Source organism: Pandoraea sp. SD6-2 (genome assembly GCF_000389825.1).
Classification (GTDB): domain Bacteria; phylum Pseudomonadota; class Gammaproteobacteria; order Burkholderiales; family Burkholderiaceae; genus Pandoraea; species Pandoraea communis.
This window is the reverse complement of the sequence record NZ_KB944454.1, coordinates 623,526-679,989: the sequence shown is the minus strand read 5'-3', so window position 1 is coordinate 679,989 and position 56,464 is coordinate 623,526. Positions and strand designations below refer to the sequence as shown.

Annotated in this window: 54 protein-coding genes and 1 pseudogene (1 of these 55 running past the window's edge); 8 read left to right on the top strand and 47 right to left on the bottom strand. The window is 64.2% G+C overall.

Features of this window, described 5'->3' with window-relative positions; translation table 11 throughout:
- The 10 genes from C266_RS19480 to C266_RS19435 all read right to left on the bottom strand — a co-directional run.
- On the bottom strand, window positions 1-739 hold the beginning of the coding sequence (locus C266_RS19480; RefSeq protein WP_144265867.1) for a hypothetical protein. The gene continues 1,028 nt to the left of window position 1, outside the view; the window shows 739 of its 1,767 coding nt (coding positions 1-739); its start codon is at window positions 737-739; the stop codon falls past the left edge of the window.
- A 641-nt stretch (window positions 740-1,380) separates the two neighbouring features.
- Window positions 1,381-2,328, bottom strand: coding sequence for a nitronate monooxygenase family protein (locus tag C266_RS19475; protein WP_010808361.1), 948 nt, complete (start codon window positions 2,326-2,328; stop codon window positions 1,381-1,383).
- A 360-nt stretch (window positions 2,329-2,688) separates the two neighbouring features.
- On the bottom strand, window positions 2,689-3,612 hold the full coding sequence (locus C266_RS19470) for an MBL fold metallo-hydrolase (protein WP_010808362.1): 924 nt from the start codon (window positions 3,610-3,612) through the stop codon (window positions 2,689-2,691).
- A 43-nt stretch (window positions 3,613-3,655) separates the two neighbouring features.
- The gene (locus tag C266_RS19465; protein WP_010808363.1) at window positions 3,656-4,087 is read right to left on the bottom strand and encodes a MaoC family dehydratase; all 432 of its coding nucleotides are present in this window, start codon (window positions 4,085-4,087) and stop codon (window positions 3,656-3,658) included.
- Between the two features lie 34 nt (window positions 4,088-4,121).
- Window positions 4,122-4,364 carry a DUF1289 domain-containing protein gene (locus tag C266_RS19460; RefSeq protein ID WP_051126463.1) on the bottom strand — a complete coding sequence of 81 codons (243 nt, stop codon included), beginning with the start codon at window positions 4,362-4,364 and terminating at the stop codon, window positions 4,122-4,124.
- Window positions 4,365-4,398: 34 nt separating this feature from the next.
- The gene (locus tag C266_RS19455; protein WP_010808365.1) at window positions 4,399-4,836 is read right to left on the bottom strand and encodes a thioesterase family protein; all 438 of its coding nucleotides are present in this window, start codon (window positions 4,834-4,836) and stop codon (window positions 4,399-4,401) included.
- A gap of 70 nt (window positions 4,837-4,906) precedes the next feature.
- The gene (locus C266_RS19450) at window positions 4,907-5,425 is read right to left on the bottom strand and encodes a YbaK/EbsC family protein (protein WP_010808366.1); all 519 of its coding nucleotides are present in this window, start codon (window positions 5,423-5,425) and stop codon (window positions 4,907-4,909) included.
- A gap of 55 nt (window positions 5,426-5,480) precedes the next feature.
- Window positions 5,481-6,416, bottom strand: a complete 936-nt coding sequence (locus tag C266_RS19445) for a hydroxymethylglutaryl-CoA lyase (RefSeq protein ID WP_010808367.1) — start codon at window positions 6,414-6,416, stop codon at window positions 5,481-5,483.
- Between the two features lie 49 nt (window positions 6,417-6,465).
- Window positions 6,466-7,419 carry a glyoxylate/hydroxypyruvate reductase A gene (locus C266_RS19440; protein WP_010808368.1) on the bottom strand — a complete coding sequence of 318 codons (954 nt, stop codon included), beginning with the start codon at window positions 7,417-7,419 and terminating at the stop codon, window positions 6,466-6,468.
- Window positions 7,420-7,710: 291 nt separating this feature from the next.
- Entirely contained in the window at window positions 7,711-8,262 is a 552-nt protein-coding gene (locus C266_RS19435) for a YaeQ family protein (RefSeq protein ID WP_010808369.1), read from the bottom strand.
- Window positions 8,263-8,417: 155 nt separating this feature from the next.
- Here C266_RS19435 and C266_RS19430 point away from each other — a divergent pair, with 155 nt between their 5' ends.
- Window positions 8,418-9,254 (top strand): alpha/beta fold hydrolase, encoded by an 837-nt coding sequence (locus C266_RS19430; RefSeq protein WP_010808370.1) that lies wholly within the window; start codon window positions 8,418-8,420, stop codon window positions 9,252-9,254.
- A gap of 82 nt (window positions 9,255-9,336) precedes the next feature.
- Here the strand turns inward: C266_RS19430 and C266_RS27055 are convergent, their stop codons facing one another.
- The 3 genes from C266_RS27055 to C266_RS19415 all read right to left on the bottom strand — a co-directional run bounded on the left by C266_RS27055 (window position 9,337) and on the right by C266_RS19415 (window position 12,115).
- Complete coding sequence (locus tag C266_RS27055; RefSeq protein WP_010808371.1) at window positions 9,337-9,720, bottom strand: helix-turn-helix domain-containing protein; 384 nt, start codon at window positions 9,718-9,720, stop codon at window positions 9,337-9,339.
- A 580-nt stretch (window positions 9,721-10,300) separates the two neighbouring features.
- The gene (locus C266_RS28455) at window positions 10,301-11,062 is read right to left on the bottom strand and encodes a helix-turn-helix domain-containing protein (protein ID WP_010808372.1); all 762 of its coding nucleotides are present in this window, start codon (window positions 11,060-11,062) and stop codon (window positions 10,301-10,303) included.
- Window positions 11,063-11,191: 129 nt separating this feature from the next.
- Complete coding sequence (locus C266_RS19415; protein ID WP_010808373.1) at window positions 11,192-12,115, bottom strand: DMT family transporter; 924 nt, start codon at window positions 12,113-12,115, stop codon at window positions 11,192-11,194.
- 368 nt (window positions 12,116-12,483) lie between these two features.
- On the opposite strand from C266_RS19415, the gene C266_RS19410 reads away from it, so the two are divergent.
- Window positions 12,484-13,722: a diguanylate cyclase gene (locus C266_RS19410; protein ID WP_010808374.1), complete on the top strand. Its 1,239-nt coding sequence runs from the start codon at window positions 12,484-12,486 to the stop codon at window positions 13,720-13,722.
- Here the strand turns inward: C266_RS19410 and C266_RS19405 are convergent, their stop codons facing one another.
- From C266_RS19405 to C266_RS19390, 4 genes are all read right to left on the bottom strand, one after another.
- Window positions 13,723-13,968: a hypothetical protein gene (locus tag C266_RS19405; protein ID WP_010808375.1), complete on the bottom strand. Its 246-nt coding sequence runs from the start codon at window positions 13,966-13,968 to the stop codon at window positions 13,723-13,725.
- 494 nt (window positions 13,969-14,462) lie between these two features.
- Entirely contained in the window at window positions 14,463-14,648 is a 186-nt protein-coding gene (locus C266_RS19400; RefSeq protein WP_010808376.1) for a hypothetical protein, read from the bottom strand.
- Window positions 14,649-14,941: 293 nt separating this feature from the next.
- Window positions 14,942-16,156: a porin gene (locus C266_RS19395; protein ID WP_081636365.1), complete on the bottom strand. Its 1,215-nt coding sequence runs from the start codon at window positions 16,154-16,156 to the stop codon at window positions 14,942-14,944.
- A gap of 214 nt (window positions 16,157-16,370) precedes the next feature.
- Window positions 16,371-17,270 (bottom strand): NAD(P)-dependent oxidoreductase, encoded by a 900-nt coding sequence (locus tag C266_RS19390; protein ID WP_010808378.1) that lies wholly within the window; start codon window positions 17,268-17,270, stop codon window positions 16,371-16,373.
- A gap of 261 nt (window positions 17,271-17,531) precedes the next feature.
- On the opposite strand from C266_RS19390, the gene C266_RS19385 reads away from it, so the two are divergent.
- Window positions 17,532-18,335, top strand: coding sequence for a helix-turn-helix domain-containing protein (locus C266_RS19385; RefSeq protein ID WP_010808379.1), 804 nt, complete (start codon window positions 17,532-17,534; stop codon window positions 18,333-18,335).
- Between the two features lie 175 nt (window positions 18,336-18,510).
- Window positions 18,511-18,912: a VOC family protein gene (locus C266_RS19380; RefSeq protein WP_010808380.1), complete on the top strand. Its 402-nt coding sequence runs from the start codon at window positions 18,511-18,513 to the stop codon at window positions 18,910-18,912.
- A gap of 139 nt (window positions 18,913-19,051) precedes the next feature.
- Here the strand turns inward: C266_RS19380 and C266_RS19375 are convergent, their stop codons facing one another.
- The 16 genes and pseudogenes from C266_RS19375 to C266_RS19300 form a co-directional block, all read right to left on the bottom strand.
- On the bottom strand, window positions 19,052-21,073 hold the full coding sequence (locus C266_RS19375; protein ID WP_010808381.1) for an acetyl/propionyl/methylcrotonyl-CoA carboxylase subunit alpha: 2,022 nt from the start codon (window positions 21,071-21,073) through the stop codon (window positions 19,052-19,054).
- Between the two features lie 211 nt (window positions 21,074-21,284).
- Window positions 21,285-22,265 (bottom strand): annotated as a pseudogene (gene bioB, locus C266_RS19370) (biotin synthase BioB); the annotation flags it as partial.
- 130 nt (window positions 22,266-22,395) lie between these two features.
- Entirely contained in the window at window positions 22,396-23,208 is an 813-nt protein-coding gene (bioD, locus tag C266_RS19365; protein WP_010808383.1) for a dethiobiotin synthase, read from the bottom strand.
- The gene (bioF, locus tag C266_RS19360; protein WP_010808384.1) at window positions 23,201-24,409 is read right to left on the bottom strand and encodes an 8-amino-7-oxononanoate synthase; all 1,209 of its coding nucleotides are present in this window, start codon (window positions 24,407-24,409) and stop codon (window positions 23,201-23,203) included. Before bioF ends, bioD begins: the two co-directional genes overlap by 8 nt.
- Window positions 24,406-25,782, bottom strand: a complete 1,377-nt coding sequence (bioA, locus tag C266_RS19355) for an adenosylmethionine--8-amino-7-oxononanoate transaminase (RefSeq protein ID WP_010808386.1) — start codon at window positions 25,780-25,782, stop codon at window positions 24,406-24,408. Before bioA ends, bioF begins: the two co-directional genes overlap by 4 nt.
- A gap of 312 nt (window positions 25,783-26,094) precedes the next feature.
- The gene (locus C266_RS19350; RefSeq protein ID WP_010808387.1) at window positions 26,095-26,886 is read right to left on the bottom strand and encodes an enoyl-CoA hydratase/isomerase family protein; all 792 of its coding nucleotides are present in this window, start codon (window positions 26,884-26,886) and stop codon (window positions 26,095-26,097) included.
- Window positions 26,887-26,920: 34 nt separating this feature from the next.
- Window positions 26,921-28,528: a carboxyl transferase domain-containing protein gene (locus tag C266_RS19345; RefSeq protein WP_010808388.1), complete on the bottom strand. Its 1,608-nt coding sequence runs from the start codon at window positions 28,526-28,528 to the stop codon at window positions 26,921-26,923.
- Between the two features lie 66 nt (window positions 28,529-28,594).
- Window positions 28,595-29,017, bottom strand: a complete 423-nt coding sequence (locus C266_RS19340) for a YchJ family protein (RefSeq protein ID WP_010808389.1) — start codon at window positions 29,015-29,017, stop codon at window positions 28,595-28,597.
- A gap of 19 nt (window positions 29,018-29,036) precedes the next feature.
- Window positions 29,037-29,642 (bottom strand): 2-hydroxychromene-2-carboxylate isomerase, encoded by a 606-nt coding sequence (locus C266_RS19335; RefSeq protein ID WP_010808390.1) that lies wholly within the window; start codon window positions 29,640-29,642, stop codon window positions 29,037-29,039.
- Between the two features lie 187 nt (window positions 29,643-29,829).
- The gene (locus C266_RS19330; RefSeq protein WP_010808391.1) at window positions 29,830-30,507 is read right to left on the bottom strand and encodes an SDR family oxidoreductase; all 678 of its coding nucleotides are present in this window, start codon (window positions 30,505-30,507) and stop codon (window positions 29,830-29,832) included.
- Between the two features lie 42 nt (window positions 30,508-30,549).
- On the bottom strand, window positions 30,550-31,734 hold the full coding sequence (locus C266_RS19325; RefSeq protein WP_010808392.1) for an acetyl-CoA C-acetyltransferase: 1,185 nt from the start codon (window positions 31,732-31,734) through the stop codon (window positions 30,550-30,552).
- A gap of 150 nt (window positions 31,735-31,884) precedes the next feature.
- A complete protein-coding gene (gene can / locus C266_RS19320) occupies window positions 31,885-32,565 on the bottom strand; it encodes a carbonate dehydratase (RefSeq protein ID WP_010808393.1) in 681 nt (226 codons plus the stop codon).
- A 48-nt stretch (window positions 32,566-32,613) separates the two neighbouring features.
- On the bottom strand, window positions 32,614-34,419 hold the full coding sequence (gene aceK / locus C266_RS19315; RefSeq protein WP_010808394.1) for a bifunctional isocitrate dehydrogenase kinase/phosphatase: 1,806 nt from the start codon (window positions 34,417-34,419) through the stop codon (window positions 32,614-32,616).
- 85 nt (window positions 34,420-34,504) lie between these two features.
- Complete coding sequence (locus C266_RS19310; protein WP_010808395.1) at window positions 34,505-35,686, bottom strand: isovaleryl-CoA dehydrogenase; 1,182 nt, start codon at window positions 35,684-35,686, stop codon at window positions 34,505-34,507.
- Between the two features lie 98 nt (window positions 35,687-35,784).
- Complete coding sequence (locus C266_RS19305; protein WP_051126455.1) at window positions 35,785-36,261, bottom strand: PaaI family thioesterase; 477 nt, start codon at window positions 36,259-36,261, stop codon at window positions 35,785-35,787.
- A gap of 184 nt (window positions 36,262-36,445) precedes the next feature.
- Window positions 36,446-36,883, bottom strand: coding sequence for a MerR family DNA-binding transcriptional regulator (locus tag C266_RS19300; RefSeq protein ID WP_010808397.1), 438 nt, complete (start codon window positions 36,881-36,883; stop codon window positions 36,446-36,448).
- A 131-nt stretch (window positions 36,884-37,014) separates the two neighbouring features.
- Between C266_RS19300 and C266_RS19295 the strand changes: the two genes are divergently transcribed.
- Window positions 37,015-38,097 (top strand): MBL fold metallo-hydrolase, encoded by a 1,083-nt coding sequence (locus C266_RS19295; RefSeq protein ID WP_010808398.1) that lies wholly within the window; start codon window positions 37,015-37,017, stop codon window positions 38,095-38,097.
- A gap of 102 nt (window positions 38,098-38,199) precedes the next feature.
- Here the strand turns inward: C266_RS19295 and C266_RS19290 are convergent, their stop codons facing one another.
- From C266_RS19290 to argS, 6 genes are all read right to left on the bottom strand, one after another.
- Window positions 38,200-39,519 carry an MFS transporter gene (locus C266_RS19290; RefSeq protein WP_010808399.1) on the bottom strand — a complete coding sequence of 440 codons (1,320 nt, stop codon included), beginning with the start codon at window positions 39,517-39,519 and terminating at the stop codon, window positions 38,200-38,202.
- 229 nt (window positions 39,520-39,748) lie between these two features.
- On the bottom strand, window positions 39,749-40,198 hold the full coding sequence (locus C266_RS19285; RefSeq protein WP_010808400.1) for a hypothetical protein: 450 nt from the start codon (window positions 40,196-40,198) through the stop codon (window positions 39,749-39,751).
- 99 nt (window positions 40,199-40,297) lie between these two features.
- Window positions 40,298-41,152, bottom strand: coding sequence for an SDR family oxidoreductase (locus tag C266_RS19280; RefSeq protein ID WP_010808401.1), 855 nt, complete (start codon window positions 41,150-41,152; stop codon window positions 40,298-40,300).
- A 46-nt stretch (window positions 41,153-41,198) separates the two neighbouring features.
- Window positions 41,199-41,882, bottom strand: coding sequence for a thiol:disulfide interchange protein DsbA/DsbL (locus C266_RS19275; protein WP_010808402.1), 684 nt, complete (start codon window positions 41,880-41,882; stop codon window positions 41,199-41,201).
- Window positions 41,883-42,129: 247 nt separating this feature from the next.
- Window positions 42,130-42,822 carry an SPOR domain-containing protein gene (locus tag C266_RS19270; protein WP_010808403.1) on the bottom strand — a complete coding sequence of 231 codons (693 nt, stop codon included), beginning with the start codon at window positions 42,820-42,822 and terminating at the stop codon, window positions 42,130-42,132.
- An 85-nt stretch (window positions 42,823-42,907) separates the two neighbouring features.
- Entirely contained in the window at window positions 42,908-44,662 is a 1,755-nt protein-coding gene (argS, locus tag C266_RS19265) for an arginine--tRNA ligase (RefSeq protein WP_010808404.1), read from the bottom strand.
- 165 nt (window positions 44,663-44,827) lie between these two features.
- Between argS and C266_RS19260 the strand changes: the two genes are divergently transcribed.
- Window positions 44,828-45,154, top strand: coding sequence for a DUF1840 domain-containing protein (locus tag C266_RS19260; protein WP_010808405.1), 327 nt, complete (start codon window positions 44,828-44,830; stop codon window positions 45,152-45,154).
- 232 nt (window positions 45,155-45,386) lie between these two features.
- Here C266_RS19260 and C266_RS19255 read toward each other — a convergent pair whose 3' ends face one another.
- From C266_RS19255 to C266_RS19240, 4 genes are all read right to left on the bottom strand, one after another.
- Window positions 45,387-45,719 (bottom strand): hypothetical protein, encoded by a 333-nt coding sequence (locus C266_RS19255; RefSeq protein WP_010808406.1) that lies wholly within the window; start codon window positions 45,717-45,719, stop codon window positions 45,387-45,389.
- Window positions 45,720-45,863: 144 nt separating this feature from the next.
- On the bottom strand, window positions 45,864-46,574 hold the full coding sequence (locus tag C266_RS19250; protein ID WP_036663828.1) for an MgtC/SapB family protein: 711 nt from the start codon (window positions 46,572-46,574) through the stop codon (window positions 45,864-45,866).
- Between the two features lie 269 nt (window positions 46,575-46,843).
- Window positions 46,844-49,549: a methionine synthase gene (metH, locus tag C266_RS19245; protein WP_144265898.1), complete on the bottom strand. Its 2,706-nt coding sequence runs from the start codon at window positions 49,547-49,549 to the stop codon at window positions 46,844-46,846.
- Window positions 49,550-49,705: 156 nt separating this feature from the next.
- Complete coding sequence (locus C266_RS19240; protein WP_010808409.1) at window positions 49,706-50,821, bottom strand: homocysteine S-methyltransferase family protein; 1,116 nt, start codon at window positions 50,819-50,821, stop codon at window positions 49,706-49,708.
- Between the two features lie 161 nt (window positions 50,822-50,982).
- Between C266_RS19240 and C266_RS19235 the strand changes: the two genes are divergently transcribed.
- Window positions 50,983-51,375: a rhodanese-like domain-containing protein gene (locus C266_RS19235; RefSeq protein WP_010808410.1), complete on the top strand. Its 393-nt coding sequence runs from the start codon at window positions 50,983-50,985 to the stop codon at window positions 51,373-51,375.
- A gap of 126 nt (window positions 51,376-51,501) precedes the next feature.
- Here C266_RS19235 and C266_RS19230 read toward each other — a convergent pair whose 3' ends face one another.
- From C266_RS19230 to C266_RS19215, 4 genes are all read right to left on the bottom strand, one after another.
- Window positions 51,502-51,759, bottom strand: coding sequence for a DUF3567 domain-containing protein (locus tag C266_RS19230; RefSeq protein ID WP_010808411.1), 258 nt, complete (start codon window positions 51,757-51,759; stop codon window positions 51,502-51,504).
- Window positions 51,760-51,933: 174 nt separating this feature from the next.
- Window positions 51,934-52,728, bottom strand: a complete 795-nt coding sequence (gene pcaD / locus C266_RS19225) for a 3-oxoadipate enol-lactonase (protein ID WP_010808412.1) — start codon at window positions 52,726-52,728, stop codon at window positions 51,934-51,936.
- Window positions 52,729-52,939: 211 nt separating this feature from the next.
- On the bottom strand, window positions 52,940-54,046 hold the full coding sequence (locus tag C266_RS19220; RefSeq protein WP_010808413.1) for a DUF3108 domain-containing protein: 1,107 nt from the start codon (window positions 54,044-54,046) through the stop codon (window positions 52,940-52,942).
- A gap of 196 nt (window positions 54,047-54,242) precedes the next feature.
- Complete coding sequence (locus C266_RS19215) at window positions 54,243-55,100, bottom strand: IclR family transcriptional regulator (RefSeq protein WP_010808414.1); 858 nt, start codon at window positions 55,098-55,100, stop codon at window positions 54,243-54,245.
- 174 nt (window positions 55,101-55,274) lie between these two features.
- Between C266_RS19215 and C266_RS19210 the strand changes: the two genes are divergently transcribed.
- Window positions 55,275-56,261: a fumarylacetoacetate hydrolase family protein gene (locus C266_RS19210; RefSeq protein WP_010808415.1), complete on the top strand. Its 987-nt coding sequence runs from the start codon at window positions 55,275-55,277 to the stop codon at window positions 56,259-56,261.
- Window positions 56,262-56,464: the final 203 nt, after the last annotated feature.

The following is a 56,464-nucleotide window of genomic DNA, read 5'->3' as shown; positions in this document are numbered from 1 at the left end:
CGCTGCGCCCGCGCACCGCGTGGTAGTAGCCGGCGTCGCCGCCGATGTAGCGTTCGCCTTTTATCAACAGCAGGCGCGGGCGCTCGCCTGAGGGCAATTGCTCATCGGTGAACACTTCCTCATAACCGCGCAGGTGCTCAGCCTCGCCCTCGATATGCAATGGCGTTGCGGGCGCAGGAGGGGCGTTGTCCGTTTGCTCGGAGGCAAGGAAAAAATGGTCGGCATCGATCGCATCGACCTCATCTCTGCTCGGTTCGGCCTCGTTCTCGGGGGAGAGCTTTCGTCGAGCGGCCATGTGTGCGCGAGGTATCGGATGAAGTCCGCGATTGAGGGGGCCAACTGGCTCGGCGGGTAATTCGCTTCGCATCGGGTGCTGTACCCGGCGTCTCGCGTGCGGGGGCATGTGCGAGCCGAATGCGCGTGGGTCCCCGTTTTGCATCAGGCCGGAAATCGTCTCACTGGTTGGCAACTTGCCGTCAAGGCCGTCCGCGACCACGCCGGCAAGTTCGCCGGGCAGTCGCGCGAGTTGCACTTCGGGGATGAACCCCGTAGCGATATCAACGACCTCGCCGCTTACCGTGAGTCCTTGACGGACACTCGTTGCCATCTCGTGCTCGCGAAGGATCTCGATGGCGTCGCCGACCGACTCGCCCAGACGGCGAAACGGCTCGCGTGCCGAACTCACTGAGCGCAGTATCTCGGGAAACGTGTATTCGGATTTGAATACCGAGTGTTCCATACGGCGTACCACAACGGAGGGGTCGATTGCGACGCCGCCGTCGGGCGCATGATCCGACGGATGGCGGGCGAGATGGCCATCGGCAGGGGGTTCGGTATCGGGCGGGGTGCCGCCGATGGGGCGATTCGGGAGCGCTGAGGCTGCAGGCGTTGCGAGATGGGTTATCAGCATCATTGCAAGAGCCGCGCGCCAGACGGCGGCGGGTTGTTGCGGCGCATCGTCGCAACAACGTGATGTCGTTTCACGCAGACCTGCAGATGCCCGTGTGCATCGTGCCCCGAGAAACGTGGTGGTGAAATGCTCGCGAGCCGAAGGTGAATGACGGCGACGTGATGCTTCGAGACGGTCTGATGCGCAGTGACGAGTGCGCCGGGCCGCGGGGGGGAGGTCGTAGTGAGGCGTGATAAGGATAGCGCGTTGATTCGAAACCGATGACATGGCAACTCCTCTCCTGGAAGGGCTGCCGTAGTACGTGTCGTTAGCGACGCGTGCGCTATCGGCAGTCCGGGAGAGACGATGGCATATCGTGCGCCCGCCGGGCTTGTGCTTCGACGGAGCGCGTTGTCGGTTTTGTGGTGCCCGGCTGCCAGGCCGGCACCGCGCACGCTTGCGCGTGCGGGAGTGCGGTGAGGGGGACGCGTTCAGACGGCAAGCCGGCGGCGGGTGTCGTCGTATTCCTGCTTCAATTGCGCGACGATGCCGGCCACCGGGCGAACGTCGTCCATCAGGCCCACACCCTGACCGGCGCCCCAGATGTCCTTCCACGCCTTCGCCTTCGAGAAGTTCATGGCGGTCTTGTCGGCCGTGGGCAGGTCGTCCGGATCGAGACCGGCGTTCAGGATGCTTTGGCGGATGTAGTTGCCCGACACGCCGGTGAACAGGTTCGTATAGACGATGTCGTTGGCACTCGCGTCAACGATGGCCTGCTTGTAGTCGTCGCTCGCATTCGCTTCGGTGGAGGCGATGAAGCGCGTGCCGATATAGGCGAGGTCGGCGCCCATCGCCTGGGCTGCGAGAATCGAGCCGCCGTTGGCAATTGCGCCGGAGAGCACGAGGGGACCGTCGAAAATCTTGCGCACCTCGCCGACCAGCGCGAACGGCGAGAGCGTGCCCGCGTGTCCGCCTGCGCCGGCCGCGACGAGAATCAGTCCGTCCACCCCGGCTTCGAGCGCCTTGTTCGCGTGACGCAGATTGATCACGTCATGCAGCACGATGCCGCCGTAGCTGTGCACCGCGTCGAGTACTTCTTTGGGGGGTGCACGCAGGCTGGTGATGAAGATCGGCACGCGATGCTCCACGCACACGCGCACATCGTGTTCGAGCCGTTGATTCGACTGATGCACGATCTGATTGACGGCGAGCGGGCCGACGACCGCGTCCGGATTCGCCGCCTTGTACGACGCGAGTTCCTCGGTCATGCGAGAGAGCCAGTCCTCGAGAATCTTCGGCTCGCGCGCGTTGAGCGCGGGGAACGAGCCGACGATACCGGCCTTGCACTGCGCGAGTACCAGTTCCGGGTAGCTCACGATGAACATCGGCGACGCCACCACGGGCAGCGCCAGGTTTTGCAGAATCTTGGGAAGTGCCATGAAGTCTCCTTGAGCAGGACGTTCGGCGCCCGGCACGCATTGCGTCGGCGCGCAATTTATCGTGGTCCATTTTCGCGAACGATCGTTCGATTATAGGGGGATTCGCCCGTCGCCCGGTGAGCGGGCACTTGAAGAAGTCTTCGGTTCCGACGCACCGAATGTCCCCGTATCAGGGAAAGTCCCCTTGGGGGGCGTGCAGACGGCGTCTAGGATGAAAGCGCGTGCCAGGCGACGTCAGTTTCACGATGGCGCAGGACGAGCGCAGCGTTAGCGACCGCGGCGCTCGTCCGGCACGTCACGTCCTCACGCCGCTTGCCGTCACTGGCAAGTGGCGTTGTTTTTTGGGCGGCGCCGTGGCGCTCACGCGGCGTACAACGTATCCGTCGCGCTGTCGTGGCGCAGCGCGCCAGCCTTTGCCAGTTCCGCGACGAGCGTGTCGAGCAGACCGGGCCAGCCCGACGGCGGCGTGAGCATCGCTGCCGCACTGCGCCACGCGCGCGCGGTGTCGAGCGTGGCCTTGAGCGTAGCGCCTGCCATCTCAGTCTCGGCCATCAGACGAAAGACGATCAGCACCTTGAGCGCGTTGCGGGCGTTACGTGCGGGGTCGCTTTGCAGATAGTCGAGGCGCGCACGTGCGGCCGCCAGTGCGCTGTCGATATCGTCGAACGGCCTGCCGTGTCCGGGAATGACCCGCGAGACATCGAGTTGCCCGATGAGATCGAGCACGGCGGCTTGCTCGGCGAATCCCGATTCGCCGTCGAGTTCGGGGAAGATCACACCGAAGCCGCGTTCCCACAGCGCGTCGCCGGAGATCAGGATGCCGTCGGTGGCGTTATAGAGCATCAATGCGTGCGGGTCGTGTCCCGGGGCGCCGAGCACCAGCCATTCGTGCTCACCCAGCGTCATGGTATCGCCGGGCGAGAGCGTGTCGTCGAAGGAGAAGCGCGCGCATTGCTGCCCCGTCGCCTCGAACGACAGACGTCGCTCGTCCCAATGGCGGACCGGGTCGGCTTCTGCGGCCGGCACCCATGTACGGCAGCCGTAGCGCGCCTGTAGTGCGGCGTTGCCGCCGCAATGATCGGAGTGCAGATGCGTGTTGACGAGCCGCGCGAGCGGCCGACCGTCCGGCAGCGCTTGCGCGACGAGCGCCAGCGTCTGTTCCGAGTGCGAAACGTAGCCGCTGTCGATCAGTGTGGGTTCGTCGCCGAGGAACAGGACATTGTTCGATGAGAGCCAGCCGCGCTCGAACACGCGCAGCCCGGCAGGAAGGGCAAGCGAGGTCATGGGCGTATCTCGTGAAGGGGGGGCACGGGCAATGCGCGGCGTTTCAGGCCGGTTTGGCGCACACGAGGATCTTGGCCGTGGCCGCAATCACTGTCTCGCCGTGTTGGTTGACGGCCTCGCCGTCGAGCGAAACGATGTCGCCCGCGAGCTTCTCTTTCCACAGACTGTCCGTGACCGTCCAGCGCACGGTGATGTCGTCGCCCGCGTGCACGGCGCGGCGCAGCTTCATGTCGAATTCGAGCCCGAGCGGCTGGGCCGTCTTCGCGTAGTGCGTGGCGAGCAGCGCGGCCAGATACGACATCTGCTGCGTGCCGGACGAAATCAAGCCGCCGAAACGCGGATCGGCAGTGGCGTAGTCGGCGTCGTGGTGCAGCGGATTGAAGTCGTGCGCCAGCGTGGAGAATTCGCGGATCGAGTCAGGTGAGAAGTGATGGGTGGCGGCGAACGTCTCGCCGACTTCAACGATTTTTCCCATATGCGGTCACGAAAGAGTAGGGGGCGGAGGCACTTCAGGCGTTGCCCGTGTCAGGGTCGCGAATGACGATGCGGCGGTACTGTACCGGCGGCTCCTCGTGCTCGGCGCGCCGGGCGGGCAGCAACGACCAGATGCGGCGCTTGTCGTCGTCGGCCATGGTCGACCAGGCGGCGATTTCGCTGAGCGTGCGCCAGCAGCCCGAGCACCAGCCGGTCGCCGGATTCATGCGGCAGATGTTGGTGCAGGGAGACGGAACGGGGGACGCGTGTGTCGTCATGATAGCCATCGGGCGGCGCAGGGCGGCGTGTAGTTCAAATGGACAGGCCCAACTTGGCAGCCTTCTCTTGCAGCTTGCCGTGGAAACGTTCCTGATCGACGATGACGCGCTCGTGCGTGCCGGCGCTCACTTTGTCCAGACCGTCCCAGGCAACGACCTCGAAGCGCAGCGTGCGGCCCGAGACGTCCACGAGCTTGCCCTGAATGCGCAGCGTGTCGCCCGCCGGCGTGGCAGCCAGATGCGAGAAAGAAACGAGCGTGCCGAGCGACTGCTCGCGCGGCCAGTCCAGATAGGGGCGAATCGCTTGCAGACAGGCGCATTCGAGAATGCCCGCGAGATAGCCGGTGGCCAGCACGGCGGGCATATCGCGGCACAGTTCGACATCGTCGTACAGCTCGGGGACCACGGCCTTTTTCGGCACGCGATAAGTCCACTCGAACGTCAGGCCCGGCACAAGTTCGGGGCTCGGCATGGCACGCCTCCTTGAGGTTGTTCTTGGGTACGACGGTCAACCTTGCCGACGCAGTCACGCTGGCGGTGCTTCAGCCACGCAGCGCCACATCGACGACGGGCGCGCCCGTCATGGCAACGAGTTGCTGCGGTGTGAGGTTGAACACGGCATGCGGGTGCCCGGCAGCCGCCCACAGGCTCGCGAGCTTGAGCAGGTCTTCGTCGATCAGCGTGACCGGCGAGACGACATGCCCGATCGGGCTCACGCCCCCAATCGAATAGCCCGTCTTTTCCTTGACGAAGCGAGCATCGGCGCGGGCAAGTTCACCGACTTGCGCGGCAACCTTTTTCTCGTCGACGCGATTGACGCCGCTCGCAATGATGAGCACCGGTGCGTCGTCGGCCACACGGCGGAAGATGATCGATTTCGCAATTTGCGCCACTTCGCAACCGAGTCCGGCGGCGGCCTCGGCCGACGTTTTGCCGGTGGCCGGCAGCAACACGATCGGCTGATCGTGGCCCATGCCGGAGAGCAGCCGTGCAACGTGCCGTGCGCCTTCGGGAAGATCCTGCGCGTTCGCGGGTTCGGGTGTCTGGGGTGTCTCACTCATGGTCGGGCCGATGTCCTCGATTCACATGGGGGCGCAGGCGTTGTCCTGCGCGGTGTCAGGCGCAGGCGGGCGCGGCGTCTTGCAGCTTCGCGAGCATGGCGCGTCCCACGCGCGACGCGTTCGGGCGGCCGATGGCCTGCGAAATGAAGTCGCCGGTGCGCACCACGGCCTCGAGATCGACGCCGGTCTCGATACCGAGGCCCTGCAACAGGTACAGCACGTCTTCCGTCGCCACGTTGCCGGTCGCTCCCTTGGCGTATGGACAACCGCCCAGACCGGCGACAGACGAATGGAAAATCGTGATGCCCGAAAGCAACGCCGCGTAGATGTTGGCCGTCGCCTGTCCATAGGTATCGTGGAAGTGACCGGACAGGCGCTCGATCGGGAACACCTTTGCGCAGGCTTCCATGACGTCGCGGGTGCGCGAGGGCGTGCCCACTCCGATGGTGTCGGCGATGTCGATCTCGTCGCAACCGAGGGCGGCGAGCCGCTGCACGACGTCGACCACGCTGGCGACCGGGACGTCGCCCTGATACGGGCAACCGAGGGCGCACGAGATGCTGCCTCGCAGGCGCAGACCGGCGTCTTTCGCCGCGCGTGCCACGGGTTCGAAGCGCGTGATGCTCTCTTCGATGGAGCAGTTGATATTGCGCTGCGAGAACGCTTCGCTCGCGGCGCCGAAGATCACGACTTCATCCGCCTTGGCGGCCACTGCGGCCTCGAAGCCGCGCATGTTCGGTGTGAGCACCGAGTAGATCGTGCCGGGGCGGCGCGTAATGCCGGCCATGACCTCGGCGCCGTCGGCCATCTGCGGCACCCACTTGGGGGAGACGAACGACGCCGTCTCGACATTGGCGAAACCGGCGGCCGACAGACGATCGACCAGCGCAATCTTGATGTCGGTCGGTACCGGCTGCTTCTCATTCTGAAGGCCGTCGCGCGGGCCGACTTCGACGACTTTCACGTGTTGCGGCAGTTGGGGCGTCACCATGAGTTGTCTCCTCTTAGGGGTGCAGGCGCGGGATCTGACGGGCGGCGGTTCAGTATCCGCGCGCCAGATCGACGATGCCGGTAATGGCTTCGCCGCGCTCGAGGGCGGCGATCTTGCCCGCGATCTGCGCGACCGTCTCGTCGCGCAGCGTCAGGGCCGAAATATGCGGTGTGACGGTGACGCGCGGCGCACGCCAGAACGGGTGGTCGGCGGGCAGCGGTTCCGTGCGGAACACGTCGAGCGTGGCGCCCGCGATCTGACCGCTTTCGAGCGCGGCCAGCAGGTCGCCTTCAACCAGATGGGCGCCGCGTGCCACGTTGATCAGATACGCGCCCTGCGCCAGTTTCGCGAATAGATCCGCGTTAAGGACATCGACCGTTTCCGGTGTGAGCGGCAGCAAGTTCACGAGAATGCGCGCACCGGACACGCAGGCGTCGAAGCCGGCACTGCCGTGGTGCAACTCGACGCCGCTGCCAGATGCGTCCTCGCTGCGCTGGCCGCGGCTCCACGCGCGAACCGGAAAGCCGAACGCCTTCAACATCCTGGCGACGTGTGCGCCGAGCGTGCCGTAGCCGAGCACGGTGACGGGAAAGTCAGCGAGACGGTTCGGCTTCTGAAACTTCCATTGCCCTTGTGCCTGCTGATCGTCGAATACATCGAGGCGGCGGAAGTAGCGCAACGCGGCGGCGCTGACGTATTGCGCCATTTGGTCGGCCATGCCGGCGTCTTCCAGACGCACGAGCGGCACGCCCGCCGGCAGGCGTTGGGCGCCTTCGCCGCGCGTGCCGAGCACGCCGTCGACCCCGGCCCCCATGTTGAAGATGGCCTTCAGGCGTTCGCGAGGTTGCAGCACTTCCGCACTCGGCTTCCAGAGCACCAGATAGTCGGCCGGGGCCGTATCGCCGGGCTGCCAACCGCGGATGCGAGCCTGTGGTAAATGCTCGGCAAGGCCGGTTTCGTACGGGGCGGTCTTGCCGTCCGGGGAAAAGATCAGGATGTCCATGAGGTGCGAGGGCAGACGCTTATAAGGAATGAGGCATGGCGACAGGGGACAGCGAGCGTGCGACATGTGCGCGCCCCAAAGGTCGCCGGGGTGTGCGCTCGACACGATAAGCCGATCCTTCCGGTGCGCGCCAGCGGCGCGGTCGCGGTGACTCGATTGACGTTAACGTCAAGTGTAACGCAGCTTGTGGCGCGCCGCGTATTGGGGCGAGGCCGGAGGTGGGGGAAAGGCGGAAGAGGGCGCGGAGCGGCTGAGAGATCCGCGCCAGTGGATGGCTTGACCCGGAACCGGTCAGTAGGTGGCGGCGGCGCGTAGCGTGACGAGGTTGATCGGCAGGTTGTGGTGGTCGTCCGCGACCCAGACGTCGCCATCCTGAATCGTGCATTGCAGGCGCATCGTACGCGAGGCCAGTGCCGTCAGCGCCTCGGCGGACACCTCATCGAGCATGCGCACGGTGAGGTTCGACAGGCGGGTGATCTGCGATTCGGTGGCTTGCCACCAGATGGCGGCCGGCTTGCCGCCGTACGCCAGAACATCCACGTGCTCTGCGCGGCCGGCGGCCTTGACGAGGCGGCGCGCGTCGGGCTGACCGACGTCGATCCACCGGACGATGTCGCCGCCGAAGTCGTGTTCCCACAGGTCGGGCTCGTCGGCCGTCGAGATGCCCTTGCCGAACGAGAGGCGCTCGCTCGCGTACAACATGAAGGCAAGCAGGCGCACCATCATGCGTTCGTCGGTTTCCGACGGATGCCGGGCCAGCGTCAGGCTATGGGACGCGTAATAGTGGCGGTCGAGGTCGGTGATTTGCACCTCGGCCTTGTAGATCGTGGCTTTGAGTGCCATGCCGGGAAACCGCAGGAATGAAGAAAGTCGCAAGCATACACCAGGCCCCGACACCCGCTCATTTGTCCGGGCCGGCTTGCTGCGCCGATGACGCGCCGCAGCAAGGGGGCCGCAAGCTCGGTATACTGGCTGCCCGTCTTACCTGATGTGTCCCCATGCCGGTTCCTGCACCGCAAACGATCGACGTCAACGGCTATCCGATGGCGTACGTCGAAACTCCCGCACCTGCCGACGCCGCCGGCGCACCGCTCGTGCTGGTTCACGGCTCGCTTTGCGATTGTCGCTATTTCAAGCCGAACATGGCGCCGCTGGGGCAGCGGCGGCGAGTCATCGCGGTGAGCCTGCGCCACTACTGGCCGGAAGCCTGGAACGGCCGCGACGGCACGTTCTCCGGTGAACAGCACGCCGAGGATCTGGCCGCGTTCATTACGGCGCTCGGCGTGGGGCCGGTTCATGTGCTCGGCCATTCGCGCGGCGGTTATGTCGCGCTGCGCACGGCACTTCTGGCGCCGGACACGGTGCGCTCGCTCATCCTTGCCGATCCGGGCGTGGAAATCAGCGGTGGTCCCGTTCAGGTGTCGCTCGACAGCGAGCGGGGCAACTTCCGCCAGGCGGCGCTCGCTGCCATCGAGGCGGGCGATATCGACGGCGGTCTGGCGATCTTCATCGACGCGGTGAGCGGGCCGGACACCTGGCGTCGCATGGTGCCCTGGTTCAAGCGGATGGTGCGCGACAACGCGCTTACCTTGATCGGTCAGGTGGCAGAGCCGCGCACGCCGTTGCCGATAGATGCACTTGGCGCGTTGCATGCGCCGGTGTTGCTGATGGGCGGCGCGGAGAGCCCCGCGCCCTATCCGGAGGTGTTGAACGCGCTCGCGCACGCCATGCCGGAAGCCCGCCGCATGGTGATTCAGGACGCGTCGCATGGCATGAACCTCGCCAATCCGATTGCATTTCACCGCGCGGTGGACGCCTTCCTCGGGAACGACTAACGTCCGCAGACGCTAAACGCCCGGACAGAGGTGTCGCCCGACACCTGACGCGAGCCAGTCGTCTCGACTTCGCGTTTCACTCTCATTCGTCGCGCAACACGCCGTGACCCAGACGCAAGCTCAGCGTACGGACCAGATCGGCCATCCATGCCTGATCGCGGTCCGACAATTTCTGCATGGCGCGATTGAGCGACGGATAAGGATCGCAGGGCGCGGCCGCACTCGGCCCGGTATCCGTTGCCATGCCGTGTGACGAATCGAACGCCAGCAGCTCATGCGGGGGCAGCCCCAGCGTGTCCGCCAGAATGCAGATGTTGCGCAGCGAGATATTGCGTTTGCCACGCTCGACACCGCTCAGATAAGAGCGCGCCAGTCCGCTTTCCAGCGCCAGCTTGTCTTGCGCCCAGTTGTACTTCTTGCGCAAGCCGGCGAGGTGTCTGCCGAATCGAAATAAGTTGGTGTCCATAAGAATGTTTTCCTTGTTAGGGACGAGAAGATTGAAACAAAAATCCGGTATTGAGGGCGGTGCCTCGGGTATCCCCCGTTTGCGAGGCACGAACTACCTAGTCTGCGATGCGGAGTTTTTGTGAACTTTCGGAGAAGGCACAAAACGCGAGAGCTTTCCGAGGGTAGCGACGGCGCCAGTCTGCGTATCGCTGTGAAGGCATTGCCATACATCTTGTCGCACTCCCGTCAACACGAGCCGCGCAGTGTGACACCGGACATGCGAAACCACGCCATGAGGGGATTCTGAAAGGTTCCGCGTTGGGATGTCACTCGATGTCGACGCGGCGAGTGGTATGCCGCGGTGTTGCGCACGAGTTTGCGGCGGGCATCAACTTGCTGTCATGCTCGTGGTGACTGGCGTATGGGCGTTCGGCACGAAGCCGTGAGACGTTGTTCGGTGCAATGCCCGACGCTCGCTGAAGTGATCGCTTTCGATAGGGGTCTTGGTAACTCTTACTGGACGAACAATCGCGCAATGCCCCCCGCGATACTCGGGGGACTTTGCGCTATGTCCTAAGAATCCATTGCCCGGCTATCGCTCACTCTTCATCGCCGTTGGGGAAACGCCGCGAGTCCTCACGCGCGATGGCATCGGATCGGTGCGCGTCAGTGGATTCGCCTGAGGCCTCTGCGTCGCCGAACGACGCGCGCTCCGGCTCGCGGACGTGCGTGGCAGTATCGGCAGGCTCACCCTCGTCGTCGTCGACAAGGTAGCTGTCTTCGCTCGGTGCGGCGAAGTGATGATGTGCGGGAAAGCCGCGATCGATGACGGTGCGCTCGGAGACTCTGCTGAAGGCGGGGCGTCCCACGTCGGCATCGTCGGCATCGTCGGTATCGTCGGCATTGTCGAGGTCTTCGTCCTCGCCGGCCAGATCGTCGCGCGCGGCGGGCGATGCTGCGGGGGTGTTAGAACTGGCGCGCGCCCCACCGGGCGAGGCAGCATGGCTCAGACGGGCGCTGAGACTTCGGATGATTTCGGCGAGCCATACCTGATCGCGGTTTTCGAGCCGGCACAGAAAGCGGCTAATCTGAGGCACCGGTGTGTGATCGGACGGCGCGGTACCGTCCTCGGCGCCGGACGCTGCCTGAGCGAAGCGCAGCATCTCCGACGTTGGCACGCCTAGCGTATCGGCGAGCACACAGATGTTGACGAGGGCGACGTTGCGCCTGCCGCGCTCGATGCCGCTGACATACGAGCGTGCCAGACCGCTCTCGAGAGCAAGTTTCTCCTGCGACCAGCCGCGCGCCTTTCGCAGGCGGGCCAGATGGTCTCCGAACAGCGCGAGTGGATTCGTTTGCATGGCGGAACTCCGTTGACGAGTCACACAGCGTAATCAATCCCCCCGCGCCCTGCGACGTTATATCGCTCTCCTCCCCATGCGTTACAGCCGGGCCTCTATAAAGAGTCGGCGACGCTAATAGCGCAAAATTTATCGGACGCTTCCCAATTCATCGGACAACGCCGGAATCGGTTCACGCGCTTTACGGATCGGCAAATGCCAGTGCTCACCCAGTGTGACGCCCGCCAGAATCAGTGCGCCGCCCACGAGGTGATAGGCCGCGAGATGTTCGCCGAGCCCGAACGCCGCGATCAGCGCAGCGAAGATCGGTACCAGGTTGATGACGACCGTGGCGCGTCGCGGGCCGATACGTGCAACGCCGATCATCCAGATGAACGGCGCGGCGATCGAGACCAGAAGGGTGGCGAAGGCCAGTTGGGGCAGGTTGTCCATCGACACGCCCGCCTTCTGCGAGAACAGATAGAAGGGCAGCAGGACGACAACGGCACACAGGATCTGTGCGTAAAGCGATGGTAGTGGTGCGAGCGGCAATTGCCACTTGCGTAGCAGTACACAATAGATCGCATAGGCGAGCATGGCGGCAAACATCATCGCGTCGCCGATGCCGATGCCATGATCCGCCAGATGCAGCAAGGAACCGTGCCCGACCACCAACAGCACGCCGCCGATCGACAGCAAGCCACCGGCCAGCGCACCCGCAGTAAGCGCGTCGCCCAGCACAATGACGGCGAGTGTCAGCGTGGCAAGGGGCAGCAACGCGAGAATGATCCCCATGTTCGTGGCACTCGTATAGTGTGCCGCCGAGTAGGCGAGTCCTTGATAGATCGCCATGCCGAGTACACCGAGCGTTGCGTACTGCGGCAGATGCGGCAGAAACGCCCGGCGTTCGCGCCACAGTGCCGGCAAGGCGAACGGCGTGAGCAGCAGCCACGCGGCGAACCAGCGCAGGAAGGCGATCTCGGCGGGGAAGATGTGACCGACAGCGAGCTTGTTGACGATCACGTTGGCTGACCAGATCAGTACGGCAGCCAGCGGCAGGATGAAATTGACCATGTGTCTGAGTCAGGTGCCGGCGGGCCGGCCAATCGGAAAAAGCGGTGCGGGAATCCAGGCGCGGGGCCGGGCGATACCGCTCACGGGGCGTCGCGTCGACGCACACGACGTTGCGAATTGTCCGCCCGAAAGCGGCGAGTGACATAGTGAATTTAAGACAAACGATAAGGCATTTCGGACGCGACGTCGCTGCCTGGCGATGCTCGCTGGTTAGACCGGTTCGACCAATATTGGCTAGCTGTCCTAAGCCGCGGGTAGAATGAAGCCATTCCGGGGGGGGCGAGACGTAGGTCGCGTACGCGACACGCCGTGCCCGGCCCACGATGCGCAGGCATCGTGCGCGTTTCGTGATACGTGATCGGAGCTGCATGGTGAGAGTGAGTCAGCAAGACCGCTCGGCGCGCGCCGACGATTCGGAGCAACGGCGCACTGCGTCGTCCCTCTCCGCTAACGGCTCGGCCGTCGCGGGGAAGGGCAAGCGCTTCGTGCGACGTATCTATCGTCTGCGAACGATTGGCCTGGGCATCGGATTTTTCTGCGTTGCCGGCGTCTTCTATCGGCACGAGCCGTCCACCCCGCTCTGGCTATGGGCGTTGCTGATCTTCAACGGGTTTATCTGGCCGCATCTGGCTTGTGTGCTGGCGCTGTCGCGACCGGTTCCGTATCGCGCCGAGCGTGCCAATCTGTTGATCGATGCCGCATTCGGGGGCTTTTGGGTTGCCGCGATGCAATTCAATTTGTTACCGAGCGTGGTGATACTGACGATGATGTCGATGGACAACATCGGTGCCGGAGGCATCCGGCTGTTTCTTCAGGGGGTGCTCGCGAATGTGGCCGGGTTGCTGATCGGCATCGCCGCGCTCGGCTTCGTATGGGCCCCGGCGTCCGACACGTTCAATGTCGTCACCAGCTTGCCGATGTTGATTCTGTATCCCATTGCCTTGGGGAAGGTGACGTACGACCTCGCGCAGAAGCTGGCACAGCGCTCGCGCGAGATGGAGTACCTGTCACGGCACGACGGACTGACAGGGTTGCTTAACCGCCGCGCGTGGGAGCAACGGCTGGCCGAGATTCACGCCCACTGCGTGCTCACGGGAGAACCGGCATGTCTGGTGCTGATGGATCTGGACCACTTCAAGCGAATCAACGATACGTTGGGCCATGCCGCGGGCGACATGGCGTTGCGGCGCTTTGCCGGACTGCTGCGTCAACGTCTGCGTGAGATCGATGCCGTTGGCCGCTACGGCGGAGAGGAGTTCGGCGCGGTGTTAGTGAACACCGGTGACGTGTCGGGGCAGGATCTGATGTACCGCCTGCTTGCCGATCTGCGTGCCCGGGTCGCACAGGCCGAGGCGCAGATCCAGATGCAGACTACGCAGGCTTTATCGTTGGCCGAGTGCACGGTGAGTATTGGGCTGGTGCCGTTTTCCACGACCTTCGATACGCCGCAATCCTGGCTTCAGCACGCCGATCGCGCGCTGTATCGGGCGAAACGCGGGGGACGCGATGGCATGGTTGTCCTCGATGCGGAGGGCGCAGTCAGGACGGCGCGCGAAGTCGGGCGTGGCGATGACACCGGCACGGGCGCCACCGCCGACTCACGCTAATCAGCGCCTGCAAAGGCGGTTAAGCGCCCCGCGCAGGGCGGCGGGCAGCGCGGCGGCGAAGCCGAACGGACGTGCCAGCGTAGCCAGTCCCTCGCCGTTGAGCACGCGGGCGCCTTCCAGATGCGTGGACAGCAAGCAGAAATCTTCCCGATTCATCCCCACGCGTTGACACGCTTTATCAAGCTGTTTCAGATCGTTCGGGTGCAGGGTGATCGTCAGGGTGATGCGCTCTGGGTCGGTGTTCATGTCTGTCAATCTTCTCATTTTTAAAACATAGGGCATGTCGCGCGGATAGCGCGTATGCCGATCGCCCGCGCGATAGTGCGGGCGATCGCGATCCGACGATTTGTGATCGGGTCAATGTGACGAGCGCGTCAAACGGACGGAAAGACGCCATCGTGGCGCCGATGTCCGTTCTGGCGGTGTCTGCGATACCTGACCGGGGCGTCGGGTTGTCTTGTACAACGTCTGGGCAATACGAGGCTGTGGGCGAGCAACTCGCCGCCTGGAGCGCGGGCGGCGATAAGGCTCTGACGCGTGGGAGCGATGCCTCGTAACAGCAGGGAGGGATGACTCTCCATCCGGCCACGGCATAGGCGCCGGAAACAGCATGAGTACTGCGAACTGCAACTGCGGGTACGGCTTGAATTCACGACGAGCACTGCTGTTGCCGGATGTCGGCAACGGGTGGTGCGGTGATGCGAGACTTTCTGTACTGCAGGACTGCGGGCGACGCCGATTTACGCGGCGTCCTTGAACTGAATGCGTGGGCAGGGCGTATGGCGATGGCTACGGCGGAATCGCAACACGCGCTCGACGTGAGTCGCGGCTGCCGTGCGTGCCGCGCGACGATACAACTGCATCACACGCGCTGCCGAGACCGTCACGGCGAGGGTTGCAAACATCAACCAACTGACGAAAACCACGACACTTCTCCCTGGTGACTGCAGCCTCTGAAAAACCGGCGCGCGTCGAATTCAAAGGGAAATCCAAAGAGCGGGTTATCACTGGTTGCGATCGCAACGAACTTCAATGAGGACGAATTCTAAATAGTTTCCCGAATAGGGTAAACCCTTAAAATATAAATAATGTATTTTTTTAGACGAATAAGTCAAAAAAGTCCAAACAATCGTTTGAATTTGAGATCGCTGAATTCATTGGAAAGATCGGCCCAAACCCGCAGGCGTCAACGTGCTCGGGCCGATGGCGACGCGATGGATCAGAAGCTGTGCTTCAGGCCCATGCCGACCAGCAATTGCGTGCGTGCACCTGCGTCCAGGCCGTACGAACCGACCGAGGCGTTGGCTTCCACAACGCGGCCGTGATCCAGTGTCTTGCCGACGGCTTGCTGGTAGCCACCGATCACGTAGGTCGAGGTGCGTTTGGACAGCGCATATGTCACGCCGGCGTTGAACTGGTTGTAATGGGCGCCGACATTGCGACCGCCGCGCAAGCGGGTATAGCTGTAGCCGATACCCGTGTTGATCGCCGGCGTGAGCGCGTAAGTTGCGAAGGCGTTCACCGTGTCGAATTTCGCCGTGCCGGTGAAATTCGACAGCCCATCGCTCGCGTATTGTGCGTTCGAGAATGACAGTCCCAGAATCGCCGGGCCGATGGCGTATTTCGCGCCGACGCGTGCAATGCGCACTTTGCTCGCCGTACGGAAGCCGCTGTTGATCGGCGAGTTGAATAGCGAGCCTGCGCTGCTGGTCCAGTCGCGATAACCAAAGTCGGAACGCATGAAGTTGCTCACTTGCCGGCTTCCACCATCTGCGAAGAAGTAGCCTGCGCCGAGCGATAGCGGACCATTGCTGTAGGCACCCGCGAAGCCATACGTGCGACCCGCGCCTTCCTTGCCAGCCACGTTGCCCGTGGCGTACATGCCTTCGAATTGCAGGCCGCCGAAGTTCGGCGTGGCGTAGCGGATCGAATTGTTGACGCGTGCGCCGTTGTCGTAATTGTCGACGTCGCCAGGCGTGGCGAAGAAGCCGCCGAAGTAACCGTCGGCAGTCGTGCCCTGCACGAGGTTGACCACCGGGTCGTACTGGCGGCCGATGGTGACTTCACCCCATTGGGTGCTCGTCAGACCGACGATGGCCTTGCGTCCGAACGCGCGGCCGCCGTTGCCCATCTCGCCATTGACCGCGTTGAATCCACTCTCCAACTGGAACAGTGCGGAAAGCCCCTGACCCAGCGGCTCCGTGCCGCGCAACCCCCAGCGGCTGCCGGAGAGAATGTTGCTCGTGATCATCGAGCGGGATTGCGGACCGCTGACAGTGTTCGTGTGGTTCGCGTGCACGAAGCCAGAATCGATCGTGCCGTAGAGTGTGACGTTGCTCTGTGCGCTGACACTGGCGGGCAGCGACAGCAGCGTAAGGGTTGCAGCCAGCGCGAGGGCGCGCAGACCAGTGGGCGTATGTGGGTGTTGAGTCATGGTGTCGAGCGCCTTGCTGCGCATGGTTGAAATCGACACCGAGAATATTTCCTAACACCTGTTCGGATTCCTTATGAAAATTCCGAATGAACGAAAATCCCCATGGCAGCGACCGCTTCTCTGGGCCGCTGCCGAAGTTTCTAGGAACCCTCCTCAATATTTGCCGCTGAATAACGCAGTAAGCGGTAGCGCGAAGACCTCCCCGCTACGGGTATCAGGATTTGGCCTTCGGCAGGCCGGCGCGACGCAGCGCCACGCGCGACAGCGCGGCCCAATCGAGCTGGCCTTCGTCGTGGGCGAGACTGTCCAGATGGTTGTCGCGCAGCACGGTGCCGAACGGCATCGGCACGTTCGCAGCCTCGCCCGCAAGCAATGCAAGGCGAACATCCTTGGCACCGAGCGCGAGCTTGAAGCCGGCCGGCTCGAAGACCTCCTTCGCAATCGCTGCACCGTAACCCGTATAAGCCGGCGTGGCGAAGATCGTGGTGGTCACCATGTCGAGGAAGTCGGCACTGGTCACGCCGTGCCCTTGCGCGAGCGCAGCCGCTTCACTCATCGATTCGATGGCGCTGGCGATCATGAGATTCGCGGCGAGCTTCACGACGTTGGCCCGCTCGGGCGAATCGCCGAAGCGCCAGGTGCGTTGGCCGAGCACGTCGAAGACCGGTTGAACGGTGTCGATGACGCTCGTGTCGCCCGCCACCAGGATGTTGAGCTTGCCTGCCTCTGCGACCGTCACACGCCCCAGCACCGGGGCTGCGAGATAGCGCAGGCCGAGCGACTCGCATCGCGCCACCATCTCCCGGGCGAAAGCGAGCGAGACGGTCGCCATGTTCACGACGATGGCGCCATGCGGCAGCGCGGCAAGCGCACCGCCGTCGGCACCTTCGCACAGCACGGCGCGCGACGTGTCGTCGTCGGCCAGCATGGCGATGAGGACGTCCGCCCCGCGAGCGGCATCGGCCGGGGTGGTGCCAGGCGTGGCGCCGGCGGAGGTCAGTGCGTCGACGGGGCCGCGCGAGCGGTTCCACACACGGAGTGCGAATCCCGCCTTGAGTAGATTGCGGGCCATGGGCGCGCCCATCGTGCCGAGTCCGAGAAATCCGATATTCATGTGTTCTCCCGATGCCAGGAATGTAGGTACAGCGCGGAGGAAGCGGGCAAAGGACGAGGGCCGCCAGATAAGTGCGCCACGTGCCGGTGCCGACCGCGTTGTCCGAAAGCATGACACCGAACGCAAGTTGACGCATAGGAGACCTGCCGCCGAGCTGCCGCAGCAAATGCAGCAAACGCGTCCCGAGCGGCGCACGGATTGGCACAGGTAAGATGCACGTGATGCCATCCGTCGCCGGGCGCGCCCGTTCCCGCCATCGCCATGACCTTCCGCAACAACTGGCCGAGTTTCAAGAAGCTGCCATACCCGGTGTACTTCCGGTACGACGAGTTCGACGCGCAGACGGCGTGGGTGCCGCATCGTCACGACTGGGGCACGCTCAACTATGTGGCGAACGGCGTGATGCAGTTGGAGATCGAAGGCGCCCGGTTCTTGTCGCCGCCGCAATATGCCGTGTGGATTCCGCCGAAAGCCGCGCACGCGAGCTTCAACGCGAACGCCGTGATCTACCGGTCGGTGTATATCGACGCCTCACTCGCCGGAGGGCTTCCGTCGAGCGCAGCGACACTGCGTATCAGCGGCCTGCTACGGGCCATCCTGTCCGATTTCGCCGAGCGTGGTGTGGCGTGTCCGCGCACCGAGGCCGACCGCCGTCTCGCGCACGTGCTCATCGATCAGTTGGCGCTCGCTCCGGCCGAACCGCGTTTCCTGCCGCAGGCGAGGTCACTGTCGCTGGTCCGTGTACTGGACGCATTGCAACGCGAGCCCGGCGATAACCGCACGCTCGAAGCGTGGGCCGAGACCGTCTCCATGACGCCGCGCACGCTGGCGCGCCATTGCTGCGCGGAGTTGGGGATGACGCTGGGGCAGTGGCGGCAGCGCATGCGTTTTCTGCGCGCCATCGAGGGGTTGGAGGCGGGGCGTACCGTCAAGTCGATTGCGTTCGATCTGGGCTACGCCACGCCCTCCGCTTTTATCGAGATGTTCACGCGCCAGTCGGGTCTGACGCCGGAACAGTTCCGGCGTCAGACGATTCTGGGCGCGGCCGAGCAAGATCCGGCGTGATGCCGGCGCGCAGCCTCACTGGCCGTTACCGCTTCCGGCATCCGTGCAGTCAACCGGCCTGCGCCTGCGGATCGTGCCAACGCGGCGTTCCCCCGTGGTTTGGGCGCGCACCCTCGAACGGCGGTTCTCGTGCTATAGACTCCCCCACTTGCTTACCCTTTTTGGAGGAACCGCCATGATCCGCTACGCAACGCTCGGTACCAACAATCTGGAAAACGCGACGGCTTTCTACAACCGTGTGCTGGCCACCCTCGATTTGCATCCCACCCCGTTCTCGCACGAAACCTTCTACGGGCGTAAAGCTGCCCCCAGCGAAGAGGTGGTGTTGACGGTCACGTTGCCCTTCGACGGCGCACCGGCCACACGCGGCAACGGCAGCATGATCGCGCTGCATGCGGAATCGAAGCAGCAGGTCGACGCCGCGTATGACGCGGCAATCGCGCAAGGCGGCCAATGCGAAGGCGCTCCCGGGCCGCGTCCGGATTACCACCCGCGCATGTATGTCGCCTATTTCCGCGATCTCGATGGCAACAAGCTCGCGGTGGTGCATTTCGAACCCGTCAGCGACGCGCAATGAGGCGCCCTCAGGATGGCACTCCTTGACTGACAACCCTGACGCGCGAACACACACCATCGGCTTCGCGCCGATCGATGACTGACGTAGTGCGATGCGCGTGCGGTCTGCGGCTGAAGTCCACCAGCAGACCGCCTGCCGCCTACCGCTTGAACGCCAGCAACTGCGCGCCTTCCGGCACCTGATCGCCGACCACGTAAAGCACTTCTTCGATCTCCCCGTCCGCCGGCGCGCTGATGGTGTGTTCCATCTTCATCGCCTCCATCACGAGCAGCGGCGCCCCCTTCTCGACCTTGGTGCCGGCCTGCGCGAGCACCGCGATGACCTTGCCCGGCATCGGTGCCGTCAACCGGCCTTCGCCTCCTTCGTGGGCTCCGGCCTGCGCGAGCGGATCATGCCAACGCAGGGTCCATGACAGACCATCGGCGAAGACGTGCGCGGTTTGCTGCTCGAAGTCGACGTGACCCTGCACGCGCCGCTCGCCGAGCGTCACGCGGTACACGCCGCCGTCGTGGGTGTACCGATACGGATAGGTCTGCCCGTCGACCGTCAGGGTGCTGGCCTGCGGGCCGCTCGTGAGCACAACGTCGAGACGTGTCTCGCCGTGATCGAACGATAGCGTGCGCCGGTAGTCGGCGTTCAGACGCCAGCCCGTGGCGAGTTGCCACGGCGAGTGATGATCGATGCTGTCTTGATACTTGCGGCGTCCGATCACGGTTTCGCGGCTGAGCTGTGCGGCAACGGCCAACGCCAGCGTGGTTGCCGGCACCGGGGCGGCGGCCGGGAACAACGTGTCGCGGTGGCGCTCGATCAGCCCGGTGTCGAGATCGGCGCCGGCGAACGGCTCGCTGGCGACCAGGCGGGAGAGGAACGCGATGTTCGTCTGCACGCCGACGATGCGGTACTGCCCCAGCGCACGGCGCATGCGCGCGAGGGCTTCTTCGCGGTCTTGTCCCCACACGATCAGCTTGGCGATCATCGGATCGTAGAACGGCGAGATGGTGTCGCCTTCGCGCACGCCCGAGTCGATGCGCACGGCGGCCGGTGTCGCCGCCCCGCCGATCTCGAACTGGACCGCAGCGGGCGGACGCAGCGTGGACAGTGTGCCTGTCGACGGCAGGAAGTTGTTGTCCGGATTCTCGGCGTAGATGCGCGCTTCGAGCGCATGGCCGTGAATGCGCAACTCGTCCTGCTTGCGCGGCAACACTTCGCCTGCGGCGACGCGCAATTGCCATTCCACCAGATCGAGGCCGGTGATCATTTCCGTGACCGGGTGCTCGACTTGCAGACGCGTGTTCATCTCCATGAAGTAGAACGAGCCGTCCTGATTGGCGATGAACTCGACCGTGCCTGCGCCGACATAGCCCACGGCGCGCGCGGCGTTGCAAGCGGCTTCGCCCATCGAGCGGCGGCGCTCACCGGTCATGCCCGGTGCGGGCGCCTCCTCCAGCACTTTCTGATGACGGCGTTGCACCGAGCAGTCGCGCTCGAACAGATAGACGCAATTGCCGTGCGTGTCGGCGAACACCTGAATCTCGATGTGACGCGGACGCGTCAGATACTTCTCCACGAGCACGCGCTCGTCGCCGAAGCTGCTCGCCGCTTCGCGCTGGCACGACGCCAGTGCGGCGCGGAAATCCTCGCTGCGCTCTACGACACGCATGCCCTTGCCGCCGCCGCCCGCGCTGGCCTTGAGCAGCACGGGGTAGCCGATGTCGTCGGCGCGTGCGTGCAGGAAGGCGGCGTCCTGATTGTCGCCGTGATAGCCGGGCACCAGCGGCACGGCGGCGCCTTCCATGAGCGTCTTGGCGGCGCTCTTGCTGCCCATGGCGCGGATGGCGCCGACCGGCGGGCCGATGAAGACGATGCCGGCCTCGTGGCACGCGGCGGCGAACGCCTCGTTCTCCGACAGGAAGCCGTAGCCGGGGTGGATGGCCTGTGCGCCGGTGGCTTTGGCGGCGTCGATGATGGCGTCGATGCGCAGGTAGCTGTCGCGCGCGGCGGCCCCGCCGACGTGCACCGCTTCGTCGCACACGGCAACGTGCTTGGCGTGGGCGTCGGCGTCGGAATAGACGGCTACCGTGCGAATGCCCAGCCGTGCAGCCGTTGCCGCGACGCGACAGGCGATTTCGCCGCGGTTGGCGATGAGGATCTTGTCGAACATATTGCCTCCGGAAAACGATCGATTTGGGTGGCGCGTGGCGCATGGCACCTTCGCTTGTGACGACGGGCCACTGCACTTGCACCATTCTCTTTGCTATCCAACTTCGCCGCGACGGCGGATCGTCTCTTGCGATCTCTCAGCCGTCGCGTCGCTCAACGCGTCAACACATCCTTTCACGCCAGTCGTCAGTCTCGCCGCCTGCCGAACGGGCTCAGTGAGTCGCGCAGGCCGTAAGGCCATCGCACTCGCCCGCGTTCCCGGCGCCAAGCTTTTCCTCGGTCGACGTGCGCATGCCGAGGCGCGCGAGCAACGCACGGTCATGCTCGGCCTGCGGGTTCTGCGTCACGAGCAGTTTCTCGCCGTAGAACATCGAGTTGGCGCCGGCGAGGAAGCACAGCGATTGCAGTGCGTCGTCCATCATTTCGCGGCCAGCCGACAGACGCACCATCGCGCGCGGCATCGTGATGCGCGCCACGGCGATCATGCGCACGAAATCGAACGGATCGACATTCTCGTTGTGTTCGAGCGGCGTGCCCTCGACCTTCATCAGGTTGTTGATGGGCACTGACTCGGGATACGGCGACATGTTGGCCAGTTGCGCGATGAGACCGGCGCGCTCGCGGCGCGTTTCACCCAGACCGACGATGCCGCCGCAGCAGACTTTCAGCCCGGCGTCGCGTACGCGGGCGAGCGTGTCCAGACGATCCTGATAGGTGCGCGTGGTGATGATCTGACCGTAGAACTCGGGCGACGTATCGAGATTGTGGTTGTAGTAATCGAGACCGGCCTCGCGCAACTGTTCGGCCTGCCCGTCACGCAGCATGCCGAGCGTGACGCACGTCTCGAGACCCAGCGCCTTGACGCTGCGCACCATCTCGCCCACGGCGTCGACCTGATGCGGTTTCGGGCTGCGCCATGCGGCGCCCATGCAGAAGCGCGTCGCGCCCGCGTCCTTGGCGCGCTGCGCGGCGGCGACGACTTCCTCCACCGGCATGAGCTTCTCAGCCTCCACGCCCGTGTCGTAACGGGCCGATTGCGGGCAATAGGAGCAGTCTTCCGGGCAGCCGCCGGTCTTGATCGAGAGCAGCGTCGAGAGCTGCACGGCGTTGGCGTCGAAATGGTCGCGATGCACCTGCTGCGCACGGAAGATCAGATCGTTGAATGGCAGCGCGAAGAGCGCTTCGATCTCGGCGACGGTCCAGGGCTTGTCGTTGCGGCGCAGTGCTTCGTCGTGTCCGTGAGCGGCGGTGTGGGCGTGAACTTGCATAGTGTGATTCCTTGAATTCTGTGTGAGGGGTGTCGCGCGATGGGTGGCCGCGCGCTCAGGGGGCCGTGTGCGGGCGCGTCGTTAGTGACGCCTCAACCGCACGCGGCAATGTCGAGTCGACCAGCGGGGCAATGTCCAGATAGCCGGACGCCGTCGCGGCATCGGGGTGTGGCAGATGCGGCACGCGTCCGAGCAGCGGCGCGCTCAGGCGCGTGGCAATCGCATCGACGTTCGCCTCCGCATGGCGCATATTGGGATCGACGTGATTGGCGACCCAGCCCGCGAGCGTCAGACCGCGCGAGGCAATGGCTTCGGCGGTGAGCAGCGCGTGGCTGATACAGCCCAGCCGCAGGCCGACGACGAGGATCACCGGCAGGCCGAGTTGCCGCGCCAGATCGGCCGTGTCCGGTGCACTGGCGTCGGGGCCGAGCGGCACGCGAAAACCGCCCACACCCTCGACGATCACCAGATCGGCGCGCGCGGCCACACGCGCGTAGCCTGCCCGGATCACACTGCAATCGAGCGCAATACCTTCGGCGGCGGCCGCGATGTGAGGCGCAGTGGCGTCCTTGAGAACGTACGGGCAGTACCAGTCGTCCGGCAGCTTCAGCGTGCTTGCCCGATGCAACTGCTCGACGTCGTCGTTGACGAAGCGCCCGTTGTGCTCGAAGGCGCCCGCCGCCACCGACTTCAGTCCGGCGCACACCAGTCCGCGACGCGCCGCTGCGTGCAGCAGTGCCGACGAAACGAGCGTCTTGCCGATTTCGGTGTCGGTGCCGGTGACGAAAAACGCATGGCGGGCAGGCGTCGCTCGTTCGGCCGGCGTCTCGACGCAAGCATTACAAGCACTAGGGGTTCGATCATCCATGCGCGTGCTCCGTCCAGTCTCGGTCGAGTTGGTTGATGGCGGTGGCCAGCCGTGCGACGTCGTGCGCGGTGTGCGCGGCGCTGAGCGTCACACGCAGGCGCGACGTGCCCGGCGCCACCGTCGGCGGACGAATGGCAGGCACCCACAACCCGGCCTCGGCAAGGCCCGCCTGCGCGTGCAGCGCTGCGGCGTTTTCACCGAGGATGATTGGCTGCACGGCCGTCGGCGAGACGATATGCCGCCAATGCCGCAGCGTGAGCGAATCGCGCAGTTGGGCAATACGGGCCTGCAACGCGGCGCGGCGCTCGCGGCCTTCCTCGCCCGCAATCAGGGCAACGCTCGTGAGCAGTGCGTGCGCTTGCGAGGGGGCGGCTGCCGTCGTGAAGATGTACGGCCGCGCACGATTGATAAGCCAGTCGATGACACGATGGTTTGCCGCGACAAACGCCCCGCCGACACCTGCGGCTTTGCCGAGCGTGCCGATGATGACGAGGTTGGGCGAGCGCAGATCGAAATGCTCGAACACGCCACGGCCGTTTTCCCCCACGACGCCGAAGCCGTGCGCGTCGTCCACAACGAGCCACGCGTTGTGCTGTTCGGCAAGCGCGAGCAGTTGCGGCAGCGGCGCGATGTCGCCGTCCATCGAGAACACGCCGTCGGTGACGATCACCTTCGTCCCGGCCGTGCTGGCGGCGAGCAGCGCAGCCAGCGCATCGACGTCACCGTGCGGATAGACATGCGTGCGTGCGCGGGACAGACGGGCGCCATCGATCAGCGACGCGTGGTTCAGGGCCTCGGAGAAGATTTCGGCATCTTTACCGGCGAGCGCCGAGATCGCCGCCAGATTGGCCATGTAGCCGGTGCAGAAGTACAGCGCGCGGCCGTCGACCAGATGCGGCGACATGAACTCGGTGAGCGCGTCTTCGAGTTCGGCGTGGGCCTGCGAATGACCGCTGATGAGGTGCGAGGCGCCGCTGCCAGCCCCATAGCGGCGAGCGCCTTCGATGAGCGCCTCCACAACCTTCGGGTGGGCAGCCAGACCGAGATAGTCGTTGCTGGCGAACGCGAGGACATCGCGGCCATCGGCCCGCACGTGCGGCTGGCATGGCGTGGAGACCACGCGGTGACGGCGGCGCAAGTGCGCGCGGTCGATCTCCGCGAGTTCGGCGTCGAGGCGGGCGAGCAAGGGATGGGACGTCATGCCGACACCTCCACGCTGTGCGTCATCGTGGCGTCGAACGCCGCGAGCGTTTGTTGCGCGAGCCAGTCGACGATGCCGTCGTCTAGCACATACGGGGGCATCAGATAGACCGTGGCGCCGATGGGGCGCAGCAGCACACCGCGTGCGCGGGCTTCGGTGTAGAAGCGCTTAGCGAAGGCGCCAGCGGCGTCAGATGCCTTCGGCAACACCGCGTCGAACGCCCAGATCATGCCGCGATGGCGGAAATGCCGCGCGCGCGGATCGTCCGCCAATGGCGCGAGCGCCTTCGTGAGACGGGCGGCGCGAGCGGCGTTGCGCGCGAGGACGTCGTCGTCGGCAAAGATGTCGAGCGTAGCGAGCGCGGCGCGGCACGCCAGCGGATTGCCGGTGTACGAGTGCGAGTGCAGGAAGCCGCGCGCGGTGTCGTCGTCGTAGAAGGCGTTGTAGATCTCATCGCGCGAGAGCACGAGCGAGAGGGGCAGATAGCCGCCGCTGATCCCTTTGGACAGCGTAAGCAGGTCGGGCCAGACACCTGCCTGCTCGCTCGCGAAGAAGGTGCCGGTGCGTCCGCATCCGACGGCGATTTCGTCGGCGATCAGATGCGTGCCATGCCGGTCGCACAGCGCACGCACGAGCCGCAGGTACTCGGGATCGTGCATCGCCATGCCGGCCGCGCATTGCACGAGCGGCTCGACGATGACGGCGGCGACGCGCCCCTCGCGCTGGGTGAGCAACGTGTCGAGTTCGGCCGCAGCACGGCGTGCTACGTCGACCGGCGTTTCGCCATCGCGCGCGAGACGCGCATCGGGCGAGGCCACCACATGGGCGTGACGCAGCAGCGGGTCGTAGGCATCGCGGAACAGCGCGACGTCGGTGACGGCGAGCGCACCCAGCGTTTCGCCGTGATAGCCGTTGCGCACGCACACGAATTCGCGCTTGTCGCTGTGGCCTTGATTGCGCCACGCGTGAAAGCTCATCTTGAGGGCGATCTCGACGGCAGACGCGCCATCGGAGGCGAAGAAGGCATGGCCCAGCACGCCGCCCGTGAGCGCAGACAGGCGTTCGGCCAGCGCGACGACCGGCTCGTGCGTGAAGCCTGCGAGCATGGCGTGCTCGAGGCGGCCGAGCTGATCGACGAGCGCCGCGTTGATGCGTGGATTCGCGTGACCGAAGAGGTTGACCCACCAGGAACTGATGGCGTCGAGATAGCGCTCGCCGTCGGTATCGACGAGCCAGGGGCCTGCGCCGTGAGACAGTGCGACGAGGGGCAGCTTTGCCTGTTGCTTCATCTGCGTGCAGGGGTGCCAGACCTGCCGCAGACTGCGCGCGGCGAGATCGCTGGGACCGGCGGGGGGGCGCGTGAAGGCGTCCATCATTGACTCCTTGGTTGGCCGCGACGAACGACACTCGCACGGCGGCGTGCGTCGTTCGTCCGGCTGGCCGGTGGCGGGCGTCGCACTGGGCGCTTCCGCACGGGGCCGGAGGTGGGGGATGGGCGCATGGTAGGCAAAGCGTTTTGGCAGGGCAATAGGCGGAATTGGCGCAAAAAATCGCTGGTTTGCGTACTGTAGCAAGACGTTATCGATAAATTCGTAAAACCCGCCGATAACGTTGCGGCATCTCCGCCGTCAGCCCTCCTCAAAAAAATTTGTAACCGATGATGCGTGTTGGCGCGTGCGCAGGGCTCAGGACACCTCGCGCCACGACGGCGAACGCTTTTCAAGGAATGACCGCACCCCTTCGCGGCCTTCGTCCGATGCGCGGATCGTCGCGATACGGTCTGCCGTCTCGGCGATGGCGTGGTCGTCGATGGCGCGGCCCGCGAAGTCCTGCACCAGGCGTTTGCACTCCTTCACGGCGTTCGGGCTGTTATCGGCCAGCGCCTTGGCGAGTGCCTGCACGGTGCTGTCGAGCGCGTCTGCGGTAACGACTTCGTGCACGAGGCCGTGCCGTTGCGCCGTGGACGCAGTGAAGCGCTCGGCGGTGAGGAAGTAGCGGCGCGAGGCAGCCTCGCCGAGCGCGCGAATGACATAGGGGCCGATCGTGGCCGGCATCAAACCCAGCTTCGCTTCCGACAGGCAGAAGTGCGCGGTGTCGACGGCGACGACGATATCGGCCACGGCCGCGAGACCCACGCCACCGGCGTAAGTGTCGCCCTGCACGCGGGCGATCACCGGCTTCGGGCAGTGGTAGATGGTGTTCAGCATGACGGCGAGCGTCATCGCGTCGGCGCGGTTCTCGGCGTCCGAGTAACCGGCCATCTTCTTCATCCAGTTCAGGTCGGCGCCAGCGCAGAACGCGACACCTTCCGCCGCGAGCACGACGACGCGCACATCGTCGTTCGTGGCGAGCGCGCGAAACGCACCCGTCAATTCCTCGATGACCGTTTCGTTGAAGGCGTTACGCACGTCCGGTCGATTGAGCGTGATCGTGGCGACGTGGGCATCGACGCTGAGTTTTAGCGTGGCGAGATTCATGATTGGGAATTCCTCGAAGGACCGGTGCGGGCGGTTACATGCGGAACAGGCCGAAGCGTGTTTCGGGAATCGGTGCATTCAATGCCGCCGACAGTCCCAGTCCGAGCACGGTGCGCGTATCCGCCGGATCGATCACGCCGTCGTCCCACAGGCGAGCGCTCGCGTAGTACGGATGTCCCTGACGTTCGTACTGATCGCGGATTGGTTGCTTGAAGGCATCTTCTTCCTCCGCGCTCCACTGACCGCCCTTGGCTTCGATGCCGTCGCGCTTGACCGTGGCCAGCACCGACGCGGCTTGCTCGCCGCCCATCACCGAGATGCGGGCGTTGGGCCACATCCACAGGAAACGCGGCGAGTACGCGCGACCGCACATGCCGTAGTTACCGGCGCCGAACGAGCCGCCGATGATGACGGTGAACTTCGGCACGTTCGCGGTGGCGACAGCCGTCACCATCTTGGTGCCGTGCTTCGCAATGCCTTCGTTTTCGTACTTGCGGCCGACCATGAAGCCCGTGATGTTCTGCAGGAAGATCAGCGGGATCTTGCGCTGGCAGCACAACTCGATGAAGTGCGCCCCCTTTTGCGCCGACTCCGAGAACAGAATGCCGTTGTTCGCCACGATGCCGACCGGATAGCCCCACAGATGCGCGAAGCCGCACACGAGGGTGGTGCCGTAACGCGCCTTGAACTCGTCGAATTCGGAGCCGTCGACCATACGTGCGATCACTTCGCGCACGTCGAACGGCTTCTTCGTGTCGGACGGAATCACGCCATACAGTTCGCGGGCGTCGTACTTCGGCTCGACAGGCGGCTTGACCGTGACCGTGGCCGGCTTCTGACGATTGAGGTTGGCGGCGATGCTGCGGGCGATGGCGAGCGCGTGCGCGTCGTTCTGCGCGAAGTGATCCACCACGCCCGACAGCCGGGTATGGACGTCGGCCCCGCCGAGGTCTTCGGCGCTGACGACCTCGCCCGTCGCCGCTTTGACCAGGGGAGGACCACCGAGAAAGATCGTGCCCTGTTCCTTGACGATGATCGATTCGTCGCTCATCGCGGGCACGTAGGCGCCACCGGCCGTGCACGAGCCCATCACCACGGCGATCTGCGGAATGCCCTGCGCGGACATCTGCGCCTGGTTGTAGAAGATGCGGCCGAAGTGATCGCGGTCGGGGAAGACGTCGTCCTGATTCGGCAGATTGGCGCCGCCCGAGTCGACGAGGTAGATGCACGGCAGATGGTTCTGCTCGGCGATCTCTTGCGCGCGCAGATGCTTCTTGACCGTCATCGGGTAGTAGGTGCCGCCTTTGACCGTGGCGTCGTTGCAGACGATGACGCATTCCTGACCCGAGACGCGTCCGATACCGGTGATGATGCCCGCACCCGGCGCATCGTCGTGATACATACCGATGGCGGCGAGTTGCGAGAGTTCGAGAAACGGCGAGCCCGGATCGAGCAACTGCTGCACACGCTCGCGCGGCAGCAGCTTGCCGCGCCCTACGTGCTTCTTACGTGCGGCCTCACCGCCGCCACCGGCCAGTTGCGCTACCCGTTCGCGCAGGTCGTCGACCAGGGTCTGCATCGTGGCCGCGTTGCGTGCAAAATCTTCGCCGCGCGGGTTGAGTTTGCTTTCGAGAATCGGCATGTGACGAAATCCGGTGGAGAGTGAGTTGTCGTTGAATTCGTTTTCTGTACGTGCGCTGGCGCGAGTTCAGTCGAACAGGTCGCCGTCGATATAGCGCCAGCGGCCGTCGCCGGAGCGCTCGAAGCGGCTGCGCTCGTGCAAGCGGTGGGCGCGTCCGCCGACCTTGTAGCGGGCGACGAATTCGACTTCGGCGTGGGTGTCGTCGCTTTGCCGATGCGTCTTGACCTGAAGGTCGAGCCACTGCGGTGCGTCGTCGAAGTCGAGCGTGGCGGGACGTGTGCGTGCCGCCCACGTGTCGAGCAGGTACGGCGCGTTGTGACGCACGAACGCCGTGTAGCGCGAGCGCATCAGCGCTTCGGCCGTGGGGGGAATGTCACCGCGCTCCAGATAGCGCCCGCAGCAGTCGTCGAACGCGAGTCCGCCGCAAGGGCAGGCTTCGCGATCGGGGGCCGGCGTCGGGGTGCTGCGCGACGGTTGGGGTCTTGCCATCGTGTGTCTTGCCTTGTTGTCAGATTTTGCCTTGCTTCAGACAGGCCTCGACCTGCGAGAAGCGATCGAAGCCCCAGAACGGTTCGCCGTCCACGATCACAAAGGGCGAGCCGAAGACGCCCCGCGCCATGGCCAGATCGATTTCGGCCTTGAGGTGATCCTTGGCGGCGGGGGAGTGCATACCGGCATCGAGCGCCGCACCATCGATGCCCAGCGCCTCGCCCAGACGCACGAGTTCGCCCGGGTCGCCGATGTTCACGTCGTCGACGTAGAGCGCCTGGAAGATCGATTTCGCGAACTCCGCAGACAGGTCGCCGCCGCGATGATCCTGTACCCACAGCACGGCGCGCTCGGCGGCTTGCGTTGGGATCGGGAAGTGCGTCGGGCGCTTGTATGCAATGCCGTGAAAGCGCGCGGTGCGCTCCACGTCGTGTCGCAGGTACTCGGTCTTGATGGGATGCTGCACCGGCGCTCCCGTGCCGTTCACCTTGTAGACGATGTCGAGCAGGATCGGGTGCCACGCGACACCGCGTCCGTTTTTCGCGGCGATGTCGTCGATGCGGGTACTCGCAAAATACCCATAAGGGGATGCGAAGTCGAAATAAAAATCGATGGCGGACGTCATGTTGGCTCCGTTTCCGAGTGACGTGTCTGGCCCGCGAATCAAAAGATACGGCGGCGTGGCAACAGCTTGTGCGACTGCTTGTTATTCCGTCTGACGCCGGGCGATTTCTGCCCCGTCGCCACTTGTCTCGTCTCGTGCGCCGTTCCTGAGGGGATGGCTCACGCCTGCGGCCCGCATGACCCCGTGGCTACCACGTGAGCGCGTTGCCGTCGTAATTGAAGAACCCGCCGTTGTGCGTTGCGCGCTCGCGCGGCGCTCGGGCGAACACACGGCGCATGCCGGCCACGCTTGTCTGCACGTCGATGTCGGCGTCCTCGCCGCCCATGTCCGTGCGCACCCAGCCCGGATGCATCGCAACGCATGTGGCGCGCTGGGCTTCGAGCGATACGGCCTTGACCACCGAATTCACGGCAGCCTTGCTCGCGCGGTAGAGCCAACTTCCGTTCGACTCCATCAGCGCAACGCTGCCCATGCGGCTCGAGAGAAAGCCGAACGTGCCGCCAGCGGCTTCGACGAACGGCAAGACGAGCGGTGCGGTTTGCATGGCGCCGAGCACGTTCGTGTGGAACACGCGGTCGAAGGCTTCCTTCGTGATCGGCGCAAGGCCCGCTGTGCGGTCCGAGTTCACGCCTGCGTTGTAGACGGCGACGTCCAGTTCCACGCCGTCGAGCTGCCACGACAGGCCGGAGAGCGACTCGACGCGCGTGACGTCGAGCTTGAGCGGTTCGGCGCCGAGTTCGCGCAGGGCCGCCAGTCCATTGTCGTCGCGCGCCGTGGCAAACACTCGCCAGCCGTCCTCGCGATACTGCCGTGCGAATTCCATGCCGATGCCGCGCGAAGCACCGATGATGAGCGAAGTTTTCATGACGGGTTTGTCCTGTCGGTCAGCGCCGAAGTCAGAGGAGAGTCAGACGAGTTCGATGGCCATGGCCGTGGCTTCGCCGCCGCCGATACACAGGCTGGCGACGCCGCGCTTGCCGCCGGTCTTGCGCAGCGCACCGATCAACGTGACCAGAATACGCGCGCCGGATGCGCCGATCGGGTGGCCGAGCGCGCAGGCGCCGCCGTGAATGTTGACCTTCTCGTGCGGCAGGTCGAACTCCTGCATCGCCGCCATCGCGACGACCGCGAAGGCTTCGTTGATTTCGTAAAGATTCACGTCCTTGGTCGACCAGCCGGTCTTGTCGAACAGCTTGCGCATGGCGCCGACCGGTGCAGTCGTGAACAGGCCCGGCTCCTGAGCGAAGGTGCTGTGACCGGCGATGCGGGCCAGCGGCGTGAGCCCGAGGCGCGTGGCCGTCGATTCGCGCATGAGCACGAGCGCGGCGGCGCCGTCCGAGATCGACGACGAATTGGCAGCCGTCACCGTACCGTCTTTGCGAAAAGCGGCCTTGAGGGTCGGGATCTTCTCGGGATTGGCCTTGAGCGGCTGTTCGTCCTGATCCACGACCGTGTCGCCCTTGCGGCCAGCCACCGTCACCGGCGTGATTTCCCACGCGAACGACCCGTCCTTGATGGCGTTTTGGGCGCGTTCGAGCGAGGTGATGGCGAAGGCGTCCTGCGCTTCGCGGGTGAACGCGTAACGGTCTGCGCATTCCTCGGCAAAGGTGCCCATCAGGCGACCTTTGTCGTAGGCGTCTTCCAGACCGTCGAGGAACATGTGATCGAGGACCTGGCCGTGTCCCATGCGCATGCCGACGCGCGCCTTGGGCAGCAGATAAGGCGCGTTGCTCATGCTCTCCATGCCGCCCGCGACAATGACGTCGGCACTGCCGGCGACGAGCATGTCGTGCGCGAACATCGCGGCGCGCATGCCGGAGCCGCACATCTTGTTGACGGTGGTGGCGCCTGCGGCGAGCGGCAGCCCGGCGCCGAGCGTGGCCTGACGCGCCGGGGCCTGGCCCTGACCGGCGGGCAGCACGCAGCCCATCACCACTTCGTCGACCTGTTCCGGCTTCAGACCGGCGCGCTCGACAGCGGCACGAATGGCGGCAGCACCCAGTTGCGGTGCCGCGACGTCGCCGAATACCCCTTGCAGGCCGCCCATCGGCGTGCGGGCGGCGGAAACGATAACGATCGGGTCTTGTTGCATGGCAGTCTCCTGTAATCGGTGGCGGGGTTGGCGATTCGCCTTCGCAGACGGGCTCGTCAGCCCCCGAATATCCAATGCTTCAGTCCTTCCATCGTCCACGCGCCCATTCGGATGAGGGAGTGTCCGGCGCAGCCGGACGGCGCCAATCGCTCAGGCGCGTGGGTTGCGTAATTCGTCCATCGCCGCGACACAGCGGTCGTAGATGCGCGGCAGGGCTTCGAGGCTGTTGACGGACATGCGCAGGTCGCGCACCAGCCCGTCGCGCAGGCCGTACACCCAGCCATGCACCGTCACGGGTTGATTGCGGGCCCAGGCGTCGCGCAATACCGTCGTGTGGCAGATATTCACGACCTGTTCAATGGCATTGAGCTCGCAAAGGCGGTCGTGACGCGCGTCGCGCGAGGGCAGCGCGTCGATCTGCTCGACGTGCTGCTCGTAGACGTCGCGCACATGGCGCAGCCAGTTATCCACGAGGCCCATCTTCTCGCCGTCGAGTGCTGCCCCCACGCCGCCGCAGCCGTAATGGCCGACCACCATGATGTGGCGAACCTTCAGCACTTCGACGGCGAACTGCAATACCGACAGGCAGTTCAGATCGCTGTGCACGACCACGTTCGCAATATTGCGGTGGACGAACACTTCGCCCGGCGCAAGGCCGGTAATCTGGTTGGCAGGCACACGTGAGTCGGAACAGCCGATCCAGAGATACTCCGGCGCTTGCAGCTTCGACAGCCGCTCGAAAAACGCGGGGTCCTCCGCGTTCACGCTGGCAACCCAGGCGCGATTGTTGTCGAGCAGATGGATAAGAGGTTGGTCTTTGTCTTCGGTCATGATCGTGTCATCCGGCGGGCATGTCGTGGGCTGAGAGACGTGGCACGCTCAAGCGGCCGCCGCGCGGGGCGGGGCGTTTGTGGCACCGCTGCCGGTGCCGTAGCGATTGACGAAACGCAGTGCGACATCGTACGGATAGAAGTCGTGCATCTGTCCGGCTCGCACCCTGTCCTGATAGTCCTGCCACAGGCCGGGGTCGAAGAAATCCGGATGATGCTGGCTCAGATAGTGCCGCACGCGCGTGTCGCCCGTCAGAAACGTTTCAAACGTCTGCGGAAACACATCGTGCGGGCCTACACGGTACCAGACTTCCCCCGACATCGCCTCTTCTTCGTTACGCGGTTCCGGCACGCGACGGATGTGGCAATCCGTCAGATATTCCAGTTCGTCGTAATCGTAGAAGACCACCCGGCCGTGACGCGTCACACCGAAATTTTTGTACAGCATGTCGCCCGGGAAAATGTTCGCCGCCATCAATTCCTTCACGGCATTGCCGTACTCGCGCATGGCGTGCTCCACCTGCGCGTCGGACGCCCCCTGGAGCCACAGATTGAGCGGCGTCATGCGGCGCTCGATATAGCAATGGCGGATGACGAGCGCGTCGCCGTCGACTTCGAGCAGCGACGGCACTTCGCGCCGAAGCTCGGCGAGCAGGGCGTCGTCGAAGCGCGAGAGCGGGAACGCTACGCTCGAGAACTCCAGCGTATCGGCCATCCGGCCGACGCGATCGTGCTGCTTGACCATCAGATACTTCGCTTTCACCTGCTCGCGCGTGGTCTCCTTGGGCGGCGCGAAGCGCTCGCGAATCAGCTTGAAGACATACGGATACGAGGGCAGCGTGAACACCAGCATGACCAGTCCGGGAATACCCGGCGCGCTCACGAACTTGTCGCTCGAATGTTTCAGGTGATGCAGGAAATCGCGATAGAACAGGTTCTTGCCGTGCTTTTGCAGCCCGAGCGACGTGTATATCTCGGCCTTGGGCTTGCTCGGCATGATGGTGCGCAGGAACTGCACGTAGGCCGACGGCACTTCCATGTCGACCATGAAATAGGCGTGCGTGAAGCCGAACACCACGCGCAGGTCGTCACGGCGCAGCAGGGCGGTGTCGAGCGCGAGCTTGCCGTTCGCGTCGTGCATGATCGGCACGGCGAACGGCGTGGTCACGTCGCCGTTCACGATACGGCCCACGATATAGGCCGCCTTGTTTCGGAAGAATAGCGACGCGAGCACATGAATCTGGAAATTCGGCGCCGGTTTGAACTCGCCGAACACTTCGTCGATGGCGCGCATCACATAGCCGACGTCACGCGACAGATCGGCAAACGGACGGGTGAGCTGAAAATTCGTGACGATGCGCGTGAGCGTGGCGGCCATGCCGTCTTGCGCCGGGTAATAGACGCGATAGGTGGGCTTGGCGGCGGGCGCGTCGTTCTCGATGTACTCCGTCGCCACGGCGGGGCGCACGAAGATGAAGCGATTGTTGAAGTACGAGCGGTGAAGGATCTTGCAGCACACCGAGTTGAAGAACGTCTCGGCCAGTTCGGGCTGACGATGGTCAGTGAGCAGGCCGATGTAGTGCAGTTTCACTTGCTGCCAGACATCGTCGTCGAGCGACTGCGCGTCGAACTCGTCTTCGAGCGTGACGGTACATTCGCGCACGCGTTGGTCGTAATAGGCGATGCGCTCGCGCTGAAGTTTCTGGATGCCCGTGAAGTCGCCCGCCTCGAAACACGCCTGCGCCGCGACGCACACCTCGCGGAAGATGCGGTAATGCTTGTCGAAGCCGTCCAGCATCGTGCGGGCGACGTCGAAAGCAAACTGCGACGACAGGAGTTTCGGGAAGTGATTCATACCGGTCGGAACAGGCGCAGAGGCGGGTCTGGTGGATTGTAGCGCCGCTGCCTGCGCCTGAATGTCCGTCGTGGATCGATGTCGGTTACAGGGTTTGCGCGAACAGTTCGCGGCCGATCAGCATGCGGCGGATTTCCGACGTGCCTGCGCCGATTTCATAGAGCTTCGCGTCGCGCCACAGGCGGCCGACCGGGTACTCGTTGATATAGCCGTTGCCGCCCAGAATCTGGATCGCTTCCCCGGCCATCCACGTCGCTTTTTCGGCAGTGTAGAGAATCACGCCTGCGCAGTCCTTGCGTACCTGACGCACGTGATCGCTGCCGAGCGAATCGAGCTGACGGCCCACCGCGTACAGATACGCACGGCTTGCCTGCAGGATCGTGTACATGTCGGCAACCTTGCCCTGGATGAGCTGGAATTCGCCGATCGACTGGCCGAACTGCTTGCGGTCGTGGATGTACGGCACGACCACATCCATGGCGGCTTGCATGATGCCCAGCGGGCCGCCCGCGAGCACGGCGCGCTCGTAGTCCAGACCGCTCATGAGCACCTTCACGCCGCCGCCGATCTGGCCGAGCACGTTCTCTTCCGGGACTTCCACGTTCTCGAACACCAGCTCACCCGTGTGCGAGCCTCGCATGCCGAGCTTGTCGAGCTTTTGCGCGACCGAAAAGCCCTTCATGCCCTTTTCGACGAGGAACGCCGTCATGCCGCGTGCGCCGGCTTCCGGATCCGTCTTGCCGTAGACCACCAGCGTGTCGCAATCCGGGCCGTTCGTGATCCACATCTTCGTGCCGTTGAGCACGAAGCGGTCGCCGCGCTTCTCGGCGCGCAGCTTCATGCTGACGACGTCCGATCCCGCGTTCGGCTCGCTCATCGCGAGCGCACCGATGTGTTCGCCCGATACCAGCTTCGGCAGATATTTCGCCTTCTGCGCGGCGGTGCCGTTACGGTGAATCTGATTGACGCAGAGGTTCGAGTGCGCGCCATACGACAGACCGATCGACGCCGAGGCGCGCGAGATTTCCTCCATCGCGATCATATGGGCGAGATAGCCCATGTTCGCGCCGCCGTACTCTTCCGAGACCGTCATGCCGAGCACGCCGAGGTCGCCCATCTTGCGCCAGAGATCCATCGGGAACTGGTCGGTGCGGTCGACTTCGCCCGCGCGCGGTGCGATTTCCTTGGACGCGAAATTCGCGACCGATTCGCGCAGCATGTCGAGGTCTTCGCCGAGCATGAAATTGAGGCCGGGCAACGTAGTCATGACACAGTCTCCAGAGGGTGGCGCATGGCGGCTTGCCTGCGCTGATGTTCGAGGGTGCTTCGAGAGGCGTTGATTCGGTGAATCCGGTGCGGCGGCGCTCAGCGTGAGACGGATGCCGAGGCAGCCGGGGGCGTGCCCGCCAGCACGAACAGCGTTTGCTGCATGAGCGCGCACAGCGTCCATTTGCCGTCGTCGATGGCGAACAATTCGGCGGTGGCGACGATGAGCGTGCGTCCGGATTTCACGACCTGGCCGCGTCCGACCAGTGTATCGCCCTTGCCGGGCGCCAGAATGTTCAGTTTGTATTCCGCCGTGACCAGTTCCTGATCCGGCGTAATGCGCGTGTAGCCCGCGTAGCCGCCCGCCGAGTCGGCAATGGCGCCGATTACGCCGCCATGAAAGAAGCCGTGCTGCTGGTTGACCTTCTCCGAGAACGGCAGCGAGATTTCGCAGTAACCGTCGGCGAGGTGCGTGAGTTGCGCGCCCCAATGGGTCATCACGCCTTGTTGGTCGAAACTGCCGCGAATTCTCGCGGCGACGTTATCGTCGAGCGGTGCGGCGTGAGAGGCAGGCATGTTGACCATGATGAGGGAAGCAAAAGCGCCGGCAAGGCTGAGTTCGGAGATACTACTTTACGTTTACGTAAACGTAAAGTAAGGGGTTTCCTGAGTCGCGAAAGGCCATCTTCAGGAGGGAGGGGAATCCCGCTGGGCTGGGCGCAGGCCGGTCAGCGGGTATCGGACGCCGGAGCGTTGCGAATCAGTGTGACGTGGCTGCCGTTTTCGTCCGCCGGATGACGGGGGCGGGTGTGGCTTCACCCGCCGCTTCGAGCAACGCGAGGCACTGGGCTTCGTGCTGCGAGACTTCGTCCAGCGTGGCGTGCAGGTCTTCAAGTTGTTGCTCGAGCACTTGCCGGTGTTGCGAGAGGGTCTCGAGGAACACCTTGAGCTGGGGCACCGTATCCTTGGGCGACTCGTAGAGATCGAGAATGGTCTTGATCTCCGAGAGCGTGAGCCCGAGACGCTTGCCACGCAGCGTAAGCTTCAGGCGCGTGCGATCCTGGCCGGTGTAGACGCGATGGCGTCCGCCGGGGCCTTCGCGGGCCGGCGTGAGCAAACCCTGATCCTCATAGAAGCGGATCGCACGGGGTGTGATGTCGAACTCGCGGGCGAGGTCGGTGATCGTGTATGTGAGCATCGGGTTAAGCAAGTGCTTACCATTGCAGATAGAATTGCCGTTTACGTTAGCGTCAACTTGCATCGTATGCAATCGGTGACGGCGTTAACCTGACAATAAGAGAACAAGTCCATCTGGAGCGTGGTCCCCCCGTGAATGCCCTCGAACAACAACTGAACTATCCCCTTGGCGATTTCCTGCCGGACGGCGGTACGGTGCACGAAGTGTTGCCCGGCGTCTTCTGGGTACGCATGCCGCTGCCGTTCGTGCTCGACCACATCAATTTGTGGCTGCTACGCGACGAGGTGGATGGCGTCAAAGGCTGGACGGTTGTCGATTGCGGCATCACGCATGCGCAGATCAAGGCGTACTGGGAGCAGGTGTTCGACAGCGCCCTGGGCGGCGAGCCGGTGTTGCGCGTTGTCGTCACGCACTGCCACCCCGATCACCTCGGCCTTGCGCACTGGATCTGCAAGGGCGGCGACAAGCAACGTTGGGAAGCGCGGCTCGCCATGTCGCTGGGCGACTACGCGTGGGGCCGTCTCATGTCGGAGGGCGACAACAACAATGCGGCCAATGCCGGTGGCGACTTCGCGGTGACGCACTTCATCTCGCACGGGCTGGCCGACGAAGCGATGATCGATCAGATTCGCAACCGGAAGACCTACTTCAGCGATCTCGTCCCCGAAGTGCCTTCGCGTTACTTCCGCTTGCGCGATGGCGATACGCTGCGCATCGGCGGTAGCGACTGGCATTTGATTGCGGGCTACGGCCATTCGCCGGAACATATGGCGCTGTACTCCGAGCAGCATAACGTGCTGATCTCGGGCGACATGGTGCTGCCGCGCATCTCGACCAACGTCAGCGTGTTCGACATCGAGCCGGAAGCCAACTCGCTGCAACTGTTCCTCGATTCGCTGGGCGTGTACCTCGATCTGCCGGCCGATTGCCTCGTGCTGCCGTCGCACGGCCGGCCGTTCACCGGATTGCACACGCGCATTCGTCAACTGCGTGATCACCATGCGGCGCGATTGCAGGAGGTGCGCGAAGCGTGCGCAAGATCGCCGCAGAGCGCGGGCGACATCGTGCCCATCATGTTCCATCGCAAGCTCGACGCGCACCAGACGACCTTCGCCATGGGCGAAGCGCTGGCGCATCTGCATATGCTCTGGCGGGCAGGTGAGCTTAAGCGCGAGCGCGACGCGAAGGGCGTCTGGCGCTTCTCTCCGGTCTGATCTCCGGCCGGATCTCACGTCTGATTCGGCAGTCATGAAAAAAATGCCCCGGTGAGCATGTCGTCACCGGGGCATTTCTCATCGTGTCGCGAGTGCGGCGTTTCAGGCGTGCTGCGCCGACGCCGGCACCTCCCGGCCTTCGCGGCCCAGCAGACCGTACGTCAGCAGACTGATCGCCACCGTCAGCAGAATGTAATACGCTGGCGCGAGCGGATTTTGCGTCGCCTTGATCAGATACGTGATCCAGAACGGCGCGAGACCGCCGAACAGCATCACGGAGAGGTTGTAGAGAATCGACACACCCGTCGAGCGAACGCCGACCGGGAACACTTCCGTGACCGCCGTCGGGAACGCCCCCCACACGAAGCCCATGCAGACGGCCGGGAGAATCTGTGCGAGCAGCAGGTTGCCCATTGACGGCGAGCCGTGCAAACGCGTAAACATCCAGAACGACACCAGGCCGTAGAGCAGCACGAACAACAGAATCAGCGGCTTGCGGCCGACGCGATCCGACATCCACCCCGTGAGCGGGCACATTACCGCGATCAGGATGGCGGCGATGAACGTCGAGAGACTTGCAGAACCCTGCGTCAGGCCCAACTGCTTGACCGCGTAGATCGGCGTGTAGATCAGTGTCACGTAGAACGACGTCGTTGCTGCCACCGTCAGGCCGAAGCCCGCGATGAGCGAACGGTAGTGTTTCGAAAAGACGTCGGCGAGCGGCGTGCGGCGCGTCGGTTCACGCGCGGCGGCGTAGGCCAGAAACTCGGGCGACTCCGTCATGCGGCGTCGAATGTAAAAGCCGACCGGCCCGATCAGAATCCCGAACAGGAACGGCAGACGCCAGCCCCACGATTCGAGGGCTTCCTTCGTCAGCCCGGTGTTGAGCAGATAGGCGCAAAGCCCGGCGAGTGCCACGGCCAAGGCCTGCGAGCACATCTGGAAGCTGCCGTAGAAGCCGCGCAGATGCGCCGGCGAGAACTCGATGAGCATGGCCGTCGAGCCGCCGAATTCGCCGCCTGCCGAGAAGCCCTGAATCACCCGCGCGAGCAGGATCAGCAGAGGCGCGGCGAAGCCGATGGTCGCGTACGTCGGTGCCAGGCCGATCAGACCCGTGCCAAGCGCCATGAGCAGCACCATGACCGAGAGCGCCGACTTGCGGCCGGCATGATCGGCGTATAAACCGAACGCGAGCCCGCCGATGGGACGGAAGAAGAACGCCACGCCAAGCGAGGCCACACTCGCGAGCAGCGAGTTCGTATCGTTGGCTGCGGGGAAAAAGAGTTTTGCGATGACGACTGCGAAAAGGCCGTAGACGGTGAAGTCGAACCACTCGAATGCATTGCCCAGCGTGGAACCGATCACGGCTTTGCGTCGCAATGCCGGATCGATAACCGGTGCGCCGGTGGGGGTTGCCTGCATATACCTCTCCTGCTTGGTTGCGGATGCCGCAGTCGGATCGGTATGCGATGTCACGCGCGTCGGCATACGTCCGCTCTATGGCGGCAAGACCGGTTTAAAGTCGTGTGTACCTCTATTCAAGTTACACAGGCACTCTAGCGCAGGTTGGTAATGCACCACAACGGGTCAAAATTCCGGACAACCGTCACAGGGAAGTGAATTTCAGGCGGGGGCAGAGGCGCGGCGGGGCTTAGCGATTGCCGCGGCTGCCCTTCCAGCGGTAGTCGCGCTGTCCGACCCATCCCCACGTGCCGCTGTAGGGGTCGTACTCGTAGCGCTGCTGATACTCGGTGGTGTAGCAACCGCCCTTCTCGAGATAGCATCGCTCTCTCAGAAAGTGGGCCGTATCGCGAGAGGAGCGCGGCCGGGGCTGCGGCATAACGATGTAAGGTTGTGCCGGACCGATGTACACGGGCGGTTGCGGTGCAATGATCATCGGTGCAGGTGCCACGATGACCGGCGCAGGCCGAACGTAGGATTGCGGCGGGCCGAAGACCTGCCAGTTATCTGGGTCCATCACCGCACATCCGGAAACGACGAAGGCGAGCGGTACGAGGAAAATGAGAGCGATGCGCCGCAGGGGAGCAACGCCGCGATTGAGGCAAGCGCTTGACGCGTCTTGCGTTGACATGGCGTTCATGGGGACGTCGCGTGTGAAAAGTTTGGGGCACTGTAACGTGCCTCTCACCGCGTTTCCCCGGTTCACTCAGTACTTTGGGGGATGTCCCTGCAAGATCGGCTATGCGGTGCCATTCGATGGCGTGTCTGGCGGCTCGCCCGGGGTTGCCGGTGCGTTGTCTTTCGCTTTGCGCTCCGACAGGCGCGGCTTGCGCGGTGCGCGGGCGAAGAGCATGTCGTAGAGCCAGCGCGGCAGGCATCGCATGGCGCAAGCCACGACGCCCATCGGCCACGGCAGCACCACGAAGCGCTTGCGGCGCGCAATCGCTGCGGCCGCCTTGCGCGCGAACTTGTCCGCGTCCATCAGGAACGGCATCGGGAACGGGTTGCCGTCGGTCATCGGCGTGCGGATGTAGCCCGGCGCGATCGTCACGACGGCCACCTTGTCGGCACGCAGTTCCACCCGAAGGCTTTCCAGATACGTCATCGCCGCCGCCTTCGACGCGCTGTAGGCCCCGTGCCCCGGCAGCCCGCGCACACCGGCCACGCTGCCGATGCCCACGAGCGTGCCGCGCTTGCGCTCGCGCATCGGCGCGACGAAGGGGCAGAAGGTGGCGACCATCGCCATCCAGTTGGTATCCATCACCGAGGCGAAGTGCGGCAGATCGGCCGCGTCTTCCGTATTCACACCATGGCTGATGCCCGCGTTGGCGATCACGATGTCGGGCACACCATGGCGCGACATGAAGTCTTCGGCGGCGGCGTGCAGGGCGAGCGCGTCACGCACGTCGAGCGCATAGCAATGCACGGCATGCGGATGGGGGAGCGTGGCGGCAAGATCGGCGAGCTTATCGCCGCGACGGCCCACCAGCCCGAGGATTGCGCCCTCGGCGGCATAGTGACGCGCGAGGGCCTCGCCTAACCCGCTCGAGGCGCCCGTGATGAAGACTTTCGGTGATGTCGTGTGTGTGGCCATATAACGCAAAAGCCCGGCCGGGGCCGGGCTTTGTGACAGGCGAAGCTTACAGCTTCTTCGCGCGGATCTGGTTGATGATCGAGTCGGCCGTCTTGAGCGCGGCATCGAACGTCTGCTGCTCGGTTGTGGCCGGCTTGCCGGCCTTTTGCAGCGCATCGCCCGAAGTGGCGGGCGAGACCAGATACTTGCCCTGGATCGCGATCGTCGGCACGCCGTCGATCTTGTAATCCTGCCATGTCTTGTTGGCCGTCTTCACGCTGGCCTGGGTCGAGAAGCCGTTATAGGCATCCATGTACTTCTGCTTTTCGATGCCGAACTGCGTGAGGAAGTCGGCTTGCGTCTGCGCCGTCAGCAAGTAGTTGTGCTTGACGTGGATCTCGTTGAAGACCTTCGGCGTGAGTTCGCCTTCGCGGCCCAGCGCGGTCAGTGCGTAGAACATGCGGGTGTGCGGCTCGAAACGGTCCTGAAATGCAACCGGCACGCGCTTGAACACGACGTCCTTGCCCTGCTTCTTCACCCAGGCTTCGAGCGACGGCTCAAGCGCGCTGCAGTGCGGGCAACCGTACCAGAAGAACTCGGTCACTTCGATTTTTCCCGCGCCGGCCGATGTGGGCTGTGCCTGCGGCAACACCAGGTAGTCGGTCCCCGCGACAGGCGCTTCAGGCGAGGCCGAGGCCGCGCCGGAGAGGAAACCGAAAGAAATCAGTACGGCACCAAGAAGTTTTTTCATGATCGTTGTTTAGGAGTGAGGCAGACGCGCCAGCAATCGGTTGAGCGGCGTTTCTGCGAAACCATATCCCGGATTCAGGCAAATAAGACAGTGCGTATGACCGGCGATGTGCCGCCGGGTTCAACGGTCCGGCGATGCCGGAACCTCCCGAATGATGCGTTTTTTTCTGCGTTTCTGCTGACGGGCGTGGCGGTTTCGGGAGGGAGACACAAAAGGCGCTGCACACAGGGTGCAACGCCTTTTGTGTTTATTGCTTCGTGAAACGGATGACTGCCGTGTCGTAACCGCCATCCTGCAGGCGTTGACGCACGTGGTTCATCTCGTCGAGCTTGCCATACGGGCCAAGGCGCACGCGGTACAGCGTCAGACCGTTCGCATCGCGCTGCGTGACCTTCGCCTCGAAACCCGAGAGGGCCAGCTTGGCGCGCAGTTGTTCGGCGTCGGTCTGCGACTTGAACGCGCCTACCTGCAGGTAGTAACCCGTGTTGGCGTTATCCGTTGCGCTGGCGGGCGGTGTGGTCGGCGGTGCCACCGGGACCGTCGACTTTCCATTGAGGATGTCGGCCGGCGACGGCTTGGTATGGGCGGGCGGCGTGGCCGGTGCGGTTGGGGCGGAGGCCGTCGGCGGGGTGGTCGGCTCGACCGGCGTGCCCGGCACGAGTGGCGACGTCACGGCCTGCGAAGCCGTTTCCGGTGCGGCAGGCGCCGATGCCGCGCCAGGCAGCGGCGTACGGGGCTGCAACGACTTGTTCGGATCGGGCGCCTGAGCGGCCGGCGAGTTATCGGAGGGACGCGGCGGCGTCTTCTCGACGAACGGTGTCGGCGTTTTCGTGATGTACAGCGCAACGACGACGGCAACGGCCAGCCCAACGATCAGGCCGAGCACGATGCCCAGGAAAGTACCGCCCCGCTGGCGGGGTGGTCGACGTGTGTTTGCCATCGAGTCGATTCCGTCCTTACAGAGTTCCGATGCGTTTGCTGTTCGGAATGGTTGGGTAATTGGCGTGAACAGACCTTGCCGGGGCTTACATCTTGGCCGGGGCGGACACACCCAGCACGGCAAGGCCATTGCGCAACACCTGACGCGTTGCCGCCAGCAGCGCCAGACGCGCGTGCTTGACGATTTCGTCGTCGACCAGCACGCGATCGGCGTTGTAGAACGAGTGGAACGCCCCCGCCAGATCCCGCAGATAGAACGCCACCGCGTGCGGTGCCAATTCCTCGGCGGCGCGCGTGAGCATGTCCGGGTACTCGGCGAGCAACTGCAGCAACGCGAGTGCGCGTTCGCTGTCGAGCGGCGCGAGGTTGGCGTTGACCAGTTGGGTTTCGTCGCCGCCCCACTGCGTCAGGATCGAGCAGATGCGCGCGTGCGCATACTGCACGTAATACACCGGGTTCTCGTCGTTTTGCTTGAGCGCGAGATCCACGTCGAACACGAATTCGGTGTCGGCTTTGCGCGAAATTAAGAAGAAACGCACGGCGTCGCGGCCACGGCGCAGTGCGGCTTCACGCTCGGTGGGGTCCGCGATTGGCGTTTCCGCGGTAATCCCGCCCGACCATTCGATCAGGTCGCGCACAGTCACGTAGCTGCCTGCGCGCTTGGAGATCTTCACCTCTTCGCCGTTACGCATGACCGTGACCATCTTGTGCAGCACGTAGTCGGGATAGCCCTTCGGAATGCCGATGCCCAGTGCCTGCAGCCCGGCGCGCACACGGGCGATGGTGCCGTGGTGGTCCGAACCTTGCACGTTGATGACCTGATGGAAGCCGCGATCCCACTTGCGTGCGTGATAGGCGACATCCGGCACGAAGTAGGTGTACGTGCCGTCGGACTTGCGCATCACGCGGTCCTTGTCGTCGCCGTAATCGGTCGTGCGCAGCCACAGCGCGCCTTCCTGTTCGTACGTGACGCCTGCGTCGATAAGTGCCTTCACCGTACGCTCGACACTGCCGTCGGCGTACAGCGACGACTCGAGGTAGTACTGATCGAAGATGACGCCGAACGTTTGCAGATCGATGTCCTGTTCGCGGCGCAGATAGGCCACGGCAAACGCACGGATCGAGTCGATGTCATCGATGTTGCCGCTACCGGTGACGGGCGCGCCGTCGGATGCCTGCACGGTTTTGCCTGCGAGGAAATCTTGTGCGATGTCGCCGATATAGTCGCCGTTGTAAGCCGATTCCGGCCACTCGGCGTCACCCGGCTTGAAGCCGCGCGCACGTGCCTGCACCGAAGTCGAGAGCGTCTGGATCTGCACGCCGGCGTCGTTGTAGTAGAACTCGCGGTGGACCGGACGGCCCTGCGTGCCGAGCAATGCCGAGATCGTGTCGCCGAGCGCGGCTTGACGGCCGTGGCCCACGTGCAGCGGACCGGTCGGGTTGGCCGAAACGAATTCGACGAGCACCGGCGCGGCGTCGTTGCTGGCGGCATTGCGGCCGAAGGCGGCGCCTTCGGTCAGGATCGCGCGGGCGACCGACTGCTTCGCGGCGTTGGCCAGTCGCAGGTTGATGAAGCCCGGACCAGCGATCTCGACGGCATCGACGAGCCCCTTCGCGCGGGCGTCGGCGAGGATGGCGTCGGCAATCTTTTGCGCCAGCTCGCGCGGGTTGGCGCGCAGCGGCTTGGCGAGTTGCATCGCCACGTTACAGGCCAGGTCGCCGTGCGCGGCGACTTTCGGGCGTTCGAGCAAGATGACGGGCGCGGTACCGTCTGCGGGTATCAAACCGGCGACGACATCGCCGATCAGCGCGACGAGAGCATTCTTTTGGGCGGGTAGCATTGGCGGGTGTTTCGGGTGCGTCCGGACACGTCCGGACAGGCAGTTGAATCGTCAGCAACGGATTTTAACAGGTGTATGATGAAGTCACGGTACCCGCCGGTTCCCCCTCCGTTGCGTGACAAGCTCGGGGCGGCGGTGGTGATAACTCGAATAGGGAGACGGATCATGCTGGTAACGTTCAAATCGCACGCCTCGCCCACGATCACCATGCTGGAGAATCTCGCGCAGTTTCTGCTCGGGCTGGTGGGCAAGAAGCTTGGGGAGCGCGGTGCGATCGGCGAAGACGAAATGGGCGAGGCCATCGCCAAGCTGGAGGCTGCCATCGCGGAAGACAGTGCTGCCGCGAAGAAGGAAAGCGAGGGCAAGAAATCCGAAGAGCGCGATGAGGCCGATCGCCTGCGTCTGGCGCAACGTGCCTACCCGCTGCTCGATATGCTGCGTGAGTCCCGCAAGGAAAACGTGGCCGTGATGTGGGAAGTCGGTAATCGTTGAACACTCGACACCGCTCGTCCGATAAGGGAACTGAGCGCGTGGAATGAAAAAAAGCAGGCCGCAAATCGCGGACCTGCTTTTTTTGTGTCCTGTGGCATATGGAAACGGGCCACCTCCAGGCGAGGAGGGTGTCGGCCTTAACGCGCTTTACCGGACGTGAAGATCCTGCATGCCGTGAAAGGCCGCGAACCGTGGCGGCGCCGATTCCCTGACGTGTGACCGCTGGCTGACGTTACTCCGCCTTGCCCGGTGCGTTATCCGCAGCATTGGCGGCGTCGTTACCTGCGCTGCCTTTGGCTGGCGCCTTCTTGGTGTGACGCGGCTTCTGCGCATGCGAGCCGGGATGCGGGTCCGACGGCATCATGGTTTGTGCGCCCGGCGCCGGGGTCTGACGCGCGTTCGGCGAAGCCTGGCCCGGCATCGGCATTGACATCGGGGTTGACGGCTCTGTCGCCGTACTGCCGCCGGGGCTTGCCGCACCGCCGACGGCGGAACCTTGCGCAAAACTCAGTGCCGAGGCACCGGCGAGGGTCAGGGCAGCAACCGAAATAATCAGCTTCTTCATCAGATGGACTCCTTTACTTTGCGCTGCACATCGAAGGAACGTCTTTGGTGCAGGCATCACTTGCGTGAGTGAGATTCCAGTCTAAGAAGACACAGCGTGCGGTGCTGTAAGGCTTTGTAATCGATTGTAATTTGACTTTTTTGATTAGTCATCCGAACGGCTTGACCAGAACACCTGATTGACGCCGGGCAGCGTTTCGAGATGATCGGTGAGTGCGTCGAGTTCGCCTGCCTTGACTGCCGTGGGCAGCAGCAGCGCCTCGATCTCGACTTCCGTTTCGCCGAACGGATGGATGTCCAGCGCCCGCACCGGATAGTTCGACGCTTCGAGCCAGGCCTCCACCTTGTCGAGCACTTCGCGCTGCGTTGTGCGTGCGCAGATGACGGACAGCGCGTAAGTCGCTTCGGACGTTGCCTCGTTGATCGGGGTGCGGTTGATGCTGTTCACGACAGGACGCAACAGCGTGTTGGCGGCCAGCACGAACGCGGCCACTACGCAGGCTTCGACGATCAGGCCCGCCCCGGCGGCGGCGCCTACAGCGGCTGAGCCCCACAACGTGGCAGCGGTATTCAGGCCGCGCACCGAGGCACCGTCCTTCATGATCGCACCCGCGCCGAGGAAGCCGACACCCGAGACCACATAGGCAATCACGCGGGTGTCGCCGGGCATGAGCCGCATCGATAAATCGACGAATGCGGCCGAGCCCACGGCCACGAGGACGTTGGTTCGCAGGCCGGCCGTGCGTTGGCGGACTTGCCGCTCCACGCCGATGATCGTGCCGAGCACGAACGCGACGAATAGCGCGACTGCCGTGTTGAGCAGCGGGAGAAGTTGGAAATTCTGGATGCTTTGCAGTGCGTGCATGAAACGTCTCGAAGTGAGCCAGCCGGCATATGGCAGGGGGCCGGAGGCCGGGGATCCGATCGTCTGGATCAGCCCGAACGGGCGGGACATTACGCTTCGGTTGCGACAGACACGTGACACCAGGGAAGACGGACGGCGGGTCTGCCCGGCTGCCGGTCGAATGGCTGCGAATGCCGCACCGGTGTGCCGCCGCGATTATGGCATCCCGATCCGGCGCGCGGTAGCTTGATCGCGCGCCGGATCGCATTTACAGGATGTTCCTACGACAGTTGCGGTGCGAGCAGACGCCGGGCGGTCGCCTCGTCCACATTCGCGCGTTCCATGAAGTCTTCGACCTGATCGGGGCCGATCTTGCCGACGCTGAAGTACGTGCTGTCCGGATGCGACAGATAGAAGCCCGAGACGCTCGCTGCGGGCAGCATGGCGAGTGATTCCGTCACGCTCATGTTGATCTCGTGGGCTTGCAGGTAGTGGAACATCGGGCCCTTGACGGAGTGTTCCGGGCACGCCGGATAGCCCGGCGCCGGGCGAATGCCGACATACGCCTCCTTGATGAGGGCGTCGTTATCGAGCTGCTCGGCGCTTGCGTAGCCCCAGAAGTCACGGCGCACGCGGGCGTGCATGCACTCGGCGAACGCTTCGGCCAGGCGGTCTGCCAGCGCCTTGAGCATGATCGCGCTGTAATCGTCGTGAGTCGCGAGGAAACCGGCTTCCTTGGCGTCGACGCCAAGACCTGCCGTGACTGCGAACACGCCGATGTAGTCGGCCACGCCGCTGTCCTTGGGGGCGATGAAGTCGGCCAGCGAGCGGTTCGGGCGGCGCACGCCGTCCACGACCGGGCGCTCGCTCTGCTGGCGCAGGTTATGCCATGTGAAGGCCACTTCCGAGCGCGATTCGTCCGTATAGATTTCGATGTCGTCGTCGCCGACCACGTTGGCGGGCAGCATCGCGATCACGCCGTTGGCCGTCAGCCAGCGGCCCTTGATCAGGCGATCGAGCATGGTCTTGCCGTCGGCGAAGACACGCCGGGCCGACTCGCCGACGATCTCGTCGGTCAGAATCGCCGGGTAGGGGCCTGCGAGGTCCCACGTCTGGAAGAACGGCGCCCAGTCGATGAATTCCGCCAACTCGGCCAGATCGTAGTTCTTGAACACGCGCCGGCCGATGAATTTCGGCTTGGGCGGAACGTAGGTCGACCAGTCGACTTTGAACTTGTTCTCACGGGCGGTCGCGAGCGAGACCATCGGAGTGGCCTTGCGGTTCGCGTGCTGCTGACGCACGCGCTCGTAGTCCGTCTTGACCTCGGCAAGGTAGCGCTCGGCTGACTCGTCCGACAACAGGTTCGAGGCGACCGACACCGAGCGCGACGCATCCGGCACGTAGATCACGGGGCCATCGTAGTGCGGCGCGATCTTCACGGCGGTATGCACGCGCGAGGTCGTTGCGCCGCCGATCAGCAGCGGAATGTTGCGCAGGCGGAAGTACTCGTCGCGCTGCATTTCCGAGGCGACATATGCCATCTCTTCGAGACTCGGTGTAATGAGGCCCGACAAGCCGATGATGTCCGCGCCTTCCTCCTTCGCCTTGGCGAGGATATCGGCGCACGGCACCATCACGCCCATGTTGACGACTTCGAAGTTATTGCACTGGAGCACCACGGTCACGATGTTCTTGCCGATGTCGTGCACGTCGCCCTTGACCGTGGCCATCACAATCTTGCCCTTCGAGCGAACGTCTTCGCCGGCGGCGGCCATGCGCGCCTTTTCTTCCTCGATGAAGGGCACCAGATGCGCGACGGCCTGCTTCATCACGCGCGCGCTTTTCACGACCTGCGGCAGGAACATCTTGCCCGCGCCGAACAGGTCGCCCACGACGTTCATGCCGTCCATGAGCGGGCCTTCGATCACCTGAATCGGCCGCCCGCCGGCGGTCTCGATCTTCTGGCGCACTTCCTCGGTGTCTTCGACGATGAACGTCGTGATGCCGTGCACCAGCGCGTGGGCGAGACGCGCTTCAACAGGCTGGTTGCGCCATTCCAGATTTTCTTCGCGCTTTTGCGCGCCGCCCTTGAAGCGGTCGGCGATTTCCAGCAGCCGCTCCGTGCCGTCCTCGCGGCGGTTGAGCACCACGTCTTCCACACGCTCACGCAGTTCGGGATCGAGGTTCTCGTACACACCGAGCTGGCCGGCGTTGACGATACCCATGTCCATGCCCGCCTGAATCGCGTGGTACAGGAACACGGTGTGAATCGCCTCGCGCACGAGGTCGTTGCCACGGAACGAGAACGAGACGTTCGACACGCCGCCGCTGATCTTCGCACCGGGCAGGTGTTGCTTGATCCAGCGCGTGGCGTTGATGAAGTCGACCGCGTAATTGTTGTGCTCTTCGATGCCCGTGGCCACCGCGAAGATGTTCGGATCGAAGATGATGTCCTCGGGCGGGAAACCCACCTCGTCGACCAGCACGCGATAGCTGCGCTCGCAGATCTCGGTCTTGCGCGCGTAGGTGTCGGCCTGACCTTGTTCGTCGAAGGCCATGACCACGGCGGCGGCCCCGTAGCGGCGGATGCGTTTGGCGTGATGCACGAACGCTTCGCGGCCTTCCTTGAGCGAGATCGAGTTGACGATGGCCTTGCCCTGCACGCACTTCAGCCCCGCCTCGATCACCTCCCACTTCGACGAGTCGATCATGATCGGCACGCGCGCGATGTCCGGCTCCGAGGCGATCAGGTTCATGAAGCGCACCATTGCCGCCTTGGAGTCGAGCATGGCCTCGTCCATATTGATGTCGATGACCTGCGCGCCGTTCTCGACCTGCTGGCGGGCGACCGCAAGCGCTTCGTCGAACTGGCCGTTCAGGATCATGCGCGCGAACGCTTTCGAACCCGTGACGTTGGTACGCTCGCCGACGTTCACGAAAAGCGTGCCCTCACCAATGTTGAAGGGCTCGAGGCCGGACAGGCGCATCGGCTGCACTGGTTCAACAGGCTTCAGGAAGGGCGTTTGGCTCATGGGGCAATCCGTTCAGTGGTTGGCGCGCCAGTCATGGCGATCGCGCGGGGGCGATGGCGGTGCGCCGGGCTTCTGCAATCGATGGTGTTGGCTTCGGGCGGACGGCAGGGTTTAGGCAGCGTCGCCGCCGGCACTGCGGTACTGTGACGGCCACCGGCGCGGCTTCACGTCGGCCAGCGCCTTCGCGATCTCGGCAATGTGCTCCGGGGTGGTGCCACAGCAGCCGCCTGCCAGATTCACGAGTCCGGCCTGGGCGAATTCTCTGAGCAGGCCCGAGGTCACGTCCGGGGTCTCGTCGAAGCCGGTATCGCTCATCGGGTTGGGCAGGCCGGCGTTCGGGTAAACCGATACGTACGTGTTACACAGCTTGGCCAGTTCGGCGATATACGGACGCATGAGCGTCGCGCCAAGTGCGCAGTTCAGACCGAACGTGAGCGGGCGTGCGTGACGCAGCGAATTCCAGAAGGCCTCGACCGTCTGGCCGGACAGAATGCGTCCGGAGGCGTCGGTGACGGTGCCCGAAATCATGATCGGCAGCACTTCGCCCGTGTCTTCGAACAGCTCGTCGATGGCGAAGAGCGCGGCCTTGGCGTTGAGCGTGTCGAAGATCGTCTCGACGAGGAACAGGTCGACCCCGCCTTCGAGCAGCGACTTGGCCTGCGCGTAGTAAGCGTCGCGCAGTTGATCGAAGTCGACGTTGCGTGCGCCCGGGTCGTTCACGTCGGGGCTGATGCTCGCGGTCTTGGGCGTCGGGCCGATGGCGCCGGCGGCGAAGCGCGGCTTCTCGGGCGTGCTGAACGCTTCGCAGGCCTCGCGCGCCAGACGCGCCGACTCGCGGTTCATCTCGTCGGCCAGGGCTTCCATGTGGTAGTCGCCCTGCGCGATCGTCGTCGCCCCGAACGTATTCGTCTCAATGATATCGGCGCCGGCCGCGAGGTATTTGCGGTGGATCTCGCTGATGACGTCGGGGCGCGTGAGCGAGAGCAACTCGTTGTTGCCCTTGACGTCGTGTGCGAAGTCCGCGAAGCGCGTGCCCCGATACTGCGCTTCGTCCAGCTTGTACCGCTGGATCATCGTCCCCATGGCGCCGTCCAGAATCAGGATGCGCGATTCAAGCAGCGCAGGCAGCGCCTGACCGCGCGTGTAGCGGGTCTGCGCAGGGGCCTGGGCAGCCGCCGGTGCGGTCCCCGTATGGGCGTTGGCGGCGGATGGGGTTGCGGTGGTCATGACGGACGTCGCCTTGGAGTAGCCGGGAAACCTATAATTGTAATGGCTTTCGCGCCCGCCGCCCGCGTACCGCTGCGTTGCCGGGCGGTGTCGGCACAGGGACGGTCGTGCTTGGGCACGACGCCCCCGGCACACCGTTTTCAACCTCTTTTGCCAACGATATGGAATTTCTACTTCCGGGCGCGGCCCACAAGTTTCTGCAAACCAACGCCAACGCGCTGTTTGTCGACTGCCGAAGCGAGATGGAATACCTGTTCGTGGGGCACCCGGCCGGGGCGATCCATGTGGCCTGGAACGACGGCCCGGACTGGGAAATCAATCCCCACTTCGTACCGAGCGTGCGCAAGCTCGCGGGTGCGGGGGGCGACCGCCCCGTGCTGCTGATCTGCCGCAGCGGCAACCGCAGTACGGCGGCGGGTGAAGCGCTCGAGGCGGCGGGTTTCCTCAATGTCTACGGCGTGCAGCATGGCTTCGAGGGCGATCTGGACGCGACGCACCACCGCAATGCGGTCAACGGCTGGCGTTTCGAAGGGTTACCGTGGGAGCAGTGCTGAGGGCGGCGGATGGTACGCGGATCTGAGGGGGGCGGGCGCCTGACGTTGCGTCAGGCGCTCGCCCCATGAAAAAACCCTCGCTGTGCGAGGGTTTTTCGTGTGGCGGCACCGCGTACGGTGTTTGCATCAATGGAGCACGACCGGGTTCGTCATGAAGGTATCGAACTGACCGAGGAATTCATCGACTTCGTCCTCGGACGGTTCGGAAGCGATCAGCTTCTGTACTTCTTCACGGAATTGCCGGGCAAGCGTGCCGTCGAGGAAAATCTCACGGCCAGCGGTTTTGTCCACGATTTCATAGCCACCGGCAGACAGCGCGTGATTGCCGTTATCGGCGGAAAACTCAACGACACAGTAGTTCGGGCTGTTGTAAATCATGAGCATGGCAACTCTCCTGGTGTTCCTGCATGGTCCTTGATAACCCACATAGGGGCGACGCGGCGCGATTTCAAGAGGCAGTGCCCCATGATTCGCTTATCGGCACACCGGCTGACGAATTCAATGGTTTTTTGCCCTCCTTGTCAAAGGTCCCGTTTCAGGTCCCGCAGATTGCAGGTGTCAGACGTTAGAGGCGGCTCCCTGTAGAAATGTTGCAAGGGCGTTGGTTACGAACTGTTTCTGCTCGACGATCGACAGATGCGCTGCGTCCGGCACGATTTCCAACTGGGCATCCGCAATGCCGTCGGCCAGGCGCCGAGCCACGGCTGGCGGGGTCGACAGGTCGTTTTCCCCGACGAGCACGAGCGTCGGCACTTCGATCTCTGCCAATCGTGTTCGCACATCGAACGCCGCCAGCGCTTCGCATGAGGCGGCGAAGCCCTCCGGGTGTGCGCGGGCCACGAGCGCCCGAATGCGCTCGGCCTGCCCGGGATGGCGCTTGCGGAAGCGTTCACCGAGCCAGCGCTCCAGCGTGCCGTCGGCAAGTGCCTTCATTCCCCGCTCGCGGGCCTTGGCGGCGCGTTCGAGAAATACCTTCGCATCGGCGTCGTCGTAGCCGGCGGTGGTGTCGATCAGCGCAAGGCTGGCGATGCGCTCGGGGGCGTCGAGCGCCACTTGCTGAGCGACAGCGCCCCCCATTGAAATGCCGACGAAATGCGTTCTCGGGATTTCCAGCGAACTGAGCAGCGCAGTCGCGTCAGCCGCCAGTTGCTTGATGGTGTATGGGCCACGCGGTACATCGCTGCCGCCATGGCCGCGACTGTCGTAACGGAGCACCCGGAAATGGGCTGCGAGGTCGGGCACCAGATCGTCCCAGACCGTAAGATCCGCACCCAACGGGTGCGCCAGCGTCAGCCACGGGCCGTGGCCGTCCACCGCGTAATGAATCGATGCACCGTTAGCACTGACTTTCATGGTGAGCGGCCCTCCCTGATCTCGTCGATGCGTCTGCTAACGATGTGGCGTCGATGCAGTGGGATGTTTCTGATTATGTCAGGAACATCCAACTTGTGCAGAGCGTTTCGTAGTAGTGAGGCAACACTTTTCCGCAGGGCCGCATGATGCCTGAATCACTCGAATTTCTAACGATTTGAGCCACGTTGCCGGAGTCTCGTCCTGGGCGGGCTTAGCGGGCCGCCTTCTGCGTGAAGATCAGCTCGAATTCATTGCCGGAGGGTTCAGTCTGTTTCACGCGCACGGGCAGCCAGTCCAGCGAGGGTGCGAGCCAGATATCGACACGTCGTTCGTCGCCCGATTTGCGCGGCAAACGGGTGAAATGGCGGGTTTCGAGGTAGCCCTGCGGCGTGCTCAAGATCTCGCTGCCGACGTATTGCACCGGCCAGATCTCGCTGCTGTCCGTGTCGGCCACCGTGAACTCGTGCGTCACTCCCACCTGGGTATAGCGTTCCGGATTGCCTCTCGCATAGCCCGCCAGTTGCATCATCACGCTGAAGCGGTCTTGCGCCCCTGGCGCCAGCGGGAGCGACTGGCCCGAGCGTGTGAAGCTCAGCGTGGGTGCGCCGTCCCGATGAAAGTCGGTGGTGTACTCGGTGCGGCGACCGCGTTTTTCCACATAGCGGGATGGCGCGATGCCGTTCACGTCGAAGCCGCCTTCGCTGACGAACTCAAAAGTGCCGAAGAAGATGATCGGCACGGCCACTCGCAGGAGGTAGTGTCCGTTCTCGTTCACCCAATGCAATTCACCCGTCTGGTTGCGCACGCCATTCATCAGCGCGTCGTACGTCAGCGTGACGGACGGCGGCGGGTCGAACTTATCGCCGTTGGCGGCTGCCGCCGTCAGCGGCGGCCCTGCCGGCGATTCGGCTTGCGCATTGCTGGCCGGGGCGCCTGGCGTATTCCCCTCGCCCGCAACCGTCTCCGAGGCTGATTGCGGCCCTGGTGTGTCGGTCATTGTTGGGGCGGCAAGCGTGTTGGGCGGAGCGGGTTTCGGCCGACTCGGCTTCACCACCGGCTTCGGCTTGCGCGCCGGCGGTGCCGGGGGCGCGGGCGGCGCGACGGGTTTGAGGGGGATCAGCGTGATCGGAATTTCGGGAATCGGCGTGTCGTCGAGCGCAGTCCGATGACCGGCCACCCACAACGCGATAAGCACGTGCGCGACGAACACTGCTGCGAGCACGCTTGCCCAGACGATCCAGCCACCGCGCGAGCCCGGCGGCGTCGGGCCGGAGGGCGTCGAGACGGCGTTGCTGGAATCGTCGGAAGCCGGGGGCACGTTAGGCGTTGTTTGGCGAGGTGATCGAGAGGGGCGAGGGGCGCGCGATAACACGAGAATCGATAGGCTGGAACGTCAGGGCATCAGGATCGCACATTGCGGAGCATGTCGGTTCGACAGACCGGGCGAAGGGCCGTTCATTGCGCGGCAATACCTTCGGATCGCCGTGTCGCGACCGTCCAGTCAGCTCTGCCACTCAAGGCTTGGCGCCCGGTGCGTGGGCGTGACCGAGGTCGGCCGAGAGTTTCTGAGCGAGCGTGCGCAGGGCGGTGTCGATCGGGCCCCCCCAACTGGCGTCGAAACGGCTTTCTGGGCCTAGTGCCATGAGGCCCATCACGAGTTGCCCGGTTGCATCGAACACCGGCATGCAGAACGCGTTGACCGACGGCAGCACGGTGCCCTCGACGCGTGAGGCGCGGTGTGCGCGCACGTCGTCGAGCACGGCATCGTACTGCGCGCGGGTGGCGGGCAGATGATGTCGCGACGCGTGTTGCAAGCCTGCGAGAGCGGCGTTGATGAGCGGTGCCGTCTGGCGCTCGGGCAGGTAAGCGGCGAACAGGCGGCCGGCGGCTGATTCGAGCATGGGCATGACATCGCCCAGACGCAGCGGCACGCGCATTGGGAAGGTCGAGTCGAGCCAATGCACGACGGTCGGCCCTTGGTTGCCCCAGACGGCAAGGCCCACCGTCTGGTCGATGGCATCGCGCAACTCGGACAGTGCGAAGCGGGCGGCCTTGAAGGCGTCGATACGGGCGAGGTGGGCGAGTCCCATGCGCAGCGTGAAGGGGCCGAGGTCGTAACGCCCGCTCACCGGGTCCTGCACGATGAGGCCGAGCCGCTGAAAGCTCACGAGATACCGGTGTGCTTTGGCGGGGTTCATGCCGGCTGCGTGTGCGAGGTCGCGCAGCATCATGGCGTTCGATGCTTCGGTCAGCACCTCGATGAGCCGGAAGCCGACTTCGATGGATTGGATGCCCGAGCGGGTTTTCTCCTCGTCGGGGGTGGCCGTGTTGTCGTCGTTCTCGGCATTATTGTTATTCTCAGGCGCTGTCATGTGTCTCCGTCTTCGTCGTCGCGGCGGCGCAAGTCGTCTTCGGTGCGTGGGCCGCCGGTGCTTCCGGGCAATCGGCGGGCAATGCGGACCGGTAGCGGGCCGATGCCCTCAGGTAGAATCTTCGGCTTCACGCGCCATTCTATCGGGCTTGAGAAGGTCCGCAGACTCCATCACATGAAACTCGCTACCCGCAAGGACGGCACCCGCGACGGCCAGTTGATCGTCGTGTCGCGCGACTTGTCCATCGCCTGCATTGCCGACGCCATTGCTCCCACGCTGCAGCGTGTGCTTGACGACTGGACGTTCTATGCTCCGCAGCTTCAGACGCTTTACACAGAACTCAATCACCATCGTGCGCGCAACACCTTCGCGTTCGACCCGGCCGAGTGCATGGCGCCGTTGCCGCGGGCGTACCAATGGGCCGACGGCTCGGCGTATGTGAATCACGTCGAGTTGGTGCGCAAGGCACGTGGGGCGGAGATGCCGCCGGAATTCTGGACTGATCCGCTGATGTATCAGGGGGGCAGCGACGACTTCATCGGGCCGACGGACGACATCGTGTGTGCGTCGGAGGACTACGGCATCGACTTCGAGGCGGAGGTTGCGGTGGTGACGTCTGACGTGCCGATGGGGGCGAGTCCGGCGCGGGCGCTAGAGGGCGTTCGTTTGCTGATGTTGGTCAACGACGTGAGTTTGCGCAACCTGATTCCGGCCGAGTTGGCCAAGGGTTTCGGATTCTTCCAGAGCAAGCCTGCGAGCAGTTTCTCGCCGGTGGCCATCACGCCGGACGAGTTGGGTGAGGCTTGGCATGGTGGCCGGGTGCACCGACCGTTAACGGTGAAGTGGAACGACAAGAAGTTCGGTGTGCCTGAGTGTGGGGAAGACATGGTGTTCGACTTTGGCCAGCTTGTGGCGCACGTATGCAAGACGCGCAATGTGAGGGCTGGCACCATCGTTGGTTCGGGGACGATTTCCAACAAAGACCGAAGTCGGGGCAGTGCGTGTATAGCAGAGAGGCGCATGTTGGAGACGATTGAGAGGGGAGCACCGGAGACGGCGTTCATGCGTTATGGCGATCGTGTGCGCATTGAAATGTTCGATGCGCAGGGCAAAACGATCTTCGGCGCCATTGATCAGGCGGTCTCTCCGCTGGACGAGTAAGACGCGAGCAGCCGCAGTCGGAGCGGTGTCAATAGAAGAACCAGGGGCGAGGAGGGGGATGGACCGGGGCCCCTTTCTGCAGCGAGTTGGGTTTATGTCTGAGAGGCGGAAAGGGGCCCCGGTCCATCTGGGGGGAGGTGTTGAAAGGGGGAAAGGACAACAGCGCCCAAAAAAAGCGACCCTTTACGCGGGGGGGGGGAGGG

Bases quoted from the DNA above. Each gene is read 5' to 3' on its own strand.
- C266_RS19280 (WP_010808401.1), bottom strand. From the start codon at position 41,152: ATGGCCACACACACGACATCACCGAAAGTCTTCATCACGGGCGCCTCG.
- C266_RS19410 (WP_010808374.1), top strand. From the start codon at position 12,484: ATGGTGAGAGTGAGTCAGCAAGACCGCTCGGCGCGCGCCGACGATTCG.
- C266_RS19390 (WP_010808378.1), bottom strand. From the start codon at position 17,270: ATGAATATCGGATTTCTCGGACTCGGCACGATGGGCGCGCCCATGGCC.
- C266_RS19430 (WP_010808370.1), top strand. From the start codon at position 8,418: ATGCCGGTTCCTGCACCGCAAACGATCGACGTCAACGGCTATCCGATG.
- bioF (WP_010808384.1), bottom strand. From the start codon at position 24,409: ATGACGTCCCATCCCTTGCTCGCCCGCCTCGACGCCGAACTCGCGGAG.
- C266_RS19270 (WP_010808403.1), bottom strand. From the start codon at position 42,822: ATGGCAAACACACGTCGACCACCCCGCCAGCGGGGCGGTACTTTCCTG.
- C266_RS19290 (WP_010808399.1), bottom strand. From the start codon at position 39,519: ATGCAGGCAACCCCCACCGGCGCACCGGTTATCGATCCGGCATTGCGA.
- C266_RS19260 (WP_010808405.1), top strand. From the start codon at position 44,828: ATGCTGGTAACGTTCAAATCGCACGCCTCGCCCACGATCACCATGCTG.
- C266_RS19340 (WP_010808389.1), bottom strand. From the start codon at position 29,017: ATGGCAAGACCCCAACCGTCGCGCAGCACCCCGACGCCGGCCCCCGAT.
- C266_RS19435 (WP_010808369.1), bottom strand. From the start codon at position 8,262: ATGGCACTCAAAGCCACGATCTACAAGGCCGAGGTGCAAATCACCGAC.
- C266_RS19325 (WP_010808392.1), bottom strand. From the start codon at position 31,734: ATGCAACAAGACCCGATCGTTATCGTTTCCGCCGCCCGCACGCCGATG.
- metH (WP_144265898.1), bottom strand. From the start codon at position 49,549: ATGCGCCTGTCCGGCCTCGAGCCCTTCAACATTGGTGAGGGCACGCTT.
- C266_RS19440 (WP_010808368.1), bottom strand. From the start codon at position 7,419: ATGGACATCCTGATCTTTTCCCCGGACGGCAAGACCGCCCCGTACGAA.
- C266_RS19375 (WP_010808381.1), bottom strand. From the start codon at position 21,073: ATGTTCGACAAGATCCTCATCGCCAACCGCGGCGAAATCGCCTGTCGC.
- C266_RS19455 (WP_010808365.1), bottom strand. From the start codon at position 4,836: ATGCCGAGCCCCGAACTTGTGCCGGGCCTGACGTTCGAGTGGACTTAT.
- C266_RS19330 (WP_010808391.1), bottom strand. From the start codon at position 30,507: ATGAAAACTTCGCTCATCATCGGTGCTTCGCGCGGCATCGGCATGGAA.
- C266_RS19215 (WP_010808414.1), bottom strand. From the start codon at position 55,100: ATGACAGCGCCTGAGAATAACAATAATGCCGAGAACGACGACAACACG.
- C266_RS28455 (WP_010808372.1), bottom strand. From the start codon at position 11,062: ATGCAAACGAATCCACTCGCGCTGTTCGGAGACCATCTGGCCCGCCTG.
- C266_RS19415 (WP_010808373.1), bottom strand. From the start codon at position 12,115: ATGGTCAATTTCATCCTGCCGCTGGCTGCCGTACTGATCTGGTCAGCC.
- C266_RS19335 (WP_010808390.1), bottom strand. From the start codon at position 29,642: ATGACGTCCGCCATCGATTTTTATTTCGACTTCGCATCCCCTTATGGG.
- pcaD (WP_010808412.1), bottom strand. From the start codon at position 52,728: ATGAAAGTCAGTGCTAACGGTGCATCGATTCATTACGCGGTGGACGGC.
- C266_RS19240 (WP_010808409.1), bottom strand. From the start codon at position 50,821: ATGACCACCGCAACCCCATCCGCCGCCAACGCCCATACGGGGACCGCA.
- C266_RS19470 (WP_010808362.1), bottom strand. From the start codon at position 3,612: ATGACCTCGCTTGCCCTTCCTGCCGGGCTGCGCGTGTTCGAGCGCGGC.
- C266_RS19450 (WP_010808366.1), bottom strand. From the start codon at position 5,425: ATGAGTGAGACACCCCAGACACCCGAACCCGCGAACGCGCAGGATCTT.
- C266_RS19465 (WP_010808363.1), bottom strand. From the start codon at position 4,087: ATGGGAAAAATCGTTGAAGTCGGCGAGACGTTCGCCGCCACCCATCAC.
- aceK (WP_010808394.1), bottom strand. From the start codon at position 34,419: ATGAATCACTTCCCGAAACTCCTGTCGTCGCAGTTTGCTTTCGACGTC.
- C266_RS19285 (WP_010808400.1), bottom strand. From the start codon at position 40,198: ATGAACGCCATGTCAACGCAAGACGCGTCAAGCGCTTGCCTCAATCGC.
- C266_RS19235 (WP_010808410.1), top strand. From the start codon at position 50,983: ATGGAATTTCTACTTCCGGGCGCGGCCCACAAGTTTCTGCAAACCAAC.
- C266_RS19380 (WP_010808380.1), top strand. From the start codon at position 18,511: ATGATCCGCTACGCAACGCTCGGTACCAACAATCTGGAAAACGCGACG.
- can (WP_010808393.1), bottom strand. From the start codon at position 32,565: ATGACCGAAGACAAAGACCAACCTCTTATCCATCTGCTCGACAACAAT.
- argS (WP_010808404.1), bottom strand. From the start codon at position 44,662: ATGCTACCCGCCCAAAAGAATGCTCTCGTCGCGCTGATCGGCGATGTC.
- C266_RS19445 (WP_010808367.1), bottom strand. From the start codon at position 6,416: ATGGTGACGCCCCAACTGCCGCAACACGTGAAAGTCGTCGAAGTCGGC.
- C266_RS19475 (WP_010808361.1), bottom strand. From the start codon at position 2,328: ATGGCACTTCCCAAGATTCTGCAAAACCTGGCGCTGCCCGTGGTGGCG.
- C266_RS19385 (WP_010808379.1), top strand. From the start codon at position 17,532: ATGACCTTCCGCAACAACTGGCCGAGTTTCAAGAAGCTGCCATACCCG.
- C266_RS19305 (WP_051126455.1), bottom strand. From the start codon at position 36,261: ATGCCTGCCTCTCACGCCGCACCGCTCGACGATAACGTCGCCGCGAGA.
- bioA (WP_010808386.1), bottom strand. From the start codon at position 25,782: ATGGACGCCTTCACGCGCCCCCCCGCCGGTCCCAGCGATCTCGCCGCG.
- C266_RS27055 (WP_010808371.1), bottom strand. From the start codon at position 9,720: ATGGACACCAACTTATTTCGATTCGGCAGACACCTCGCCGGCTTGCGC.
- C266_RS19350 (WP_010808387.1), bottom strand. From the start codon at position 26,886: ATGAATCTCGCCACGCTAAAACTCAGCGTCGATGCCCACGTCGCCACG.
- C266_RS19405 (WP_010808375.1), bottom strand. From the start codon at position 13,968: ATGAACACCGACCCAGAGCGCATCACCCTGACGATCACCCTGCACCCG.
- C266_RS19345 (WP_010808388.1), bottom strand. From the start codon at position 28,528: ATGCCGATTCTCGAAAGCAAACTCAACCCGCGCGGCGAAGATTTTGCA.
- C266_RS19300 (WP_010808397.1), bottom strand. From the start codon at position 36,883: ATGCTCACATACACGATCACCGACCTCGCCCGCGAGTTCGACATCACA.
- C266_RS19395 (WP_081636365.1), bottom strand. From the start codon at position 16,156: ATGACTCAACACCCACATACGCCCACTGGTCTGCGCGCCCTCGCGCTG.
- C266_RS19460 (WP_051126463.1), bottom strand. From the start codon at position 4,364: ATGACGACACACGCGTCCCCCGTTCCGTCTCCCTGCACCAACATCTGC.
- C266_RS19310 (WP_010808395.1), bottom strand. From the start codon at position 35,686: ATGACTACGTTGCCCGGCCTCAATTTCATGCTCGGCGAAGACCTCGAC.
- C266_RS19255 (WP_010808406.1), bottom strand. From the start codon at position 45,719: ATGAAGAAGCTGATTATTTCGGTTGCTGCCCTGACCCTCGCCGGTGCC.
- C266_RS19210 (WP_010808415.1), top strand. From the start codon at position 55,275: ATGAAACTCGCTACCCGCAAGGACGGCACCCGCGACGGCCAGTTGATC.
- C266_RS19275 (WP_010808402.1), bottom strand. From the start codon at position 41,882: ATGAAAAAACTTCTTGGTGCCGTACTGATTTCTTTCGGTTTCCTCTCC.
- bioD (WP_010808383.1), bottom strand. From the start codon at position 23,208: ATGGATGATCGAACCCCTAGTGCTTGTAATGCTTGCGTCGAGACGCCG.
- C266_RS19230 (WP_010808411.1), bottom strand. From the start codon at position 51,759: ATGCTCATGATTTACAACAGCCCGAACTACTGTGTCGTTGAGTTTTCC.